Genomic DNA, 57,671 nt, shown 5'->3' with positions numbered 1-57,671 from the left:
TGTTGGGTTATACACTAAGAAAAATGATGCACCGGTCGAGGAGTTATCGCCTGTCCATTCGCCTTTTCCACGACCGTCTGCTGATTCATCAATGCGACCATTACTTGCAACAGAGCCGTCACTAAATACATACATCATCAATGGTTGATTACGTCTTGCAGCATATTCAAGACAAGCTCCCATGCAACGCCCAGCACGTAAGTCACGTAATTCGCCTGTGCTTCGATCGCCTGTATGGTAATCAAAGCCGCCCATAGTAATAGTACCGGCACCAGAGAAGCCATTGACCACTAATTTCATAATGGAGGCGGTTTTTTGAAATTCGTTTTCATTATTATATTCATCACTAGTGAAAATTGCCCCATCGCCAACAATTTCAAGATCAGAACTTGGATCTAAAGTAGAAGGATCGCCAAAGCGATCAGTAAGATCTGCACTTTTAACATAACCGCAGTTAACCATATCTTTAATGACATCATCACGAGTAACTTGGCTATTTACTTTACCCATTTTTTGAGCGCTAACACGTTGTATACTTTCCATCACTGCAACCGCATCATCTTTACTGAAGATTTCAAATAAATCGCCAACATCGACTAGGCCAGTAACATCACTTGGGCGGTCAATTTTAGTGGGACGCTTACTTAAATCTATAAAGCTTGCAGGAGCCATAGAGTTTCCGCCAGAATCGGTATTACGCGAACCAATAAGTGGCATTAAAGAGCCGTTTGCACCTGCAGCTGCAATTGCATACATAGGGTTATGTGGGTTGTTAGAGGTATCATTGTCAGAACGACTTGGAATTACTGCGCCATTTATATTCGCTGCTGTTTCAGGTGATACTTTTTCTAATATGCCACGTAAAAAAGCAGAGTCTGAGTGAAAAGCTAGTCCTAAATCTGTATTAATGAAATCAGAGGTCATGGTGTCTGGATTAGCTATGTTTGGTGCCATATCACCAGGTATACCTAGTTTACTGTAACCCGCAGTAGATAGAAAATCTTGTTGGCCACCTAGGCCACCAACTAAAACATTAGAGCCTGAGATATTAGCACCACCGGCTAAATCGAAACTGATGAAGGGAATTTTACCAGCACCTTGCGCACTGATACCGCAACTGTCTCTTAACGCTTCCATATCACTTGAAAGCGCAGCGTTAGCTTTATTTGGGTTTGCTAAAAGGCTATATAGTGATAATCCGGCTACTGCATGACCACCAGTCTTAAGACCTGCAGAAATAAAGTCACGACGTGTCATTGGCGCTTTATGATCACCAAATAATAATGGACTATCTGGATGTAAATGTTTAGTTTTTCTCATAGTATTCCCTTTGTTCTATAGCTTATCTGCTGTTCAATCACTCTCTATAACTCAGTGTACAAAATGCATATTGAGTATTTATTATGAGAAAATTATTGAACAAGCATTACAGCACTGCCTAGTACAGCAGCACAACTGGCCTTAGCAATATTTTTACTTCGATTAATGTCACAATTATTTCCACAGACTGCGAGTCTGGTGATCAAATTATCCAATTCAGAATAAACTGCTGCTTTGTCAGGTTGGCTACTCAGGGTTGAGGGCATCAACTGATTTAATAGCGGGTTAAGTAGGTTTACTCTGCCTGTTGCATCCAAAGCAATGTCAGGTGTATTACTAAAGTTGACATCAGGGAACCAAGTGGTACGTAAGTTCTCATCTTCAAGTGCAGTATCACAGTAAGCTATTGCCAATTGGGTGATGCCCATTTGTTGTGCAGAAATAAAGGTTTCTATATTGGTTAATGTAGGCAATTGTTGCTTAACAAGCTGATAGGTTGTAGCAACGTTAAGAGAATCTTTATTTACCCCGGTTAAAACACTCATGCTGGCATGGATTTGTGCAAAATTACGCAGACCTATTTTAGCACTATCATTATCAATAAATGTGGCGTCTGGCGTTATAAACGTACTAGGAATGACAACGTTAGTATGCTCGCCTAACTGCTCAAAAGTTAAGAAAAACTCATCATTACTCGCACCTTTCTCTAATGCTATAATCGTTCCTAAAGGCGAAAGTTCTACAGGCTCTGCAATTGAGTCGTCATTGGAAAAACTTCGGTTGAGGTTCGCATAAGCTTGACCTTGAGCACTTTCTTTACCATTAACACCAATACGCATTTTGTTCAATACGGTATTTTTTGGCAGAGTATTCCCATCAAGGTTGACTAAACTTGGATTAGTGAATAAATAGCTGTAATTATCATACTGACTCACTTCAAATAAAACGTAGGTATTTGCTAAATCTACTAATTCACTTATAGAAAATAATAAGAAGAACTTCTCACCTACACCGACATCATAGTTTTGAGAAATCTGTTCCTGCGATAAAGTACGGTTATATATTGCAAGTAAACGGATATTGCCTTGCCAAACATGATTGTTAGACGCTTCTCTGCCCAGTATTAAGGCAAAGCTATCATCCCATGAAGCAATTGGTGATATTGCATCGTCAATAATGTCGACAAGCTTACCATTAACATAAATTCGGCGACCTTCTGTTGCTGAGTATGTCAGCACAACATGCTGTAGTGTCGCTTGTAATACTTCTTCATCATCAGGTGTACTTAATGCTGGCTCACCATTACTGCTACTGCCAGCTGTTTGCAGCATAAAGTCATAATTATATTGGCTTTGCCCTAAAGTAAAGTTTCTATCATTATCGCCAGCAGAGTAACTGACTATTCTGGCAGGACCTTCTTGCACGACATTATTCGGCGTGATCCAAGCTTCAATAGCGAATTCATTGGTGGAGGTGATCAAATCATGTATTTTTTTGCTGTTGGCAGTGCTCGATTGTGCTTTACCGTTTGTAAAGGACAATCCCCAACTACCAAGCCATTCTACATTTCCTGATAGTGTCAGGTTGGCAGCAGGGGAAATACCCGAGGTATCATAAGCGGTATTACCACTACCTGTTTTAAATTGATATAAAGCAATAATGTCAGATTCAAATCGTCCACCACTTGAGGCGACAAGGCCATCGGTTAGTAGTAGTGATTTCGATACCACCATTTCCGATGAGATAACGTCATGGGTAATCTCATCACTGAGCGCTTGAATAGCGGCTTCCATTTCATCGCTGTTTGCTCGGCAATCACTCCAACAGTTATGAAATTCATTGCGTAAACGTATCACTAAACGAGACTTATCTGGCTCTTCTAAATTCATTACTCGTTTGGCAGCATCATAGGCTTTATCTATGTTATCGCTAGCAAAAAATGGCGACTGTGCAGTACTCGATGCTTCATTATGACAACCAGCACAATACTGAGTAACAATAGGGTAAACATGATTAGTAAATAAAGTGTTTTCAATTGGGAAGTTTTTACTGGTACCTGGCTCTTTGATAACAGGCGCTTTTAATACAATGGCATTAGCGGTACTTACTCTGTCGTCTGCCCACAATTTCACCCATTGTTGCATGGTTTCGCCACACGCTTGATCACTATCTAACCAACAGTTGTGGCCCCCCGAAACTTTTTGTACAAGTCGTGATTCTTCAGGTTTACTTAAACTAACTAAAGGGTTACTTGCAGCATAAGCATCGTTGACGTTTTCTCTACTAGCAAAGTAGGGTGCTTGATTACCTTCGGTATGGCATGAGCCACAACGGTCCGTTGCAGAAATATTATCCCATAGTGACGTTTTATATTTTTGAATATCTTCAGTGGTTGGCGCTGGCCCCGTATATTCAGCGCTACTGTTATCTGTAGCTAATGGTGGTTGTTCTTCTACTGTAGAGTCACCACAGGCACTAACTAATAGAAGTATGCTAACGACAGATAAATTTTTAAATACGGTAAAAAGTGAAGGGGAATGCATCATTATTCTCCCATGCAATACGCACCAACTTCAGCAAATACTTGCTTAAGTTGATATGAATGTTGTTGAAAAGATGTTGTGGATGATTGTATTTGTGTTAAGTCAGCTGTGTTTTCAGCGTCTCGCAAGCAAACAGCTTTAAATACCTTTTTTACCTGGCATTGCGCAAAAGCGGTACTGTTGGCTAACTCTTGCCCTAATGACTTCATACCACTTCCTTGACCTGCAAGGGTAGCATCCCAACCAAGCTTTTGATTAATGCCCTCACGCCAATAGTTCTTCCAATCATCATTTTTAGTGACAAAACCAAAAGGGAAACTAGTGGCATTGTTATGATATTTAGCCTTAACTCTAGTGCCCGTTACCGAATCAATATTAACCGATTGATTATAGCTAATCTCACCGTTATCAGCTTGCGGGTCATTTTCTGCGTCAAACTGGTAATCATAGTAGGCAAATGCTTGTGCCAGAGGATCCATTCCTGTGTGGCAACCGGAACAGTTATTGATAAATAGGCGACTATCTCCACCCGGGCTTCTACTAACGTCTTGGCGAATTCTGTCGGGTGGTAATGTGTTGTCTTTTAGTGGTTCTAAATCGGTACATAGGTGATTCATTAAGGTAAAGCGCAACATCGCTCTATTAGTGCCTAAATAGAAAAAAGCTTTAGCAGCAGCTCTTGAAGTTAATACTCCTGCCGTTGCTTCACTAGGTAGACCATTCAAACTTGATTGGCTAACTTGAACTAAACCGTCAGCTAAATTAATAAAGTTACTTTCTAACTCTTCGTAATGGGTATTATTTAGCTTGTTATAAGGGGTTAAGTTAAGGTCACTATTTCCTACATAGGTAATATCGCCTTGCAATATCTGCCTAAAATCTAGGTCATCACGAACTGCACCAATGATTGTGGCACTGTAATCATTGAGTGGAAAAAAAATGTCTTGGTCTTTATTGGTCCAAGGACTGGCAAATACCTTTAATGTCGTTGTATAAAATTCAGGTGATTGCATTGCTACATAAGCGGCTTCGGTAATTTTATCTTGGTCAATTAACGTGCTCATTTCTAGCAAAACTTGGATAGAGGGTGGTACGCCTGTTATACGATCATGTAAACGTTTCGCTTGCTCTAAACTGGATGAATTTGCCTGCGTAATAAACAATAAAGTGCAAATAACACTCAAAAAAGCAGTATGGATTTTCTTTGAAAATGAACTGCTTGTTTGCTTTTTAAATAGTATTTTTTTATTACTAGTGCTTAGGAGTGACATCTCCATACAGCCTCCTTGAAGATGTAATTTTTGCAACTTAGTTGCGATAACATATGGTAACAATGTTGTCACAGTGTATACTAATGATGATCAAACGAGCAAACAAATTTATTGTTGGGAGTGTCTCAAATATGAGACAGAACAAGGGATTAGGAAGGTTTTATCATTAATAAGTTAAATATTATGTTGTTATTTATTAACTGTTTATTAGGTATATTGCAATGAATCTAATGTCATGGATTTACTGCTCTATCTTGGTGGTTTTTTTACTTACTGGCTGTAATGAACAAGCAATAAGTACAGATGAACAAGTCGATCCTGTATTAGTTGAATACCCCGTTGTTTATATTGAACGAAGTATCAATCGAGTGAGTGACGACGATTTAACTCCGGTGACCTTTTCCCCACGTAATCCAGCACAATTTAATGCCGGCGCTCGACTTATTATAAAAAATAACGCTTTTGCGGACTCCCCAAGTACTACTCTTACCTCTGAGCTATTTACTGATGAGCAAGGCGAAACTCAGGCTATTGATATTCGCGATTTAAGCGTGTCGGCAGATGGGCAGTCTTTTTTGATTTCTATTAGGGCGCCAGAAATAGCAGATGCTGATGAAAACGAACAACCTAAGTGGAATATTTGGCGCTATCAGTTAGCTGATAAAAGTTTTCAGCGGATTATAACGAGTGATGTTGTTGCCGAGCAAGGCGATGATCTGATGGCTTCATTTCTTCCCGATGGGCGTATTATCTTTGCCTCCACTAGGCAACGTTTATCTCGCGCGATATTATTAGATGAAGGTAAACCGCAGTACACAGCATTAAATGAGTCAGGACAAGACTCTGCTTTTAATCTGCATATTATGCAAGCAGACGGTAGTGATATTAAGCAAGTTAGCTTTAATATGAGCCATGATTTATATCCTTTAGTTTTACAAGATGGTCGTATCTTATACAGTCGTTGGGATACCATGGGCGGTAATAATAAAATTAATTTATACCGGATGAACCCTGACGGTACTGATAATCAGCTAGTTTATGGCTGGCACTCACATCAAATAACGTTAGATGATGAAAATCATGTTATTGAATTCGTTAAAGCACAACAAATGCCTAATGGCGATATATTACTATTAGTTGCGTCAACGGATGATGAGATTTATCAAAAAAGGCCCATGCTAATTAATATCGGGCAATTTATCGATAACCAACAAGCGATTGATAATGAAGTAGTAACTTCTTCTGCACAATCAGCAGCACAAAAAGACTTATTTACCGATAGCTTATATAACTTTAACTTCTCTGATGAAATTAATACTGCCGGCAGGTTAAGCCATTTATTTCCATTGCCTGATAGTAGCGAGCGTTACTTGTTAAGTTGGGACTTATGTCGAGTTACCATAGATGCAGAAATAAAAGCCTGTGGACAATTATCAGAGCAAGAGTTAGCACAAGAAGGACTTGAATTAGCATCTCCTTGGTATGAGTTGTGGCTTTACAATGGTAAAACGAATACTCAGCAAGTGGTTGCTAAAACAACTGAAGGTTACATGCTTAGTGAAGCGATTGTTATGCAAGCATCTGATAATCCTGCGACCTTTGTCGCCGATAAATCTTTTGGTGCTGGGCTTACCGTTGAATTAGCGAATGAGCAGGCTGCTGCTATTCATATTCGCAGTGTTTACGATATGGATGGTGTTGACTCATCAATACAAGCAACTAACCCCCTAGGCATTATTTCTTTAAGGGATCCAGCCTTAACTACAGCGGCACAGCTACCAGCACGATTTTTACGTATTGTTCGCGGTGTGCCACTACCTCCTGATGAAGTGAGGGAGATAAGTAATACCGATTTTGGTAGAAGTAGAAATCAATTGATGCGAGAAATCATTGGTTATACGCCAATCCAACCGGATGGCTCAGTTAAGGTAAAACTCCCCGCCAATGTGCCGTTTGCTATTAGTGTGCTTGATGCCAATGGTCAGCGAATTGGTGGCAGACACAGGCAATGGCTAAGTGTAAAGGCAGGAGAAACATTAGAGTGCCATGGCTGTCATACTGGGCAAAGCGAATTACCGCACGGTAGACCTGAGGCTCAACCTGCCAGCATCAATGCTGGCGCCAATCTCGGTGGCGTCGCTTTTAGTAATGCCAATCCAGATATTATTCCTCTGCAAGCACAAACCATGGCCGAAGCAGATGAGATGGTTAATGGTTTAGCTCAGCTATCCGCGGATATTCGCTACATTGATAAATGGACAAATTCAGATATTTCAGCGCTAAACCCTGAAATAAACTATAGCTATCAAGAATTAGCCACACAAGCTCCTGCTGGCAGTGACTGTTTTAATAATTGGAACGCTTATTGTCGATTACAAATTAACTATGTCGCGCATATTCAACCGTTATGGCAATTACCACGTCAAGTCTTTGATGAGCAAACGGCAGAATTGCTCAGCGACAATACTTGCTCAAGTTGTCATAGTCCACTTGATAGCGATAACTTAGCGCAAGTACCTGCCGGACAGCTAGATTTAAGTGATAGTGTATCTATCGATGAAGTTGATCATTTAACGGCTTATCGAGAATTAATGTTTAACGATGCGGAACAAGAAGTTATTGATGGAATAGTGATTGATAAGTTAATTGAAGTGCTTGATGCTAATGGTAATATTGTTTTTGAACTTGATGCCCAAGGAGAGCTAATTCTTGATGCAGCGGGAAATCCAATACCCGTATTAACCAATATTACTATACCTGCAGTATTATCAACTAATGGTGCTAATCAAAGTAGCCGTTTCTTTGATTTATTCAAAGAAGGTCGGCATAAAGATATGTTGTCTGTCCATGAGTTACGCTTACTTAGCGAGTGGCTCGATATTGGTGGCCAGTATTACAACACTCCCTTTTATAGCCAAGATTAAGCTGATAAATGAAATATTTTTTACTAAATAATAGACTAACGACCGCGATCAGAACATTGGCTCGAACTCTGTTGTGTTTACTGATGTTTTGTTTCAATGGGCCGATATTGGCTGAAGAGCAAGGTAAACGTTCCTTGTTAATCGATGTTGCCTTTGTTGAATTACATTCTGGTCCAGGTATTGGTTATCCAGTATTACATGTGGTTGAAAAAGGTGAATATCTAACCATACAGGTACAGAGAACGAGTTGGCTTAAAGTTACCGATAAACGCGGTAATACTGGCTGGCTTCATCAAGATGAACTATTAGGCTTAACCACGCTTGCAGGAGACAAACTGACTAGCGCTGAAATATCATCGAGCGACTTTCAAAGCAGAAACTATGAAGCAGGTGTTATGTATGGTGACTTTGCTGGTGCACATTTTTACAACGCCCAAATCGCCTACCTTTTTACTCCAGTTTTTAGTGGTGAGTTATCGGTTGGTAAGGCATTAGGCACTATTTCAGATAGTGATTTATATGAAATGATGTTAATTAGTCAGCCACTGCCAGAGTTATTAGTTTCCCCTTATCTTGCTATAGGTGGCGGGATGATTAAAACGAGGCCACACAGCGTTCTGGTTGATAGCGAAAAGCGACAAGATACGCTAATGAGTGCCGCCTTTGGTTTAAAATATCACTTAGCACGAAACTTTTTATTACGAGCGGAATATAAGTATTCGTTAGTATTAACGGATAGAGATGACAATGAAGAGATTAAAGTATGGAAATTAGGTTTCAGCGTATTCTTTTAGCAACGTCTTTGAGTTTATTGGTAACTCTGAGTTTAGTAACACCAACAAGAGCCAGTGAATCAGTAGAGCTCCTTCAATTTAGCGAGGATCCAACGGGTGAGGTTGATGTCGATGTTGACAGACGAACCGTAGTTGAAGATATCTTAGATAATGAAAATTTTGAATTAGGTGTGCAATTAGGTGTGATGTCTATTGAAGACTTTGAAACTAATGGCTGGGTGAGTGCTCACTTCGCTTACCATATTACTGAATTTTTCTATGCTAAAGCACGTTATGGGCAATCTGAAGCGGGTCAAACGAGTTTTGAAAAACTAGTGAACGTGCCGCCATTACTTACTGACGAACAGCGAAAGTTGCGTTATTACGGTTTAAATATAGGTTACAACTTAATGCCCGGTGAAGTTTTCCTTGGTAGAGACTTTGCCCTTAACAGTATCTTTTCTATTGAATTAGGTGGTGGTACAACGGAGTTTGCCGGGGATGAAAAGTTCACTGTTAATTTAACGGCTAATTACCGAGTGTTCCTGACTGATTGGCTCACTTGGGATATTGCTATGAGTGACTATATTTTTGATACCAGTATTACTGGTGAGAATAAAACCAGTCATAATTTAAATTTTACTACCGGATTTGCTTTTTACTTTTAGCGGTTTTACTTCGAATCTTCACTTCAAGTAAAGTAGCCGAAAATTAATTTTTAAGGATGTATTGAATGCCACTATCAGCTGAAATTAGAACACTGCAAAGCAGTAAATTGCGCGTTTTCTCACTTAGCGCCACCATTATGAAAAGCTTGTTGGTGAGTTTGCTTTTATTTGCAACCAATGCTAATGCCTTGGAACTAGGTAAACCAGCGCCTGACTTTACCTTAAAAAGCATGGCAGGCACTAACCTTAAGTTAGCTGAGCAGCGTGGTAAAATAATTGTCATCAATTTCTGGGCTTCTTGGTGTGGCCCATGCCGTAAAGAAATGCCTGTTTTACAAAAATTCTATAACAAATACCAAGATCTCGGGGTTTCTGTTTGGGGGATTAATGTTGAACAAGAAAACCAAGCTGGACGAGATTTTTTAGCCGATTTAAATCTAAGTTTCCCCATACTTTTCGATGCAAGTAATACTATCTCAGCGACATACCAAGTTGAAGCTATGCCAACAACTATCATTGTCGATAGGGATGGCTTGGTCAGGTATGCGTTTAAAGGTTATAAACCGGGTTATGAAAAGAAATATGCAAAAGCTATCAAAAAGCTGATCAGAGAATAAGTGATGAGCAAGATAATAAAACTAATATTGCTACGAATTTTACTTTGCTGCTGCGTAGTCAGTGTTACCGGTTGTGCCAGTATAAATATTGAGCCTTGGGTAAAGCCTTATGAGCGACAAAACTTAGCTGATCCTATTATGAGTAATAACCGACATCCTATTGCCAATATGCATATTGCTCATGTTTATGAAGCGCGAGAGTCATCAAGAGGTGCTGAGGGTACTGGCGGGGGCGGATGTGGCTGTAATTAGTATTCGCTCAGTATTATTTAGCTTTGTTATCGCTTTACTTGTTATATGTATCACAAGTGAAGAATCACAAGCCGCAGTTCTCCAGCCCGATCGCATAGATGTGCTTTATCACAGCTATGATGGCGGCGGCATGAAAATTGACGGACCAGCAATCCTACTGCGTAAAAAGACCAGTGAAACATTTGCTGTATCGGCTTATTATTATGTCGATAGTATTTCGTCGGCCTCGGTCGATGTGATGAGTACAGCAAGCCCCTATACTGAAAAACGCAAAGAAGCACAGTTAGGACTCGAATATTTGCATGAAAAAACCTTGATGGATATCAGCGTTAGGCAAAGTGCTGAAAGTGATTATTTAGCCAAGTCAATAAACCTCAATATTTCACAAGATACCTTTGGTGATTTAACTAACTTAAGCTTAGGGTTAGCTTATAGCGATAATGAAGTTAAACGTAATGGCGATGAGTTTTTTAACGAACAAAGTCAGCAATATCGTTTAAGAGCGGGCATTAGCCAAATATTAACGCGTAACTTGTCAATGAACTTAAACTTTGAAGCGGTTGCTGACGAGGGGTATTTAAATAACCCTTATCGCAGTGTGCGTTATATTGATAACACTCAGCCATCAGGCGTGGGTTATCAAAGCGAGGTTTACCCTAATACCCGTAATTCTTTTGCCAGTAAAATTTCAGCCAGTTATTATCTGCCTTATAGGGCTGCACTTTTTGTGCATTACCGCTATTTTAGTGATAGTTGGCAAATAGATGCCACCGATGTTGAGGTCTCCTATCGACATCCTATAGCCGATGTTTTTGAAATAGAGCTGAAAGTGAGGCATTACCAACAAACTCAAGCAAGTTTCTACAGTGATCTTTTTGCTTATCAAGATGCACAGAACTATTTAGCCAGAGACAAAGAACTTAGTGAGTTTGACGATCTTACGGTTGGTGTAGGTTTTACCTACTTTGTCCCGCAAAAATATTCTTTTGGTGATTTACGCTCAGAAGCTTCATTACAGTGGGACTATATTAAATTCGATTATAAGAATTTTAGAGACCCCACTGCCGGCGACGTTGTAGGTACTGAACCTCTTTATGGTTTTTCAGCTAATGTTATTAGGATTTTTTATAGTCTTTACTTTTAAAAGTTTTTAAATGCTTTTTAAATTAATGCTCAGGTAGTTATTTAATATGAAAATATATAATTTTTTTAAAACAGTCACAGTTTTGATCTTGGCTGTTAGTTTCAATTGCTATAGCTTTGCATCAGAGACTAATACTTCAACAGAGTCGAGTACTGAGATAGCAGAGCAACTTGAACAATTAAAGTCTCAAGTACTGCAACTCAACAGAGAACTGTTTATCTTGGAGGAAGATTTATTATTTCCTGCGAGTACACAAATTGCAGTCTTTGTTTCTGTGGATACAGGACAATTTTTTGCCATTGATAGCGTTGAAGTAAAAATTAACGATAAAGATGTCGCTGGGTTTTTATATACCAAAAGGCAGCGTGAAGCATTAGAGCAAGGTGGTATACAAAAACTCTATTTAGGAAACCTGAAAATAGGACAGTATCAGTTAACGGCTATCTTTACTGGTGTAGATTCAGAAGGGCGTATGGTAAAAAGAGCGGCAGAGTATCAATTTGACAAAGACGATGAATCTTTGATGATTGAGCTTAAGGTCGTGGATGATACTAAAACCTACAGAAGCCAAGTGTTTGTTGAAGAATGGGTTTTATAATTTACTATGAGCATTAAAGAAAACTTTACTCTATTACTTACATTATTACTGGTCTTATCCGGTCAGGCAGCCGCTGCCTATAGCCAAAATGATCAGAGTGAAAAAAGCGCTCAACATGTAAAAAATAAAGCCGTTATTAAAACAGATCTACAAGATAAACATTACCGTCAGGCGCTTTACTTTTACTTTCAAGGTGAGCAGGAGCTGGCGTTATCTCAAGTAGAACAAAGTAAGGCCAAATTAACTCACTTAGATAGTCGTTCTGCTTTATTCGAAGCAGGCTTACAACTGTCAGCAGGCTTATTACAGCAAGCGAAAGAAACTCTAGTTAATTTTGATAGCCTACTTGATACTGAAAAACGATTAGCAAAGACTAGTGATAAATCAGCTAAAGCAAATGAATTAAGGTTGATTGCCTTATTGTCATTAAGTAATCAATATCTATCAAATGGGGATATTAACCAAGCGAGAGATACTTTAGCGCGAATTAAGTCGGTATCCTCTACCTATTATCAGGAATACCATGTGCTCAATCAGTTGGCTTATTGGCCTGATGGTAATTCTTTATTACTGGTGAATCCCTCTGAAATTACTGATGAAAGTTATAATGCAAGCACCCCTTATATTCAATTAAATGAAGCATTAAGGTTAATTGAATTAGCTCAGCTTGATGCAGCACAATATGAATCAGCCATTAAGGCATTAACAACAATTAAAGTCAGCAAGTGGTATCAAGAAAAGCGTAACTTTTGGAAAACATTATTTTTGGATGAAGCAAGTTTCTCTAGCAGAAATGAAAAGAAAAAAATGGCTGTTTTACAGGAACAAGCGATTCAAGATTATGCACAACTGTTACTGGCACAAATTTATATCAGTCAAGAACGTTATAATCTAGCCTTTAGCGAATTAAAAACCTTTCCAGAGCAAAGCCCTTACGCTGAGTCGGCATTATTTTTATTTGCCTTTGCTAGTCAACAAGTTCAGCAATACGATATCGCCTTTCATTTATTAAACTTACATTATAAAAACTACCCTTACTCTCAGCTTAGTTGGCAGTCGGCTGAGTTATTAGCACAGCAGGTGAGCGAGCAGCAATCACTTGCTCAAGGTGTTAGTGTTTATCAATCGGTGGAACATTTTTTTCTAAAGCAGCAACAAGACCTTGTTGAATTTTCTACTTCTTTTGACAAGAACCGCAACTTACTCGACTTCTCAGCATCGAATAAGCCAAGTTCGATAAATACGATTAGTCAACTGACTCAACTGAGTAAGCATAATTCAGGGCAGACATCCGATTATCTGCCGCAATCGGTCTGGTTACAGCAAGCGCTATATGATGCAGAGTTAGCTAGTTTATACCAAGGCTTAACGGTTATTGATAAACAAACAGCAAAGTTAGATATTTTACTTGATAAAACAGTTTGGTTGGCTGAAATTATCAGACTTAATCAACAACGCAAAGCAGATATTATTGCTGCTCAAACAATACGTGCTCAACAAGGCGTTTTTGCACAGCTGAAAAGTGAACGAGACCGTTTGGCTAAATTACTTACCAAGCAATTAGCGAATAAACAAAGTACAGCATTTGCAAACGAAGAAGAAAGTCACTGGCTTGATCGGATAGAGCGAAGCAATACCGTATTGACTGCTATTGGCGAAAAGAAAAACACCCAAGAATATAAAGAACGTTTAGCACGAGTGACGGGAGTATTGTCATGGCAACTAGCAGAGCAATATCCTCAGCGTTCTTGGCAACGTAAAAAGCAATTGCAGCAATTAGATAGCGCTATCGCTGGCGTTACCCAACAGAAAAATCAAGTTACAAAAATATCAAATAGCCAAGGAACTCTAAAGCTTAGTATTGAAAAGCATGAGCAGAGTGTGCAAAAGATAAAGTTGTTGTTATCGCAATTTGAGCTCTTACGTGAAAAGCTCAGTGTAAAAATAAGAGAAAAAGTTAGACTTTATATCGATGAACAGGGCGTTGTGTTAGCCGAGCACTTACTTAGTACTCGCCAAGGCATGGCAAAAGTATTGGAGCGTATGGCAAAAGCAGATAAAAGGTTATCACTGAAATTAGCGCCGTCCGCTAAGTTAATTACGCCAGAAAAAATATCGACAATAGCGGGGGGCCGTTAATGTTGTTAGTTTTTCAAAAGGCAGGTCACTTTTTATTAGTAAGCCACTCGTGGTTAAAGTTAGCGTTAATTGCCGTGTTTTCTTTCGTTTTATTGGGTTGTCAAAGTACACCAGAAAATGGTAATTCAACACGAAAAACTTTAGCCGACTTGGCCAATGATCAAGCATCAATTGAGATTGATGCGATTACTTTAAGTCGTTCGCAAAGAGCCAGCAAACTAGCACAGTTATACCAAACAATATTGACCTTAGAGCCTGACGAGGAAGTAAGAGCACAAATAGAATACCGTATAGTGCAAATGAATACCCAAGCTTATGAGTTAATTGATGATCAAGCATTTACTGACGAGCAAGGATTGCAAAAATCGGATGCAGCGCTCAATGCATTGATAGTATCCTATCAAGACTTAATTACTCGATTCCCTGAGCGAAGTGATAATGAATGGATGCAATATCAATTGGCTAAAGCGCTTGATTTGCAGGGCAAGTCTAAAGCAAGCTTAGTGCAAATGGAGGCTCTACTCGCTAAATATCCGCACAGTCAATATAGCGATGAATTACATTTCAGACGCGGCGATATTTATTATAATTTTCAAGCTTACCCTGCTGCGTTGCAAGCTTATTCCTCGGTAAGTAAAGCAGTAAATACTGCGGCTAATAATGGTACTTATTACATCAATAGTCGTTATATGTCAGCTTGGGTGCTTTTTAAGTTAAATCGCTTAAGTGATGCTGATATTGAGTTTATCTCCTTGCTTGATTATATCGTTGAACAAGAAAAACTACATGCTTATCAAGATGATTTTAGTTTTGATAAACTCAACCCTCGCTACACTAGTTTAGTGGCAGATATACAACGTGTTTTAAGTATTTCCTTGAGTCAGCAGCAACAGTCTGAATCCCTGGTTGCACTAATAAAACAGCAACAAGGCCTGACTAACTTACAGCTTTACCGTCATATTCTCTTTAAAAACCTGGCGGATTTCTTAATTAGTAATGAGCTTAAATATGATGCCGAGTTAGTATATAAAGCTTATATCACTCTAGAGCCAGATAGTATTTGGGCGGCGCGCTATTCATTGGAATTACTAGCGTTGCTTGAGCAACAAGGGAAATACAGCGCAAGTAGAACGTTAAAACAAAACTACGTAAAACAATTTGGTCTTCAAAGTACTTTTTGGCAGAAGGCACACGCTGCTAAGGTTAATGAAAGTTTAACTCAGCGTGAAATTAATGATGAAATTTTACCTCACTTATTAGACTTTAGTTACCAGCACAGCCGCCGACTTTATGCCCAAGCGCAACGCTTAACGACTAAAAATAAGCGCCGAATAGCGTTTATAAATACCAGCCTTGCACTTGAAACTTACTTATCATTGGCGAAACTTCCACAGGCGAATTACCAGAAAAATAAACCTAAATTGAGTAAAAGCTTGTTAGCGGATGAATTACTCTTTGCCGATGCTAATTTTGAAGCTCAACAGTATCCGCAAGCATTAAGCACTTATCAACTTATCGCCTATCAAAAAGAGTTTAAAGTCACTTTAGGTAAAATTATAGGATCAAAACCTTTAACATTTAATCAAATGCCGGTGAGTCAAATAGAGGGCACAAACAAGGCTGCAAATAAGTTACGCCTTGAGGCAGCTTATGCGGCAACATTAACTACCCGACAAATGCTTAAAGAAGCTAAGGTTAAAACGACAGATTCTTTAACTACAACAGGTTTAAGTGATAAGCAGAAAGCCTTGTTATTAACGCGTAATCAGCTTGATCAACAATTTGTTGCCAGTTATCCAAAAGATAGTCGTGTTTTAAGTTTAGCAACACAAGCGACGCAGTATGCTTATAGCGCTAAAGATCACCTGGCGGTAAAATATTACAGTGACTTTATCCTGCAAAGTCATTTGGTTATACCTTTCCCCTCCCCAGAATCGACAACAACGCCAGAGCCGAAAGTTTATTTACCAATTAAGTTAGCTAAATTAACAAAAATAGCTCAGCAGCAGGTACAAATAGCCAGTCAATTACAGGCGAATAGTTTTTATCAACAAAAATATTATATTCAGGCCGAGTCGGCTTACCAGCTAGCCATTAGCTATGTAAAAAGTACTAATAATGTACAAAGGAAAAAGTATAAAGAAATGCGTGAGTTATTGGCATCATGTATCTATTTCCAAGCGCAAGCTTTAGCAAAAGAGCAACCATTGTTAGCCGTGCAAGATTATTTACGGGTTGGGAAAGTTGTACCTGAGTCATCATATAGATTAAATGCAGAGTTCGATGCCGGTAATATTTTGTTGGCGCAAAAGAAATGGCGACAGGGCATAGAGGTACTCTCTGATTTTAAAAAGCGCTATCCAAGTCACGAATATAGCCGTTCAATTTCAGCGAAATTAGCCAATGCTTATGAGAATACTGGTCAGTGGCAGTTAGCCGCAGCACAATTATTAATGATGATTAATGGTGTTGAAGCCGCTGGTTTTTCTAGTGAGCTAAAACGAGAAGCACAATATAGCGCAGCACAATATTACCAAAAAGCGGGCAATACCGATAAAGCGTTAACCACTTACCGCACTTATGCCCATAAGTACCCTGAACCTTTTGTTGTTGCACAAGAAGTACGTTTAAAGCTCAGTGAGTTTTATCAGCAGAAGAAGGATACGAACAAACAGTATTTTTGGTATCGTAAAATTGTTAAATATCATGATATCAAACTAAGAAATTCAAAGACTGAGATTACCGCAAGAGCTGAATATTTAGCGTCTTTTGCGGCATTAGGTCTAGGTAAAGCGCATCAGCAAACCTTTACTTGGACAAAGCTAAAACTACCGCTCAATAAAAGTTTAAAACGTAAGCAGTCTGCGATGAAATCAGCGATTGACTATTATCAAAAGGTTTTAAGTTATCAACTAGCTGAATTTGTACCGCAGGCTTCGTTTAATTTAGCTACCATGTATGGTTTATTGGCGAGCGATATTATGTCTTCAGAGCGACCTGATGATCTTGATGAATTGGCGTTAGAAGAATATGAGTTTCTATTGGAGGATATCGCTATCCCTTTTGAAGACAAAGCGATTGAAATACATACCAACAATGCTCAGCGAGCTTGGCAAAACGTATTTGATGCTTGGGTTGAGCGAAGTTTTAGTGCACTGGCTGAGTTAGACCCTGCACAATATAATAAACAGGAACGTAAGAGTCATGTTATTCAAGCTATTTACTAACGCTACTGGTGGTCGTCAAGTGTTGCAGCCAACTAAATTAATTGACTCAAGAATATCAACCAAAGCGGTTGTTATGGCTATAACGTTAGCATTATGGCTGAGTGCTTGTAGTTCAAAACCAACAGAGCATGAAAGCCAAGAAAATGGTGTAACAACGCCTCTTGTTGTTGATGAAAGCATTAGCAAAGAAAGTTTAATTAAAGGCAATGATGCAACAGAGGGAACCCCACAAAGCAAGCGAGAACCAGCTATCAATCTGTATTTACAGCAACAAGCTGATAATCCGATAATTGTTGCTGCGAACGTGCTTAAAGATTACCAACAAGCAATTAGCTTGATGGAAGAGAAAAAGTGGCCGCAAGCACAAGCACTGTTTGACCAGGTGATTTTGGCTCAACCGCAATTATCAGGCAGTTATGTTAATAAAGCGATAATTGTTAAACAAGAAGGTAAGTTGCTAGCAGCGCAAGTATTACTTAATAAAGCGATTGCAGCTAATAGCCTTAATTTGTATGCCCACCACTTACAGGGAAAGGTTTATCGTTTGCAGGGAAAATTTGAGCAAGCCGAGCAAAGCTACTTAGCAGCTCTGGCTATCTGGCCTGACTTTGCTGAGGCGCATGCCAGTATGGCTATTTTATTAGAGCTTTATCGCGGTCGTTTACTTGAAGCTCATGGTTATTATTGTTCATACCTCCTGTTAAACAGTGATGATGAAGAAGTAAAACGTTGGCTGGCAGGATTAGAAATAAAAATAAAACGGGCTGGTTTAGAAATTCCTAAAGCTGTCCCTACGTTAGTGGAAGCACAGATAGCCGAAGCGTCTGTTGAACTGAATTCAGATGATGAACAGAGCATTGATAATAAAACCGCGCCGCCAAGTGAGGAGCCGAATCATGAATAAGTATTTGCAACATATGATGTTAGCTTTGACGACTTGGTTCTTTTTACCTCAAATGGCGCAGTCTGCCGAGGTTAATCCATTAGCAAATAATACTAGCAATATTAAGGTAAAGAAGAATGCACCACTGATCATTCAAAGTCAGGTAAAAGGCTCGCAAGAGCAGCCTAATGTTATTTATATCATGCCATGGCAAGGTGTTGATCAGGTCATTGAAGTGAAAGGTAAAAAACGCACAATAAAGTTACCCCATTTCAAACCGATTAATCCTAAGGTATTTAAAGAGCAAGTACGATTTTTTGCGAATAAGCAACTCGCTGTAAAGCCTTAAGCCATGACTAAAGAAAGAAATAAAGTGTAACAGCGATAAAAACAGAACAATAAATTATTATGAAATTACGTTTATAGCCTCAAATTTCAAGGCTATAAAAAACTAACCGCAAAAATTTAAAAACATTATTATAAAAATATAAAGGAAAGCAACATGGGTATTATCGACAGCATCATCACTTTTTTACAAACGGGTGGAACATTTATTTACCCTATCGCCTTAGTTTTAGTGATTGGTTTAGCTATTAGTATAGAGCGTTGGATTTATTTAAGTGCAGCATTAAGAACCAACCGTAAAGCCTTTGCTCTACTGAAAGATTCACTTAAAAAAGGTGATATTGAGACCATTAGCAAATACGCCAAAGAAAATTCAGCACCAGTACTTGATGTACTACAATCAGGCATTGCCCGTTTAAAGTCGGTAAAACGAAGAGAAGATGTAGAATACGCCATGGAAGAAACGATGATGGAGTATATGTTACGTCTTGAAAAACGTACGCCATTTCTAGCCGTGTTAGCTAACATTGCCACATTACTTGGTTTGCTTGGTACTATTATGGGCTTAATCGCGGCTTTCTCTGCGGTTGCTAATGCTGATCCTGCTGAAAAAGCTAACTTGCTTTCTTCAAGTATTTCAGTGGCGATGAATACCACCGCTTTTGGTTTGATCACCGCGATCCCGTTGATATTACTTCACACCAGTTTAATGGGGAAAACTGCCGCTATAGCTGATTCATTAGAAATGGCAGGCATCAAATTATTAAACTCGCTTTCTTTTGGTCAGTCGTCTGACGAACACCGAGGCTAAGCAAATGAGACGTCGTCGTCGCATTAATACCCCAGAAGCAGAGCTCGATATCACTTCATTTATGAACTTGATGATTGTGTTAGTGCCGGTGTTGCTGTTGAGTTTGGTATTTTCTCAAGTACGTATTTTAAACTTACAGCTGCCCGCTGCAACGCAAGCCGCAAATAATCCTAAAGATGAGCCTAAAGTTTTGGAATTAATAATCACCCAAGCAGGTTTTGATTTGAACTATCCTGCGGGCATTTTATTGAAGAAATTTGATAAAACAGCACAAGGTTATCAGTTTGCTAAGCTGTCGACTTATTTGCAGGACTTGAAATTAACCTTTCAGCAAAATAAGCACGATAAAAGTGACATTGTTTTGTTACTTGCGCCAGAAATCGATTATCAAACGATAGTATCGACTATGGACACTGTACGCTCTTTTAAAGCGGTAGTTGCTGCAAACTTAGTTGATGCTGAGCTTTTTCCACAGATATCCTTAGGAGATGCTCCTGAAGCAATCACGACTGAATCAGAGGTTCAATCAGGGATGCAAGCTGAGACTAATACGGGGAGTAAGCCATGAAGCAGTCTTTTAAAGCGAAACGTTTAGCAAAGCATCATAAGCGCTTTAGTGCTGGCTCTAAGTTGAACCTAGTCTCGTTGATGGATATCTTCACTATTTTGGTATTCTTTCTTATTGTTAACCAATCAGAAGTTCGGGTACTGCAAAATACTAAAGAAATAAACTTACCAGTGTCTATTGCTGAAGAAATGCCGGCTGAAAATGTATTAATTACCGTGCTACCACAAAGCATAATGATACAAGAGCGAGTTATATGGCAGCAAGAAGATGCAATAAAAAAAGTGACTGAAGAGCTTAATTCTGGCCTTATCAAGGCTATAAAAACTGAATTAAGTTACTTGTCGACAAAGCGTCCGTTATTAACCGACAACGAAACTAAAAATGGTCGTGCGGTTACTATTATTGGTGATGCTAGTGTGCCGTATCAAGTATTGAAACAGATCATGGCAGCTTGTGCTGACAGTGATTATCGTAATATGTCTTTAGCTGTTAAACAGGTAGCTAAAAGTAAGATAAAAAGGGGCTAATAATGACAACAGCCACTTTTGCATCGAATCCTTTACCTAGTCATGCACCTAAGAATAGCGATGATTATATCAACGTATTTCAGGATACTACTCAAGATAAAAAGTTCACCCGAATTTTACAAATTCTAATTGGTCTTTATTTACTGATAGCGGTAGTTGTACCTTTTATTGAGCAAGTTGAAGTATCACGTGAAGTAAAAGAAAAGGTACCAGTACAGCTAGCAAAAATTATGCTAAAAGAAAAAAAGCTGCCAGTCCCTGAAAAAGAAAAACCGATAGAGGATAAAAAGCCTGAGGAAATAAAAGACAAAAAAGAGAAAAAAGTTGAGCCACCAAAGACTAAACGACAAGCAGCAAAACAAAAAGCCCAATCATCGGGTTTAGCGGCGATGAAAGATGAACTTTTTGCAATGCGCGATGCCTTTGAGGTAAAACCCGCGAGCACAACAAAGTTAAATAAATCGAGTGCAAATGAAGTTAAAGTTCAGCGTAAGTTACTGGCAGCTGCCGCCAGTACGCAGAGTTCAACACTCTCTGCTGCTAATACTACTCAAACAGTGGCAAGTGCTGAGCTAAGTACGAGGAACTCTCAACAAGTTCGTTTATCTGCAGAGGAGATATTAGCAAGTACTGATACCGCAGTTGCAGAGTCATTAGCAGCACAAAAATCAGGACAGCGCTCCGAAGTGGTTTTAAGGCGAACACTTGAAGCAAATAAATCTCGTCTTTATGCACGTTACAATCGTGCGTTACGTAAAGACCCTTTTTTAAAAGGCAAAGTATTGTTTGAGTTAGAGATCTTACCTTCAGGCAAAGTGAACAAGGTAACCATTAAATCAAGTGAATTAAATAACCCTAAGTTAGAGCGCCAACTGACTATGATCTTACGTGCTATTAAGTTTAGTGAGGAAAGTGTTGGCATTGTGGTGACTATCTGGGCAATAGATTTTTTGCCGAGTTAGCGAGTAATTAAGGTCTTTGATTTTTTATTGCAAAGGTTATTAAATTAGCTGTCAGTTGATAAGTGATATGAAATCATTAACTTATTAATATATGAAGTTTTTTTCAAGGCAGTTAATTTTTTATCAAAAACAGACATTATCTCAGCTATTTTGTCTTTTTTTGTATTGATGGGAGTGAATGCCATATAAATAGGGGCTTTCGAAACGCAGCCAGCTACTTTAATGCTATTTTTTTTGTGCTGTTTATGTAGAGCAAAGAGTGTACTGTTTTTAGTAAACAGAAAGCTATGCATGCGCTTTTTCTCAAGTTTAGCAAAGCTTTGCGCTAAGTAGCGTTCGTGATATGGCTGGAATTGAAATTGATACAGGTGGCTTTTAACATAACTATTTAGCTCTTCAATCGAAGTATCAGTGGCAATACCTATTTGCAAGCCCTTTAGAGAGCTAACCCCTTCATAGCGCCATGTCGATTCAGCGAGAGTAAAAAAACACATTTGTTGATAACCAACAGCTAGTTGCGGATAAAGTAAGTTGGGAGCCTCACTTTTGGCTGGTGATAATAAAGCATCGGCTTTACCTAAAGATACATTTTTAATGGCGCGTGACCACGGATATATATCAATCTCTAATTTATATGGCGTATCTTCAAATATTTTTTTGACTAGTTCTATCACATAACCAGGACGGTTTTTATCTAGACAAATTTGTGGACACCAATCGATGGCACTTATCTGTATTATTTCTTTGCTGTTTTCTTTGCTGTTTTCTTTGTTAATTTCATCTGCTAAACACTGAAATACAAACCCAGGCAGCAATAGTGCGATAATGGCTATTTTTTTCGGGCTTAACCTGAGAAAACCTCGCAGTTTAGAGGGGGTTTGTTTAGGTATCGGTTGAACGAACACTTGATACATTACGACATAAAAAGCTCGTTGAGCTCTAACTTCAGTGCGCCTACAACATCTGCTTGTTGAGCGCTTGCCAGCTCATTTTCACCCAAACCAAAGAGGTGCTTATTCAAGTCGATAATACGCCTGGCTAATTTACAATGAAACAAGTTATGTGTTGTCATAACGCTGTCTTTTAGTCGATAATTCTCAAGGGTACCTTTGGCTAAGTGATCACTAATTTGAGCAATATCATGATCGCAGAAGTGTTTCTGCCCATTTTCATCACGTGTCATGCCTCGAACGCGATAGTCTATATCGACTACATCGGCGGAGAAGGCCTCAATCACATAATCTAATACCTTTAACGGTGAAATAACGCCACAGGTTGATAGTTCAATATCGACTCTAAAAATAGCTATGCCATTTTGTGCTGTTTCTTCTGGATAGGTATGAATACACAAATGACTTTTATCTAGATGAGCAACTAAAGACTCAGGTTTTGCTTCTTCAGATATCATTAAAGTAACACTCGCCCCTTGGGGAATGTAATCTTGGCTAGCTATATTTAATACATTACCACCGATGGCGTGACAAATTTTAGTCAGTAAAACTTCAAGGTTTTGGCTGTTATAGGTGTTATTGATGTAGATGTTATAGTTTTTAACGGACTGAGCCGAAGGTAAATAATGCACCCTGTATAACGAAAAACTTAAACTTTTGGTTAAGTTATTAAAGCCATACAGGGGGATTTTATTATCAATTTTCATACAGATAAATGACTTTACTGGTCAATTATTTCAAAGTCATGAGTAATTTCAACTTTTGCATTTAACATTAAAGCGACAGAGCAATATTTGTCAGCAGATAAGCTTACCGCACGTTCGACATGTTTTGCAGCAACATCAGTGCCGGTGATAACAAAATGTAAGTGAATTTTCTCAAACAGCGCTGGCACGCTATCGGCACGTGTACCATCAAGTTCCACACGACAACCACTAACTTTTTGTCTAGTTTTCTTTAATATGCTGACTACATCTACCGAAGAACAACCACCAAGGGAAACTAATACACTTTCCATAGGGCTTGGTGCTAAATTGCCACCATTAGCGTCTAATACCATAGTATGACCACTCTCTGTGGTACCCATAAATAATTCTTCACCTAACCATTTTACTTGTGCTTTCATCGTCTACTCTTCTTGTTATTATTGTCAAAGGGTTGCCCAAGTTGATGTATAACCATCAATTGGAATGTGTCTAAGTCATTGTAATAGGGCACTGCGTTGAATTAACACAAGCTATTTAAGTAACCCTGTTTGGGCTAGTCTTTATGGATTACGCTATCAAACAGGTTTTTGATTAAACCCGCAAATTCTTTTATGAAAGCTTGTTGAGCATCATTAACTGGGTTGTTGATTACACCAGAGAGGATCTCTTCTAAATCATATACTATGGCATCAACTTCACGAATAATGGCATTACGTTGATTAAAGGTTAAATCTTGGTTTTGACTACAAACACTGATGATTTGTTCGCACAGTTCAACTTCAATGGCTGACATTACGGTTTCGTTAGCTTTTTCGGGCGCTGTTGAGTTTTCAAATAAGCTGAGATGTTCTGTAAGGTACTCAATAATTTGAATATAACCGTCAGTGTCTGTAACCATAATAACTGTACTTACCTTTGCTGATGAATAGTACTTCTGTTTGAGTATAGCAGTTAGTGTAGCGTTTTTAGTTCGTGTGAATCAATAGACCTTTGTAACAAAGGTCTATATAGCAAAATAGCTTATGATAGTGTTGTTGGCACCACCATTAATACCGCACGTTGACCATTGCCCACTTTTGCATTTGGAAAGACAATGCTCTCACCAGCTAGTGTTGTTCGGTACTCTTGTTCAGTATCAGTCGATAATAGAGTATCTACCGGATAATCAGTGAAATTACTAACATCATCACCGATAAATAGCTTGAAATTATCGCTAATCTTAGTGATATCACCAAGGGCTGTATATAAGTTAAAGTCTTTATTATCAAAGTCTTTTAATAATAAGTCTTCATCACAAATAAGCGCGGTTAGCTTTTCTGTCATGGCAGCGAAGTTAGCCATGTTATTTTCACCAAAAGCTCTAACTTTACCTAACTCTACGGTAAACGCATGGGCTGAAAAATTAGCACTACTGTAATAAGAGAATGTGCCAGTAGCTCCATGACCAAATAAAATAGTATTTACCCCACACCCAGCCATAAAACTTAGCTGTTCTTTGTCCCAAGGTTTATCACCTTGATAAGGGTAAATAGCAAATTTTTCATGTTTTGAATTTCTAATCGCTGTATGCAAATCATAATGATAATTCGTTACTTCGCTATCACTAACGTCCGTGCCAGTATTGAAAAAATCACTGACATAAGTCTCTAGCTTTTCAGCGCGATCTTTTTCAAAACAAGGGGAGATATCTTTATGTTTACCACAGAACAAGCGGTTTAAATTTTCTGTTTGAAAGCGCTTGGCAATATTCATCGCCACAGGGTTGCCCATGATAAATAGAGTACGGTGCTTTACTTGAATTTTTTGTGCAACAATATCACTAATCAATTGTTGCACGATTTCTATAGGTGCAGTTTCATTACCATGAATGGCAGATGAAATGACAATAGACTTACTTGGCTTCGTTGAGTTTTCAGGCTCAACTAACAAGATACCAGTATCCAATAAGCTAACTTTCGCTTTGTTAACACTAAAGCTGAGTTGATTATCTCGACCAGCTTGCTCAAAACCTAGCTCAAACTGGCGTGTTAACGAGATAAAGTCGCCAGCTTTTAGAAACTGCTGGTAAGCTTGATTAAATTCATCACCGTTAATGTCGGTAAGTTCTTGTGAAGTAAGTGTATTGTCGTTTTGCATTTAGAATTTCATACCAGGTGTTAAAGTTTCAGGTAAGCTTACTTTTGTCGCTTCTACAGAAGCGATAGGGTAGGCACAATAATCAGCGGCATAAAATGCACTGGCTCTGTGGTTACCACTAGCGCCAATACCACCAAATGGTGCTGCGCTGCTTGCGCCCGTAATAGGCTTGTTCCAGTTAACAATACCGGCACGAATGCGAGTAAAGAAGTGGTTGTAAGACTCTTCGCTGTCAGATAACAAACCAGCAGATAAACCAAAACCAGTGTTATTAGCTTCATCAATAGCTTTATCGAAATCAGTGTAACGATAAACTTTCACAAGAGGACCAAAGTATTCTTCATCAGGGATATCAGCAATAATGTCACTAACATCGATAATGCCCGGTGAAACAAAACCAGTACCTGCTTCTAGGTGCTTAAGCTCAACAATTGACGTTGCGCCAAGCACGAGTAATTTTGCTTGTGCATCTACTAAGCTAAGAGCAGCTTTTTCAGAGATCATAGAGCCCATAAATGGCTGCTCTTTATCATCATAATAACCAATGGTTAAGTTTTTAGTCACTTCGATTAGACGAGCTAAAATAGCATCACCTTGTTCATTGGCTTCAATGAATAAACGACGTGCACAAGTACAACGTTGGCCAGTAGTAACAAAAGCAGATTGCACAATGTCGTGTACAACAGCATCAATATCGCTAACACCTTTAACAACAAGTGGGTTATTACCACCCATTTCTAATGCAAGGATTTTACCTGGTTGACCGGCAAATTGTTCATGTAATACGTGACCAGTAGTAGAGCTACCAGTGAAAAACAAACCATCAATAAGTTTATGGCTAGCAAGAGCTTTACCTGTGTCTACTTCACCTTGAACTAGGTTGATAACACCGTTAGGTAAACCAGCTTGTTCCCAAAGTTTTAACATTTCTTGGGCAACACGAGGCGTTAATTCACTTGGCTTAAATACAATAGTATTACCGGCAATTAATGCTGGCACTATATGGCCATTTGGTAAGTGACCAGGGAAGTTATATGGGCCAAAAATAGCAACAACACCGTGAGGTTTGTGACGGATAAAGGCTTTGGCGCCAGGCATAGGGTTTTCAACTGTACCCGTACGCTCGTTGTAAGCTTTAAGAGAAATAGCTATTTTAGCTACCATAGCGCCTGCTTCACCAGTAGTTTCCCACTTTGGCTTGCCTGTTTCTAAGGCAATGGTTGTTGCTAAGGCATCTTTGTTTTCAGCTAATAACTCAGCAAATTTTGTTACCACAGCTACACGTTCTTCTAAGCTAATGTTTGCCCAGCTTTCAAATGCTTTACGAGCGCTTAATACCGCTTCGTTTACTTGCTCAGCACTGGCTGTTTTACCTTGCCAAATAACTTCATTACGCGCGGGGTTAGATGAACTAACATCATGACCTAAACCTGCTTGCCATTGACCATTAATAAATTGAACTGGATTTGTGTGAGACATGGTATTTCCTTCTCATTGATAGTGGTGACAGAGAGTGTCGCTGTCACCATTAGTAATTTGATCAGTGGCTTCATTGATAAATGATAGCCACGCTAAATCGTGAAGTTGTTTTGCTAAGCAAAAAGTCTGCGTAGCTAGGTATTAATTTGGCGCTAGTTTGCTACTAAGCGAACCCAATCGCCTTCTTTAACCATTAATGCATCAGCAACTTCTTGACTGATAACCACTTGGTTGGCGGTATCACGTAACGAAAGTGGTGCTTGCGTGGCTCTAAAGTTCTCAACCTGGCTATTACAGATAATGTAATTATCAGTAGATTGCACTTCACCTATAATTACTTGGCAACGCTTACTATGATTTACTGTTCTAATGTTGTTAACGTGTGATTCAACGGTTGGACCACCGTCAAAAATATCGACATAACCGCGTCTAGCAAACCCTTCAGCTTCTAATAAGCGCAGTGCAGGCACCGTTTTAGGATGTACTTTATCAATTACATCTTGTGCTTCTTTACTGAGCAAATTCACGTAAATTGGGTACTTAGGCATTAACTCAGCGATAAATACTTTTTTACCTATACCAGTCAAATAATCAGCAGTAGGGAAGTCCATAGAGAAAAAGTGTTCTTCAAGCCACTGCCAAAATGGTGAGCTACCGTTCTCATCTGAGATACCACGCATTTCTGCAATAATGGTGTCAGAAAAACGTTCTTGGTGCTCGGCAATAAACAGAAAACGAAAACGCGATAAAAAGCGGCCGTTGTTATTTTTACGATGACTGTCACTTAAAAACAGAGTACAAATTTCACTGGCGCCAGTGTAATCATTACACAAAGACAGCGTTTCAACAGTATTGTAAATATTGAGCTCACGTGAGCTATGCACAACTTTACCTAAGTGGTAATGATAAAAAGCATCGTCTAAACCTACCGCTGCTTCAATGCCACTGGTACCTACAACTTTACCTGTTTCGGTATCTTCCATAACAAAAAGATAACCTTCGTTGCCGGGTTGGCTAACGTCTTTAACAAAAGATTCTTCGGCTTTGCTGATACGTTGTTGAAGTAACTGTTCATTCACAGGTAATGAGGTAAACCCATGACCAGAGTCAACTGCAATTTGGTATAGGGATTTAAGGTCACTTTTTTTAATAGGACGTACAATGATCATAATTGCTCTCGATGAAAGGAGGAGGCTAGCTGTTTAAATCGGTGTGACTTAAATAGCTAGCTTTAGCATTGGCTAGTTTGGATTAAACTAAGCTAGCGATAGCTTTTTCAAAGCGTGCTAAACCAAGGGTAATATCTTCATCTGGAATAACTAGTGAAGGGGCAAAGCGAACAATGCTTGCGCCGGCAACTAATACCATTACGCCTTCAGCCATAGCTGCATTTAAAAATGCTTTTGCTTGGCCTTGGTATTTATCATTTAATACCGCGCCAATTAACAAACCTTTGCCACGAATTTCAGAGAAAACATTATATTTAGCGTTAATTGCGTTTATGCCATCAACATAAATTTTAGCCTTGGCTTTGATACCGGCTAAAACTTCCTCAGTATTCACTGTATCAAGCACTGCTTCAGCAACAGCACAAGCTAATGGGTTACCACCGTAAGTACTACCGTGTGTACCAATTTTAAGGTGCTTAGCAATATCTGTAGTAGTAAGCATAGCGCCGATAGGGAAACCGCCACCTAAACCTTTAGCTGAGGTTAAAATGTCAGGAGTAACACCTAGGTCCATGTATGCGTATAACTCGCCTAAACGGCCAACACCTGTTTGAACTTCATCAAAAATTAATAATGCATTGTGTTGATCACATAAAGCGCGAACACCTTTAATGAATTCATCTGTTGGTGAAACAATACCGCCTTCACCTTGCAATGGTTCAATCATTACCGCACAAGTCTTATCAGAGATTAAGGCTTTTAAGCTATCAAGGTTGTTGTATTCAGCATGATCAATGTCACCTGGTTTAGGGCCAAAACCATCAGAGTAAGCAGCTTGACCACCAACAGTAACGGTAAAGAAAGTACGACCGTGGAAACCTTGCTTAAAAGCAATGATTTGTGATTTATCAGCACCATGTACGTCTAATGCCCAACGACGTGCTAACTTCAATGCTGCTTCGTTTGATTCAGCGCCTGAATTACAAAAATACACTTTTTCAGCAAAAGTACTATCCACTAGTTTTTTAGCTAAACGTAATGCTGGTTCGTTAGTTTGAACATTTGATAAATGCCAGATTTTCTCGCCTTGCTCTTTTAAAGCACCCACTAAAGCAGGGTGACAGTGACCTAAAGCATTAACGGCAATGCCGCCGGCAAAATCAATATATTCTTTGTCTTGTTGATCCCACACTCGAGAGCCTTGACCGCGAACAGGAATAACCGCTGAAGGTGCATAGTTTGGCACCATTACTTCATCAAATAATCCGCGTTCAACTGAAAAATGTTCTGACATTTTTAAAATCCTCATTTATAAGTGGGTAATGTTTTTAACAGCTTACTGTATTATGTAAATATTGCTTAATGAATATCTAAATATAGTGAAAAATATTAACAGCGCGTTAAAAATAGAGCGATAGTATGACAGAAATCAATCTACTTGTCTTGCTATGCGGGTCTGCAGCCCAGACAAAGCAAAGGCTTAGCCTATTTTATTCAGAAAACATGAATATTTATAGAGTGGGATTGTTTTGTTGAAATAAGGGGGGTAGTGAGGGCATAAGCGCTTGCTTGATGAAAGTCCCTTGGCATGATTTTTTAATAATTAATCAGAAATAAATTAGCTTAAAAATGGAAAACTGTCGTAAATTGACGACAAAATCAGCTAATTTAATTAAAATTGAGCTTAATATGGTCAATATCGCTCTTTTTCAATAAAGAAATTTCAGCTGGCGTTAAATTAGCAGCGCTTAGTAATGTTTTACTTTCATCACTGTCTATCAAGTCTTCTTTTGCTAATGCGCGAAAGGCTACAAAAGCTTTTGCTTTAGCAACCACTTGCGCTATTGGATGCATTTTATCAATACTATCAGCATAGGCTAAATCAAAAATAGGCTCGGTTATGCCAAGGCGTCTAAATGCCATTTTTTCTATTAAATCAGCAGATAACTGTGAGCTACGCATAACAAGTTGCTCAAGTAGTAATTCTTCACTCGCTTCAATTTTGGATAAAACATTGTGTAATACCTTATCTTTACTTTCAAAAGCCTCGCGAACTTCTTCTTTATACATGTCACTAAAGGTAGTTAAATAACAACGGGTAACAGCAAGCCTGCCTATATTTGATAACATACCTGTGGTAAAAGCGGAGAAATCATCGAGACCTTGTTCTTTGGCTAATGCGCGAGAAGCTAAGGCAATAGATAAACTATCATTCCATAGCTTTCTTTTCATTAAACCATAGGGTGCGGTACTTGTTGGTAGCCAATGTTTAAGTGTAAACGTTGGCATTACCAATTTTAAATTGTCTAAACCTATATAACTTAATGCCAGCTTCGCATCGGTAACTTGTACGTCAGCACGTTTTCGGTATTGTGGTTTATTGACTAAACTTATTAAATCGATAGTTAACCATGATAAAGACGCGGCAAGGTCTTTAATTTGGTTAACTGAAGCAGCGCGAGCAGATAAAATATCGAGAATGGCAGGGCAAGCGTCTTCAATACCTAATACCTGATGATAAAGGTGTTCTTTATTATCAAAGTCACTATTGATTTTTGTACGAACACGGCTAAAAAAACTCTGTTTAATTTGTTTGCGGAAATGCTCTTCTCCATGTTTTGCAATGATTTTTTCTTGTTGCGCTTGTACTTCAACAGATAATAGCTCTCGGCGGCGGTTTGCTTGTTCGCTACCTTGACGATCAACCATAGAGATTTTTCCACTTTGCTTTTCCGCAAAATCTTTACAGATAGAGAGGCTAATTGCGCGTTGGTATATAGTGGCTACAATTGGGTCGTTTTCAAAAATTTGCATAGAGAGTGTATTGCTTACCTAGAGTAAAAAATTGAGCATGGAATGCGTTAAGTTTAGCGCTTTTGATGAGTAAAGTGCTACTTTATCTGGCTTTACTCTAAAAAGCTTCTGTTATTAGCTTATCGGGTAATTTTTAAATTGCTTGATGAAATTTGCTAATAAATTTTGCCCTTGTTCTGTGAGTATTGATTCGGGATGAAATTGCACGCTGCATATAGGCAGCGTTTTATGCGCTAATGCCATAATTTCATCTAGATCACCTTGTTCATTTTCACTCCACGCGGTGACAGCAAGCTCGTTAGGTAATGATTTTTTGTTAACAATTAATGAATGGTAACGGGTGACTTGTAGTGGTTGATTTAAGTGAGTAAATATACCTTGCTGAATATGGCGAATTTTTGACGTTTTACCATGCATTACTCGTTTTGCTTTTTCAACCTTTGCGCCAAAGTGTTGCGCAATACATTGATGCCCTAAACAAACCCCTAATAACGGGATTTTTCCGGAAAATTTTCCAACGACAGCAAGAGAAATACCGGCAGAGTCTGGATCACAAGGACCAGGTGATATAACAATATATTGCGGTTTTAACTGTTCAATTTCTTCAATGCTAATTTCATTATTTCTAAAGACAACAACTTCTTGACCGAGCGCCTGAAAATAATGCACTAGGTTAAAAGTAAATGAGTCGTAATTGTCGATCATTAATAACAAAAAGTTTCGCCTAACAGCTGATAAAATTCGCCGCTATTCTAATGGTTTTATTGGGGGGGGGCAATGTAATGACAAGATAAAATGCCAGGATCAGTGAAGGGATAAAAAAGGAGGGGAAAATGGCTGGGTATAAAACCAGAAACCAGCTTGTGCTGGTTTCTTTTTTTATCGTTATATCTTACTAATTTGTAACGATTATATTACCAGTAATTAGAACTTAGCCGTTAGTTGTAGCCATATTTTGTTGGTGTCAGTTGGCGATACGCCGTCATCGCCTTCACCATAATTAGCTGCTTTTACTAATACGCCGTAGTTTTTGTTAATTTGATAAGTAGCCACTAAGTTAAGCTCGCTACCAAAATCAATACTATCTACGTCAGAGGAGAAATCATGGTAAGTTGCTGACCATTTTACACCTGATACTTTACCTTTAGCAGTCAAATAAACGTCCTGTAGGCCTTCACTGGGTGTGCCTAAAAACTTATCGGCCCAACCGTTAAATTTATGTTTTGTTGCTAATGGCGTGTTAAAACCAACACCATTATCACTACCTAATAATTCATAACCACCTAATACGGTTACTGGACCAAAGTTATAACCCGCTTCAGCATTAATATACATAGCAGAATAGTTCATTGGGTTATCACCATTATCACTTTGACTCGCTAAGCTAGCATTAACTAAAAACTTGCCAAATTTACCCTTGTATAAGGCACCTACAGTACTGCTCGAGTTTTTATATTGCTCTATCGCATCATAATCTAAAAGGTAGGCAAAACCTGATATATTATGGGCTTTATTAATATTATAATTAGCATTAACTAAGTGGAAGTCACCTTTAACATTGTTGGCGGTAATGTCATTGATGTTTTGGATATAGCTATAATCTACTGAGAAAGCATCGGCTTTATATTGTGCACGAACGCCGTCATAGGTTTGTTCGTTTTGACGCCAGCCAACACCACCAACAAAACGTTGGTTATTGTGTAAAATACGTTGACGACCAACAACGGTACTAAAGCCATCATTGGCGTATTTAATATAAGCTTGGTTTACATCTGTGCCTTGAGGATCAGCAACAACCGGGTATTGGCTATTACCATTTTTTTTACTGTTGTAATCATCGACAAGGGCATCAACTTTATCAACTTCTAAACCCATTGAAAAATTGTTATAGCTGCCTGTTTTAATGGTAATACGGCTTTTTAATGTTGCTGCTGAGGCATCTTTGTCTATGCCATCTTGGTCTACGCCTTCATAACGAGCACGTAACTCAACATTAACTGTACTGTCGCTAAGGGCTTGTGTAATGCCTTTGCCATGTTCAGTTTCACCAGCAAAGACGGTAGGAGCCGCTAAAATAGCGGTAGTGATTAATGATAAGGTAAACTTGTTTACTGCTTTTTTCATAATAAGATCCTAGGGTCATGTTTTTTAAGTGAATTAGTTATCTTTTCGATTATTATTATAGGTGTTGATAACTGATGAGGTGATTTTTACACCCCATAGAGTTAAATAGTTTGATTTAAATCAAGTTGTTAATATATGTTTTTGATTAGGATCACTATATTGATTTGCATCAAGCTTTGCTACAACTTTAGTCTATAAAACAGTGTTTTGTATTTTATTGGCGCCATTATCGAGTAATTAAAAAATCGGCCTAATAAAAGACTACAGACCAAGCTTGAATTTAAGGTAAAATAGTTAATAGTATCTTTTGATGAATCACTAAAAATAAGGGTTTAGTATGAAACGTGTTGTCTTATATAGCACAGACAAGTGTCCTCATTGTCAAACGGCAAAACGTTACCTTGAACAACAAGGCATTGCCTTTAGGTTGTGTAATATTAAAACCGGTAAGGGACAAAAAGAATTTGCGGCAACAGGCCTACGAGGCGTACCTGTTTTAAAGGTTGGTGATCAATTACTCAATGGTTTTTCGGTTAAAGGTTTTACCGCACTTTATAATAGTTAAAAACTAGAGTTCTCTACCCTTATTGAACCTTAATCTATCCTCTCGAGAGCTTGCTCGATAAAAATCTCCTACTTTAGCGCTAAAGCGTTGCACCAGATGATCTCAGTGAGATATTTATCTGCACGACATTGGTGCGTTTAAGTCTACCTTCAGTTTTAATATAAATCTAAGTCATTAATAAATATAGCTAAATCATATTGGCATATGAATTGTATTATCAGGTTATTAGAAATATAAAAACGATAACTAGGGGTAAGCATGAAACTAATTAGCGCAATCATTAAGCCATTCAAACTAGACGATGTCAGAGAAGCCATTTCTGAAGTCGGTGTTGAAGGCATCACAGTCAGTGAGGTCAAAGGTTTTGGCCGTCAAAAGGGTCATACCGAACTATATCGCGGCGCGGAATACCAAGTCGACTTTTTACCTAAAGTGAAGTTGGAAATTGCTGTTAATGATGATCTGGTTGAGCGTTTAGTCGAAACCATTACTAAAGCGGCTTACACCGGAAAAATAGGTGACGGTAAGATCTTCGTTTTTAATCTAGAGCATGCTATCCGTATTCGTACGGGCGAGCAAGACTCTGAAGCACTTTAAGGGAGAGTAATCATGGAACAAAATATTTTTCAATTACAATACGCTTTAGATACCTTTTACTTTCTTATGTGTGGTGCCTTGGTAATGTGGATGGCTGCAGGTTTCTCTATGTTAGAAGCTGGCTTAGTACGCGCTAAAAACACTACTGAAATCCTAACCAAAAACGTCGCACTATATGCTATTGCCTGCATTATGTACCTTATTGTTGGTTACGATATTATGTATGGCGGTGGTGTTTTCTTAAATGGCATTGGTCTTGACGGTGCGAGTGATGCTGATGCATTGGTTAGTACTGTGCTAGCAGAGTCTGCAGAAGCTGGATTTGATGGTGGCGCTGTTTATTCCAATGCAGCTGATTTCTTCTTCCAAGTAGTATTCGTTGCAACCGCTATGTCAATTGTTTCAGGTGCTGTTGCTGAGCGGATGAAATTATGGGCTTTTTTAGCTTTTACTGTGGTATTAACTGGTTTTATTTACCCTATGCAAGGTAGCTGGACTTGGAACAGTGAAGCAGTTTTCGGTTTATATACTTTAAGTGACTTAGGTTTCTCTGATTTTGCTGGCTCAGGCATTGTTCATATGGCTGGCGCTTCTGCCGCATTAGCGGGTGTTTTATTACTTGGTGCTCGTAAAGGTAAATACGGTAAAGACGGTAAAGTAAATGCCATTCCTGGTGCTAACTTACCTATGGCAACCTTAGGAACTTTTATTTTATGGATGGGTTGGTTTGGCTTTAATGGTGGTTCAGTATTAAAGCTAGCCGATATTAATAGTGCTAATTCAGTGGCTATGGTGTTTTTAAATACCAATGCTGCCGCTGCAGCAGGCGCCATTTCAGCCCTTGTGTTTGCTAAAATATTGTTTAAGAAAGCCGATTTAACCATGACATTAAACGGTGCATTGGCTGGGTTAGTAGCTATCACTGCCGAGCCTTCAACACCGTCACCATTACAAGCGACCGTGTTTGGCGCTATTGCCGGTGTTATCGTGGTACTTTCTATCTTAGCCTTAGATAAAGTGAAAATTGATGATCCCGTAGGTGCTATATCTGTCCATGGTGTGGTTGGTTTCTTTGGTTTGATGATTGTGCCAATCACTAACTCAGGTTCTTCTTTTAGCGGCCAGTTAATTGGCGCTGCAACTATTTTTGTTTGGGTATTTGTTACCAGCTTTATAGTCTGGTTTGCTCTGAAGAAAATTATCGGTATTCGTGTAAGTGCTGAAGAAGAATATGAAGGTGTTGATATCTCTGACTGTGGTATGGAAGCTTACCCAGAATTCACTAGAGGTTAACAGTACCCGAATATAGAGTAGAAGAGGTTAGGCTACAATAAGTGAGGTGATTCTAAGTTAATTTTTTCTAAATTAGAATACTCAAAGTTTAAGCTGAAATAAAAGCAGCGATATCGAGAACGATACGCTGCTTTTTTATTGTACTTTATTTGAACTGACTATGCGTCTAGCTTTTAATAAAGCGCTTTCTCGTTGATACTAGCGCTAATACCATCAGCGAAAACCAAGTAAATGAACCGCCACTGTCTTCAACATCAGGAACACTTTTAGATGGATCACTTGGGAAGGCATCATCAATGTCTTTTACGCCATCACCATCGCTATCTGGATATTTTGATAACAAAGGGTGTAAATCAGCATCAGTAACCTCTGAATTATCAATAATGGTAATTCTTTCAATCACAACAAAGTTTTCCATACCAGGCACAGTCATATCAGCACATGTTTGGTTGTCATCAATTACCATGGGCACACCTTGTAAACTGCCCGCAGTACAAAGATCAAGCAGAGCTATTTTTTCTACTACTAACATGCCGTCACCAATAACTTGGCCAAACGCGGTGAAACCACCATTTTGTCGGTCTAAGTTATCAGGGTTTGAAGTGTCGTTGTTATCTTCTAAATTAAAGAACCATTGGTTAGTAGCGCTATTAGGGTTACCGCCTTGTTTGGCCATGGCTATTGTGCCTTTAACATTAGAGTAAACTGGCTCGTTTATCACCGAGGCACTTGCAACTAGAGGCGTTAATGGCCATTCACCGGAAAATTCATAACCGCCAGCTTGAACCACGAAGTCTTTAGCAACTCGATGAACAACAGAGTTGGTGTAATGTTCATCATTAACATAACTAAGAAAGTTACTTACTGTCTTAGGGGTAGTTGTATCAAACAAGTTAACTTGAAAGTTACCTTGTGAGGTTTGAAATTCTACGATAGTAGCATTAGCAGGGTTAATAAAGCTGAAGCTAGCAGTGACAATACCAATAAGAGCAAATAGTTTCGTTGTGTTTTTCTTTGTTATTTTTTTAAGCATGGTTAACCTGACTGTACGGTAAATAGTTATAAATCGTGTCTCATAGTAATGTCTGTGATCGACGTTAACAAGTAGCAGTAACACTTTAGTCAACTAGTAGTAACATTTTAGTAATAAGATGGCGCTATAGCTAAAAAGTGATCTGCTTTCCCTTGTTTTGCAGTAAATAATGATTACAATGACGCCGACCCTAATTACAACTTCTCCTACATCTCAGGAATTCACATGAAAAAACTATTTTTATTAGGCATTTCAATACTTACTTTGTCACTGTCTAGCTTTACCCAAGCCAGTGTTAAAGTTGGTGTTGCGTTAGATATGGACTTAAGCCTTGTTGCACAAATAGATAGTTACAATATTGTGCTTGGTGATAGTGGTTTTGCAGTCGATTACTTAGTAAAAACCGGAAAATTTAATAATGAAACACCATTGACTTGGTATGTGGGGGGCGGCGGTTGGGCTGGCTGGGACCATGGTTATGGTGTTCGAACGCCTGTAGGTGTTTCTTGGTATTTTGCCAAAGGTTGGGATTTATACGGCCAAGTACAACCCGTAGCAAACTTTGATGATAGTTTTAAATTCAGTGTTGATGGCGCCATTGGTGTGCGTTTTGCTTTTTAATTAAAAATTATTTATTTGTTGATTACACAGAAGAGCCTTTTGGGCTCTTTTTTATGCTAAATCAAGCCGCTGAGCCGCTGAGCCGCTGAGGAAGTTGCTAGGGAACTCAATAAAGACTAGTTAAAAATTTCTGGCGATCAGGGTGACTTTTATTCGGTATTAGTTAAACACCAAGCGCTACAAAAAAACTGCAATGCTTGCCATGACGATTATCAAGCTATCAGGCTTTTACTTACCGAACGGCAAACTTTTCCACTATTCAAATAACTGAACAGTTAAGCTTTGTCGATCATATGAATGCCTTAACTAAGCACTTGTTTAACAAATACCAACATCAACTTAACCTGAACTTTGCTTGGCTATGACAATTTGGTTTCGGCCTTGGTTTTTAGCCTGGTATAAAGCCATATCGGCATTGTTAAATATTTGACTGAAACTATTTTGTGTTTTAGTTAGTTGTGCAATACCAAAGCTTGCGGTAATTTGTAATGATTTGCCCTGAATATTCATTACTTTATGTTCAATAGCAAGCTTAATACGTTCAGCTATTTCATAAGCCTGAGCTGAGTTGGCTTCAGGTAATATGAGTAAAAATTCTTCACCACCTATACGCCCTAAAATATCATGACATCGCACATATTCATTGGCTGTTGATGTAAGCTCTTTTAATGCAATATCACCACCGCTATGGCCAAAGTTGTCATTGACTTGCTTGAAATGGTCTACGTCAAACATCACCATAGAAAATTGCTGCTCATTCTTGTTTGCTTGTAATAACATTTTTTCGGCATAAATAAAGGTAAACCTACGATTTGCTAGCTCAGTTAAGCTATCTGTATTGGCTATTTTATTCAGAGCTTTGCTATTAAGTATTTGCCTATACATAAAATAAACCAGTACGAATACAAATAACGAAATAACGATTATTATCATATTTTGTAATTTCTGCTTTTGTGCCGCACTTTCTAACGAGGCTTGATTTAATGCCTTGTCTTGCTCTAATAATTTATTTTTCAAAATAGCTTGGTCGGTATCAAACATGACTTTATATTTTGAACGTACAGTTTCGCGCTCAGCGTTATAATAATTTTTTAAAAGTTCTCTTGCTTGTTCTTGCTTGAAGTATGCCGTTTTATAATCTTCTTTAGTAATTGCAATCTTGCCTTGTAAGTCATAAAGCTGAATATACCAGCTGAGAGCATTTTGCTTACCTAAAGGTGCAAGTATCGCTTCAACTTTCGTTAATGCTTCTATTGCTGCTTTTATATTGTTATCAGCGATTTCAAGTTTAGCTGCTAAGACAATTGCGCCAACTTCAGCGGAAGGATTTTCATAGTCAGGGTATTCTCCTTTGTATTTATGCCAAAAAATACGAGCTTTGTCGTGTTGTTGAGAGTGATGGTAAGTATCAGCTAACCCTAGATATGCTAAGTAAACATACTCTGTTTGATTGGTTTTTTTTGTTAATTCAATAACTCTTAGGTAAGTCGCTTCAGCCTTTGAGTAATCCTTTTTACGTAGATGAATTTTGGCTAAAGCAGTTTGTACAAACAACTCATCAAAATAATATTGATGTTTTTTAAAATAATCACTGGCTTCTTTTGCTAACTTTACTGCATTGATATCATCAAATAATAGAGAATAGGAGTTAGCCATTTCAGCTTTCAAATAAGCTAAACCTAATTCATCACCTATCTTTTCAAGTTGTAAGTAAGCTTGATGATAATGCTTTAGGGCAAGAGTATCTTTATGGTTAATTGAATATGAGTAAGCCATGTAAGCATAACTATCAGCAAGGAGTCTTGAGTTTTCATTTGCTTTAGCATATTTCTCCGCGAGCAAGTATTTCTCCATGGCCTGCCCGGAGTTACCCAATTCATCCATGATGCCACCCTGAGTCAATAACATTGAAATCCCAGTATCAGTTTTTAAATTTGTTTTTAGGGCATATGCTTTGTCTAGTAATCCTTGGCTAATTCTGTAGTGCCCTAATATGTAGTTATGTTGCGCCATCTTGCTAAATAAGGTGGCTTTATCAAAGTCCGTCATCTTTTGCAGGTTTTCAGCTACGAGTTTTTTAGAAAAGGCTAAAGCTAATGCTGGATCCTTCTTATTTAACTCATCAATTTTACCAAGAGGGTTTTGCATCCAAGCAGAGGTTTTGTCTAATGTGTAGCCATAACTATTTAAACTAAAGCACAAAAATATTAAAACGAAAAAAAACTTTGAACTTAGTCTTTTTTGATTTGCTAGCACATTAGTTTTAATCTTTTTTTTCATATAACTAGCTCTCGGGTAGGTCTGCTTGTAGCCTTTATGACTGTGAGTTATTACATGTAGGTAGCGCAACGGTATTAATTATAGTCATTTTATCAGTGGAATAGAGTTGGCCGACAATTATTATAAATAATTGTCGTTAGCTAAAGCTCATTTCCTATGAAAGCGCGAGTAACCCATTCGCTACATACCTTAATAGGATCTTTCATAAATATCCCTAGTTAATGATGCGTTTTGTTTGAGCAATATCATGATTGGTTACGTTGTTTTACTATTGATTTTTTCAGGCTAATGCTATTATCTAAATAATAGTAATTATCATTAATTCTTAGATTACCTGTTATGGGTTAATGAAATGTTTTTTGGACTTATACCATGACTCTAGCAGAACTTCCCCTTAACAAACTAGCTAAAATTAGTGTCTTACCTAAAGATGAAGCTATTGCCGCTCAATTGATTGAGCAAGGTTTTACGCTGCGCTCTCACATATCATTAGCACATAAAGCGCCATTTAAGGGCCCTATGGCCTTTCGCTTGCATAATACCAAAATTAGTATTCAACGTGCTATCGCAGAACAAATAGGCGTTAGCCTTTAATTAATGACTTAAGCAGTAAGTTGATTAACCCGCTAATACATTTATAACAATCAAACTCAAAAGAATCTTTCCGTGAAACAATCAAAACATTTCGCTCTGGTTGGTTTTGCCAACTCAGGCAAAAGTACTTTATTTAACCTGTTATTATCTGGCCATGAAAACAACAAAAACCAAAGTAAGCAAAAAGTAGGCAATTGGTCAGGTGTGACGGTTGCGGCTAAAAAAACTAGTTTTACCTTGCTTAATCAAGCTGCCTTTCTATCAGATTTACCCGGTTTGAGTTCACTAGAACGACAAAGAGAGCAGGGTAAAGACCTGACTATTTCTCAGACCTTTTTGCAAAATAGTGATATTGACTGTTTAGTGAATGTTGTTGATATTAGCCAACTTAGTAGGCAGCTGTATTTAACCAGTCAGTTGCTTGAGTTGGGAGTACCTATGATAGTGGTACTTAATAAAAGCGATAGACAAAAACATTTAGAGATTGACTTAGAGCAGTTATCTGCTGAACTAGGTTGCCCAGTTATAGCCATAAGTGCTCAACGTGGTGAAGCCTTAGCAGAAGTACAACAAGCACTTAGTCAAGTGACAGCTAAGCTATCAGCTAGTCATCAAAGTATTGTGGATGGTGTTAGTTTAGACAAAAATAAAGGACAAGAAGCCAAAAAAAATATCAAGACAATGCAAGCCCGTTATGACTTCATTACCGACATGTTGGCGCGTGTGAGTAGTGTTGAAACAACTAACGCTGCTTTTGCCAATCCTAGCTCGAGTGACAAACCCTTTTCAGAAAGAATTGATAGTATTGTCTTACATCCAATAATGGGAGTGCCGGTATTTCTGGGGGTAATGTATTTACTCTTTATGTTTGCCATTAACGTCGGCAGTGCTTTTATCGACTTCTTTGATATTCTTAGCGGCACCTTGTTTGTTGCTTATCCCTTACATTTTCTCGCACCATTAGACTTACCACAGTGGCTACTCACAATTGTTGAGGGCTTTGGTAGTGGCATACAAACCGTAGCAACCTTTATTCCGGTTATTGCCTGTTTGTTTATCGGCTTATCACTTTTAGAAAGCTCTGGTTATTTAGCACGTGCGGCCTTTGTCGTTGACAGTGTTATGCAAAAAATTGGCTTGCCTGGTAAAGCTTTTGTGCCGCTAATTGTTGGCTTTGGTTGTACTGTGCCTGCAGTAATGTCAGCAAGAATCCTTGATAGTGAGCGAGAGCGTATTACTACGATAATGATGTCCCCCTTTATGTCATGTGGGGCAAGGTTACCTGTGTATGCATTATTTGCTGCGGCATTTTTTCCTGATAATGGTCAAAACTTAGTGTTTTTATTGTATTTAGTTGGTATTGCCGCTGCGATATTTACCGGCTTCTTATTAAAGAAAACCGTTTTATCAGGCACAGCCTCATTAAATATTATGGAATTACCTCATTATGAAATGCCAAAAATATCTGACCTTAGTCAGCGTGTATGGCAACGTACTAGTGGTTTTGTCACTGGCGCAGGTAAAACCATTGTCATTGTGGTGTGTTTATTAAACTTTTTTAATTCTATTGGCACTGACGGTCAATTTGGTCACCAAGATAGTGAAAATTCAGTATTAAGCCAAAGTGCTAAAGTGGTTATGCCGTTATTGGCACCCATGGGCGTTCAAGAGGATAATTGGCAAGCAGGCGTAGGTATTATCACCGGTATTTTTGCTAAGGAAGTATTGGTTGCTACCTTTAATAATTTATACTCACCTCATGCAGGAGAAGATCAAGAGCAGCCATCGTTAATACAAAGCTGGCAAGAGGCGACTGATAGTATCAAAGAAAATTTATTAGGCATTGCCCCTGACGATCCTTTGGGTATTAGCGTTGGTGAAATTAGTGACTTAAACCTTGCCGCCCAAGAGCAAGGGGTTGAATTAAGCACTTACCAGCGAATGCAGTTAGCTTTTGTTAGTCAGTTAGGCGCTTTTAGCTATTTATTGTTTATTTTACTTTATACCCCTTGTGTTGCTGCGATGGGAGCAATCAAAAATGAAGTGGGTAGTCGCTGGGCAGGATTTGCTGCCGTGTGGAGTTTTACTTTTGCATATTTGGTGGCTACCTTATGTTATCAAATAGGTAATTTTATGGCTGCACCGTTAAGTGCCAGTATAACCATTAGCTTTGCTTTATTAACCTTTGTTTTAATTTATTTCTGGCTTAAACATAAAGGCAAACGGGTGTTAACTATCCCAGTAAAAGTTAGCTATTCCTAGTTGAAATTTTATAAGTATTTTATTAAAAACAATCACTTGCTTAACAAGAAAAAGCCACGTAATTTAATCGTTAATGAAGGAGTTATAAAAGGGTATTTATGTGGTTTTTAGCTCAGACTTTTCAACGATATAAAAGATTAATAACAGGACATTCTTTGGGATTAGTCGCTGGTGTAGTGATGTTTAGCATTTTACTTTCTGGCTGTGGCGATTCTAGCTCAACGCCTGTGGATATCACTGTAGGTACTGGCGGAATAGTTACGCAAAGCACTATAATTCAAACAAATTTTACTCAAAGTATTAATTCTACCGATGAAGTTTATAAGTTAATTACTTTAACTGGTTATGAACAATCAGGCTTACAAGTTTACTGGCCAAATAGTAGTAATATCCCGGTAGTACTACAGACAAGTTTACAGCTAATCATTCCGCAGATAAATAAAACCTTTACTCAGCAAAACTTTGCCTTTAGTCAGTTAAGCTCTTCAGGTGCGCCAGCGCTTTATAAAAAGATACTTTTCAGTCCAGTGTCATCAGTTAACAGTGATGAGGGCGTTGAGCAAGCAAGTTTTACCCTTGTCGGTGATGGCGTCATTCTTGTTATGTTAAATGTTGATGCCTTGCTTGAAAATTCAAAGAGCAATACTTTGTTATCAGCCGAGCTAAGTAACATTATTTATCAGAGTGAGCGTATAAAATATCAACATGACAATAGTATCTTTGAGCGTTTAGTTTCTCGAGGTTTAGCTTTACATTTTTTAAAGCAAACTTTACCTGCAGATGAAATTACATTTTCGGTTGAAATCGAACAGTCTGAGTTGCTGGCTGCATTGACACAGGTGAAATCTGGTCTCGAAGATGGCGTACTTATTGAAAACTGGTTTGATGATACGTCGTTCAGTGAACAAGGTACAGCCAATGCAGTTGGTTATTATTTGGTGTCACAGCACTTTTCCTTTTATAACGGCAGTAATGCTAGTAATAGCTATAGTCTGGCGAGTAGCATGTTTTTATCTTGGCTCGATGGTGAAAATAAAGCGATTAAAAAGCCGGAGCAATATGTACGAACCGGTAATGTACCCGATCAAATTGCTATCGAAGAGCTTGCTCGCCAAGCCAGTTTATACCTAGGTAGTTATTTTATTGAAGGTTTAAATCACCAAAAACTGATTGCCTTGTCTTTTGATGATGGTCCGTCAGAGTACACGACAAAAATTTTAGACGTGCTGGAAAAAGCACAGGTGCCAGCAAGTTTTTTTTGGCAAGGGCAGAATTTAGCTAATTACCAGGAAGTCGTTAAGCGCAGTATAATAGCAGGTCATACGATAGCTAATCATAGCTGGGACCATGCCAATGGTATGAGTTATTCCGGTGAGGATTTATGGCAACAACAAGTGGCAAAAACTAATGATGAATTTCTACAATTATTTAATATCATGCCACGATTTTACCGACCGCCTTATGGCGAAATTTCAGATGAACAAATTGAACATTTAGCGGCAAAGGGCATGAAAGTAATACTTTGGTCGGTAGACTCAAGGGATTGGAATCCGGCATTAAATAGTATTGAAAAAATTGAAAGTGAATTGATTAACAATCAACATGAGGAAGTGATCACCTTAATGCATGATGCTGGCGGTAATAGGCAAAATACAGTTGACTCATTACCCGCAATTATTGCTCATTACCAAGCGCAAGGTTATCATTTTGTTAACCTTGAAACCTTACTAGGTATAAGCGATAAACATTAAATTACGCCATTTTCTTTACAGCGGGGTAAATACTAAATAACGGCTGAAATGGAAATTCCATTTAGATGAATCATACTTATCGAGTATGATTTTTCTCTGTTGGAGATATAGTAATGATGGTTGCAAGGTGGTGTATTGATGCTAAATTTGGTCACAAACCTGAAGTGGTTGACTCCTTAACTAAATGGTTCAATGAGGTTGGCTCGCAAATAGGTTGGACTAAAGAAAACTCTCGTATTTTAGTGGGCTCTGTTGGCGCATTAGAGTCGAGTGTTATTTCAGAAATAACGATTGCAAATTTAACCGAGCTCAATGATGCTTGGCAAAAATTGGCTCAGATAGACTCTCATCTTGAATGGAGTAAAAACTTAGAGCCTTATGTTGTTTCTGGTACACCTAAATGGGAAATATATCGCATTATTGACTAATCCACTTACGCTTTGCTTGAAATCAAATGACCTGTCAAAAACTTATGGCTTTAGCGTGGGTAAGGATAATGAAAAACTACTGCCATTACCAAGGACACTGTTAACCGTAAGTTCGGAATTGAGCACTTGAGATAACTTTTGGCTGATCGCTAAGCCCAAACCAGTATGTTGAATATTATCTTCTATGGCGTTACTTGCCCGATATCTAGCATCAAATATATAGGCAATATCCTCCTTACTAATTCCACTACCATTATCAGTAACGCTCACTTTAACCTGTGATGTTAGTTGCGTTACTGTCATGACTATCTCACCACCGATATCGGTATGTCTGATGGCATTTTCTAATAAATTGGTCATGATTCTTTCTAACTTCGCAATATCAGAATAAACAATAAATTGACATGGTTGCGGCTGTAACGTTAAAGCAATGTTTTTATCGGCAGCTTTTAAAGTAAATTTTGCCAGAATGTCATGTAGCAGTTCACCTATGGCAAAGGTCTCTAAACTAACAGTCACTTGACCATTTTCTAAATGTGCTAATTCAAATATTTGGTCAATAAGGCGTTTAAGTTGGCTAACATTACGCTGCACAGTCGCTAAATACTCTTGTTGCTCAGTATCAGATAAATTATTTCCTTTGATTGCTAAGGTTTCAATATAGCCTTGCATAGTCGCTAGTGGTGTTCGTAAGTCGTGGGACAAGTGAGCTAATAATTCTCGACGCATTCGGTCATTTTCAGTTAATAAAGAGAATTGCTGATTAATTTGTACAACCATGTCGTTGAAAGTAGCGCCAAGAAAGTGCACTTCATTATTATTAATACTGGGGTTTGTGGTAGACCCCCATTGTTTTAGCTCTATTTTTGTTTGATCAAATTGCACAGCTTTAAGTGCCTGCATTTGTTTTGCCAGCTCCCTTACCGGGTTAGTGAAATAATGAAATACCGCTAATAAAACTAACAATAATAACAACAAGCTGGCGATAACAAAGGCGCCATATTTTTGTAAATCTTTATCAGCTTGTACTTGGCTAAAGATGGAATCATAAATTTCACCGCCAATAATTATGTATAAATAACCTTGCAGCAGTTCACCTTGATATACGGGGGAAGCAGAGAATATTTTCTTATTGTTAAACCCACGAGGGTCATCACCAAAAACCGGTACTTGTTCAGGTTTGGCTATTAGCTGCTTGAGTGGTATTAATGAAACAGATTTTCGCTTTATTTTAGCGGCATCCGCAGAGTAGGTTAAAATATTACCCTCTGCATCAAGGAAGTAAAATTCAAAAGCAGGACCTAGTAACATAAGGGTATGGAAAAGGTTTTCTAGGGCTTTTTTATCATAAACGCCGTCTTGTAATAAGGGGTTATCGTGAGCTAAATGTTCAGCTAAGTTTACGTGTAATTTTTGCTCTGCCTGGTACTTTGATTTTTGTACCAAAGAATTACTCCAAGCGACGAGTAATGAGGCCATTATGATGAAAGCGGCACAGAGAGTTAAGGCTAAACGTTGGTAAAGTGATATTTTCATCTAAAGAAAGTCCTTATTATCAATACTCATTTAAGATGTCGCCACTGGCATTACGCCGGCGGAATTAAGTTTATAACCCACTCCCCAGACGGTTTGAATTATTTTTGGCTCAGTACAGTTTTCTTCAAGTTTACTTCTAAGGCGATTAATGTGGGAGTTAACTGTGTGTTCATAGCCATTGTGATGGTAGCCCCAAACACCATCGAGTAATTGAGCGCGTGAAAACACCTGATCAGGGTGTTTACAGAAAAAATCTATCAACTCAAATTCTGTCGCGGTTAAGTTGATGGTTTTATTTTTATAAGTTACTTGATGATATCGATGATCAACTTGCAGCTGTCCTATCGATGTCGGCATTTGCTCTACCTGAGTTTGCTCCTGAGATTTATTAGCTGTATTAACTTGCTCATTATCACTGGCGGAATTCTTTGCTCTTAGGGCATGTACTCTACGTAACTGACTCCTTACACGAGCCTGTAATTCACGAATACTAAATGGCTTGGTCATGTAATCATCAGCACCTAATTCAAGGCCCAATATACGATCAATTTCTGAGGTTTTAGAGGTCAGCATAATAATTGATTGCAAGGGTTTTTCTTGTCTTACTTGTCGGCAAATATCTAGCCCGCTAATGCCTGGCAACATGACATCAAGTAAAATAAGTTGATAGTCTTGTGTTAAAGCTTGTTGCAGTGCTTGCTCACCTTGGGTGCAAATATCGCAGTGTAAATCTAATTCAGATAAGTGCACTTTAATAAGCTTAGCAATATCAATTTCGTCTTCAATGATTAAAATTTTATCTTTCATAGTGTGGCCAATGAGTGGCCAAAACCACCTATACCAAGCGAACCAATTAAGTGACAACTTAGCGAGAATTAAAAGGTTAAAGGCAAGGTATTGATTACAGAGAATGGTTATTCCTTGTCAAAATCAATAACGCCGCCTTTAAGCCTTTTAAACTCGCCCTCCGGGAGCTCATTAGAAAACTGATAACATCACAAAATCAATGAAATATAGAATAACTATGTTTAACAAATTTTGTTTGCTCTAAGTTCACTACTGTAGCTCTAAGTTAGTCAATTAATTAATCCGCTTGGTATCTTGGCCTAGCGCACTACTTAGTTCGAGTAATGGTTAGTTTAACTGCAGGATTATCAAAACGATGCGCCTGAGTTAATACTGAGCTTGATAGACCATCATCTTTGCTAACTACACCAGGATGATAGCCGACTAAGTCGATATCATCGCGTGTAGAATCATAACCAACCCCGCCATCTGCTGGGCCTGGAATAGTACCGACGGCTTCATTATTCTTTTCGGTACCTGAATCATAGACATTTAATCGCCATGATTTTTCTTGGTTAAGCGCTAATGTTGATATATCTACTCCAGTAAGACCCGAGAAAGCGTCATTTGTATTCACTAACATAGTGACAACGGTTAAATAATCTGCCATTGGCTCTGTGGTACTGATGTTCAAAGTAACGCTTGAGCCAGGCAGAAGAGGGCCTTCAGCTGATGTTGATGCAAGGTTATCCTCTAGTGAAATAAAATCAGTATTATCACCACTTTCAGCTAATTTTTCTAAAGCAACTGAAGCTGCTTGGCCTACTTGCCACATTCTTGTATCACCGTGCAGTGTTACTGCAACAGGTGATAAAGGTTGACCATAGGTTAGGTTCGTCAATGTGAGAGAGTAGCTATATTCCATAGCGGGTGTTACAGGTACAACAACCACTTCCTCAGGAGAATTATCATTATCACTATCATTACAAGCCGCTAGGCCCAAGGTAAGTAAGCTGACAAGAAGTAATTGCTGAGTAAGTTTATTGGTTATCTTTTTATGAGTGGTAAAGGTTAACATGATGCCCCCTTATTGCACGGTAATGGTAAGTTTAGCAACGGGGTTTAACCAGCGTTGCACGCTATTGTTAATATCACTTTTACCTGCAGTCATATCATCATCACCTAAACTGCCGCGATGAATATGTACTTTGTTATTCGATTCCATATCGGTAATGCCTGTACCATTCATGCCTATACTGGCATCAAGTGGCGGTGGTACGGGCATACCAGCTTCACCGGGTGCGCCACTGCCGCGAATTTCATCATTGGCTTCAGTGCCTGCATCATAGGCATTTAAAAAAACTGTATAAGTGCCAGCTTCTTCGGGTATTTTCCAGCTATCTAAACCGACAAAGCCATCATTGGAAGGCAATATCATGGCAGCAAGAGATAAGTGGGTATTGGCACTATCATTGGTTAAGTTAAAACTTGCTGACATTGCCGGCGCTAATAAACCGGCAGCAGGATTTTCATTAATATTGGCATCGCTATTGGTTAACATACTGACTAAACCTGAAATATCACCACCCTCAGCCATAGTTTGTAGTTCAACACTGGCCATTTCGCTCGCCATAAAAAGGTGATTGTCGCTAGTATGGGCAGCTGTAATTACCGGGGTAAAATGCAAACCTTGCGTTAAATTAGTAACAGTAATTGATAATTCTTGTGCCATTGTCGTTGAGCTTGCTAGCGCTAGTGCTAGTAGACTTAATGTCGACTTAATTGGTGATTGCTTGATTACTTTCATGATACTTTCCTTTGTAGTTAGACTTACTTTTGTTAAAGCTAATATTGTTAAAGTAAGAGAGAGTATGTCGGTGAATTATCGCTGGGAGATCACGCTTTTATCACTTTTTGTTAGTAAATTAATCACAGAAGTATCACAACAAAGGGTAATGACAAATGGGGGGAGAAAAAGATAAGCGAATAATCTTAAAACTTAAGTTTTTTCAGTTGCTTGAACGTTATCTAATGATCTGTAACTTCAATGAACAAGGGGGAAGAGGGGATTCGTTGTTGTAGTGAATAGTTTTGTCTTGGAGCTATTCTGTTGTGTTTAGTTTGTTAACTCACTTATTTAGAGGTGTAAGTTAGATAGGTAATTTAGAGGTGTAATGCACACCTCTACAGTCGCTTATATTTTTTTAAGGTAAAAAGCGGTTTCGTGCCCTTGTATGTACATCACTGTTTCAGCTGTGTCGCCAAGGATAGGCTCATCTAACAAATTTACATTTTGAATCAGTGTTATTGAATACTCTCCTGAAGCAGTGGTTGCTGGCGCGAATGCCCCGGTAATCAGCCATAAAGAGCCATCACTCAACAGTATTGAATCATTTTCACCTTCAGAGTAAAAAGTATGCAGGCCTTGCCATATAATGGTTGCTTTCGTTAAAGGCTCAAGGTAATAACCAAAAGGTGCGTATTCATTATATAAATACCAATCACTAAATTCACCTAGTTTTTCAGTAGTTTGTGATGTTAGATCAGGAAAATTTCTTCCTACATCATACAGTGTGTAATCAAAAATACCCCCAGTATTAACATCTGAATAGTCAATACCGTCAACTCTCCATATTGAGTCATCATCTAATAACATTACGCTTCCTACGGATAATGGTGCTAACGCTATATTTCCTTGTTGTAAAATAGTAGGGGTTTGAATTGGGTCAATGTAAAAGCTAGCGGCGGTATTGTTAATAAATACATAATATTGCCCTTTTACACCCTGATTAGGCTCACCAAAATCATTTGGGTTATCATAAATGATAACGTCTGCTTCTCCAGCACTAAGCGTGCCATCACCGAGTGATAAACCGACAATACTCCATAGCGTGCCATCATCTAATTTTATTAAGTCGTTTATAGAGTGACTTTTAAGGTAAATTAATTCTGAATGCTCGGGTGATATTTTATTATCAGATGAGCCACCTTCTCCGCATGCTGAAAGCAGAAGAACGCATATCAAAAAATAGCCAAATCTCATAAAATATCCTTTTAAATTAATAAACTATATTATGGTAACAGCAGAATGATTTTCACACTAGATAATTTGCTGGTAACAATGCTTACTGAGCTAACTTCACTAACTCAGGCTCAGCTTCACAGACTAAGTTAAACAATTGTACTTGGCTGATAGCACGATCTAAATTGTGATTCTCACGACTTACTTGAAAATAGTTATCGCCATTTAAATGGTCTGTTAAAAAGCGTGTACCGATAATGAAGGGTAATAACTTTGCACCAACGATTAAGCTCTCTTTTTCAAGCGCCGTTATTTTATCACCAAAAGCATTTTGATAGTTTTGAATCAGGGCTTCGAATATATCTAGCTTGAGGAACATCTTATCTGTGCTGGTATCGTCTTCGGCAAGATTGCTGCAACACGTTCTGACCATGTCGCCAAAATCATGCATTAATAGCCCTGGCATACAGGTATCAAGATCAATAACAGCACATGGTTTATCACCCGTGGTAAATAATAGGTTATTTATCTTAGTATCGTTGTGGGTTACATGCAGCGGTAATTTTTTACTAATGTCGATAACGTGGTCAATAAATTTTTGTTGGCCAAAACAAAAATTTACTAAAGCTTGGCAGTCAGCTAAACGATCTTGATGATTATTTTCTACTGCTGCTTTAAGCTGAGCCATGCGAAAACTAATGTCGTGAAAGTCTTTAATGATGACAGCGATGTCATTTGCGGGGAAGTCACTCAACGCACAACTAAATTGTGCGAAGGCTGTTGCAACAAGCGCTGCCTGCTCAACAGATTCAACTTCTTCTAGGGTATAAGAGCCACTAATAAACTCCATTAAACGCCAGTAATTAGCGCCAATTTTGAGACACGTTTCGCCTGTTTTGCTCAATACTTGCCCAGGTACTGTTAACGGATAATTACCCGTTTTTTTTTGTGCGAGTAAGTGCAAGTTGATTTTTTGTGCGTTACTACTTAATTCAACGGTTTTAGGAAATATATCGTGGTTAATTTGCTGCAAGACAAATTCAAAATCAGGGGTGATTAATTTATAAGTATTATTAATATGGCCATTACCTAACGTGGTAATTTCTACTTTTGAAAAGTCAAAATCATAGTTATTAAGTACTGTGTCTATATCCGTGTGAAGTGATGCTACTTTGTTTTCCATTGCTTTTAATACTTATATAGTAGTGATTATCTTGTTAGCAATGTGATTATTCTAGTAAGTGTTTACCAGCCTGCTTATGCTAATTCTTTAATATGCTAAACCAACGTTAATTAAATTAACGTGTGACAAATTAGCGCAAGATAGTACTATTTTTTAGCGAATAGTGCAGTAACTTTCTCATCAACCTGTTGGCTATCTTGCGGGTAAGTTAAGCCAAACCAACTATCCTTGGAGCTAAGTACTTTTACTTTTTTATTTTGTTGTTCTATTTGCTGCATCACTACTGCAGGTAAATAACACTCTTGATTAATATCAATTTTACGGTTTTCTATTAACGTGAGTAGCTCAGTCAACGATTGTTCTATGGCTAAAAAAATATCCACATTGAAAAACCAACAATTCATTGATATTAGACTCTCTGGCGCTAGTTTAATGTTTATCTGCTTTGCGCTAAGGGTGCCGTTAATACTTTGTCCATCTGATTTTATCTGTTCACATTCTTCAATGCTTGTTAAATAATTTTCGTTATCAAATTTGCATAACCCTCGGTTAACGCCGCCAAAATCTGACAAGGTGTTTTGTAATTGATAGGCCACCATTAAATAGTTTTGAGGTGTTGCACTTGCTTGCTTTATCAATAAAATGAAAGCTTGTTTAGCATAAAAATCATCAGCATTAATGACAGCAAAACTTGCTTTGATAAGCTGGCGACAACTCCATAGTGCGTGCGCGGTACCTAAGGGTTTGTTGCGTTGTTCTGGCAAAATACAACCCTGTGGTAAATCATCAAAGCTTTGGTAAGCAAAATCATATTCGAGTCCTGCAGGCAGTCGACTAACAACTTGTCGCCGAAGTAGCGACTCTAGCTCTGGACGAATAACAAAGATCACCCGTTTAAAGCCCGCATTAACAGCGTTAAATAGGTTATATTCCATCAACGTTAGTTGCTGCGGACCAAACTCGGCTAGCTGCTTATTACCGCCAAAACGAGAGCCTAAGCCAGCAGCTAAAATAACAAGACTAGTCATTTAACTAACAATGCCAAGTGGTTTAGCTTGCTGCCAGATACCACGAGTAAAATCAGGAATATCTTTAGAATTACTGCGATCAGCGACTGACTGCGCACTTAATGGCGTGATCACTGACCATGCTGCGGCATCATAGACATCTTGGTCTAATGGTTGACCATTGCGTAAACAATAGACCATGCGCCAAAGCATTAAGAAATCCATACCACCATGACCGCCATTACGTTCTGCTTCTGCGCCCATTTGTAACCACAAAGGGTGATCATAATCAGCTTGCCATTTAGCCATATCATGATCCCAGCGATGGAAACTAGCATGACTTGGTTTGCGACCGGATTGGCCATTTTTTTGCCACTGTTTAACTGCCAGTTCATATTGCTGTTGATACTGGGCTTTAATGTTTTTCGGGACATTTTCTAGGGCAATTCTATTGGGGAAACCAGCAAATGTACCATTGGTACCTTGAATATAGTTATGGCGAGAATATGGGCGTGGGCTGGTCGTATCATGTTGAACCATAATCGACCGGCCTTTTATGGTTTTAATAATACTGGTATTCATATCGCCAGCAATATAATTAAGCTGGTTACGTTGGTGACCGGCTGAAAACTCTTTGGCTGCATAGGCTTGTCGGCCAAGTGCTGGTGAGCTGGTTGAGGTTAAATAGTCGAAACGGTCACCTCGATTGATATTCATGTATTGAGCAACAGGGCCTAAACCATGGGTAGGGTATAAATTGCCATTGGTTTTAGCATGCCAAGCCGTTCGCCAAGAACCAGTTTTTTCCGTAATTTCTTTCATTTGCCAGCGAAGTTCATGAATGTATGCCGCTTCACCGTGTAATAAGTCGCCGAATAGACCTTGGCGCACCATATTTAAGACCATGAGTTCATCACGGCCATAACAAACATTTTCCATCATCATGCAGTTTTTCTGAGTGCGCTCAGCGGTATCAACGAGTTGCCAGCACTCTTCTATTGTAGTTGCCGCAGGTACTTCAACAAAGGCATGTTTACCACTTTCCATGGTCTCAACACACATAGGTGTGTGCCAGCGCCATGGGGTAGATATGATAACGATATCAATATCGTTACGTTCAAGCATTTTTTTATACGCTGACTCTGAGCCGGTATAGCTATCTGGTTTGGCAAAACCATTATTGACCACAGTGGCAATAGACTCATTTAATACCCGTTCATTGGTGTCGCAAATGGCCTTTATTTCAACACCATCAATATGGCAATAATGTTTAACGTGACCAGAGCCACGTTCACCAACACCAATAAAGCCAATACGAACAACGTCCATTCTTGGTACAACTAAGCCCATAACCGACTTGCCTTGGGAAATAGGTGAACCTACTGTACTTGCGGCTGAAGAAGCACAAGCTGTGGTAACGCTAGTAGCAACACCGGCAGCAGTTATAACGGCAACAGATTTAAGAAATTGGCGACGATCTTGGCTCATAGATTTATCTCTGACTTAATATATAAAATTACTGTTAGAAGTAATAGCGAGTGATATTTTGATTGTATATGAATTATTTATCGATGGAGCCAGCAGTAACCAAAGATTACAAAGGTGGGTGAACTCAACTGGCTAGATATATTGACAGTTTTAGTCAATATATCTAGCCAGTTCCTCCTATGGAGTGAAGAGATAAATAGTAATTCACAATATATTGTCTCTTTAAGGAGAATAGATTTTTATGAATTATGGGATATGATTTTTGCTGTGAGTGTTTCTTAAAGTAGTCTTTATTTGGGAAAGTCTAAGGTAAAACAAGCACCTTTGAGCTGATTTTTATTACAGGCGTTAATACTACCTTGATGCCAGTCCATGACCTTACTACAGATAGCTAAACCTAAGCCAAAATGTCCTTGCTCTCTTGATCTATCGGCATCAAGTTTAACGAAAGGTGTGAAGATAACGGCGAGTTTATCGTCGGCAATACCTTTGCCATCATCTTCAACTGTGATGGTCAGTAGTTGATTGTTATCGTTAATGGTAAGTAATACTTCACTATTGGCGTAGCCAATGGCATTGCTAATAAGGTTCACTAAAGCGCGGTAACTCCAGTGATAATCTAAGGGATAGCTAATGGTATTATCGCCAGACAAATGCACGGTAATATTTTTTTGCTCTGCCAATACTTGGCAATCATCAATTGCGGAGGTGATTAAGGCGGTGATGTTAGTCTGTGTTTTATTGAGTTTTAATGCTTGTCGCTCCATTGAAGCATAATCAAGAAATATAGAGGTCATTTCTTCCATTCTGGTTAATTCATTGTCCATCCGGGTTAAATAACTATTCTTTTTTTCAATTGACTGACTATCTAAGGCAGCTTCTATACCAAAGCGTAAACAAGCCATAGGTGTGCGAATATCATGAGATAAGCTGCGCGCAAGCACTTTATTATCGGCAACAAGCTGTTCTATTTTGCTGGCCATAGTATTAAAACTTCGCTCTAACATTTTTATGTAAGAAAATCGACTGTTTGCTATACGAGCATCAAGTTGCCCTGAGCCAATTTTTGCTGCGGCATTATTAAGTAAATATAAACGCCTTGTTAAAGGAAATAACCATAATATTAATATTACACAGATGCTTACGTAGAGGATTAAGGTTAAAATAAAGTTGAAGTTATCGTCAACTATAGCTTCAGCGGGTAGCTCCAAGCGCAATAAAAACTCTGGGTGTTGAGGAATATTTTTCAATAAATATTGATTAGTACTTGAAGCTAGCAGTAAACCGCCTTGTTGATTTAGCTGGGCAATTAATGAGCTGGGTAAAGCAATCTTTTTACTTGACGCTAAGCTGGTTTCTATTTGGTAGTCTTGTTGAAATTGACTTACTCTTTTACTTAATAACGAGTTATCAAGTGTGCTTAGTTCATTAGTTAGTCCGTCAACAAGGTGCCTATAAATAGTGGTACCTTGTGTCTCGGTTACTTTATCTTCTGTTGAATACTCTACTAATTCATCAAGGCCCCATCCTATAAAAAATAGTGAACCTAATACCGTGATAATGATACTACTATAGAGGCCGCGCATTGCTAGTCTTCATTGCCGCTGATTGATGTTTCTTGCCAAGCATCACCAACAAATAAATAGCCTTTTCCCCAAATGGTTTTAAATTTTTGTGGTTTTTGAGGATCATCATTAAACAGTTTACGTAAAGTCGATAACATCACGTCAAAGCGTCTATCCTGGCCATCATATTCTCGTTTTTTTAATGCTTTAAATACTGAGTCTCTATCAACAACACTGCCGGCATGTTGTGCTAAGTAGGTAAGGAATGCAAACAGACTTGTTGATAGGTCTATCTCTTTTCCTTGGTAGATCACACGTTTTGCTTCTTGATTAATAGTGAGTTCACCAAAGGTAAGTTGTGTTGATTGATTTTGCTCAGCCTTGCCATTATGGCTAAGTTGACGGTTTATACGTGCTAATAAGGCGCGTGGTCGTACGGGTTTTATCACATAATCATCTGCGCCAGCTTCTAAACCAATCACTTCATCAAATTCATCTGCCCGTGCAGTTAACATAATAATAGGTATTTGTTTACTCTGTTCATGTTGGCGAATAAGACGACATACTTCTATGCCATTTAATCCGGGCAACATAACATCTAGCAATACTATATCTATGGCATTTTTTTTAATCTCATGCATGACTAGATCACCACGAGCTACATGGGTGACATTAAAACCTTGTTCGGTTAAATATTCGCAAACCCAATCAGCAAGACTAATATCATCTTCCACTAATAAAATATTGTGCATTTTACTTATTCCTATAACTTAGTTAGGTGATATTTAAGCGTTAGCTCAAGTAATAACTCAAGTGTTTGTTCTGACTAAATAATTAAAATAGTCGCCAACGACGTTTACGCGAGGTGTTTTTATGTTGCCAACTTACTTCAACTTGAGTTTCAGCTATGACCTTATTATCACTTACTGAGCGCAGTTGATATTTAATACTTTTATTCGATTCAAATTCTATTTTTATTTGCACATTATTGTTATTTTGCCAACAACCTAGCTGCTTGTTTTTACCTACTTGATATAAACAAAAACTTTCTTTTTTAGGTGATTGCCACTGTAGTTCTACCGTAGCAAAACATGCACGGCCTTGCCTTAAAGTTACACATTGTTCAGGCAAAGCAGTAAAGTTTAGTGGAACACTGCTAAGTGCCTTGCTTTCATTTGCATAGACCGGATTCAATACCAGCAGGTTGTAAAACAAAATCAGCATTACTTTTACATGGACTGTGGCAAATCCTTTGCCAACCTTAAAATACATATAACACTCCAAGCATCACTTGGATCACATGGTTAGTATCAACCAACGGGCTTGCTTTTACATTATTCGAATAAATACTCTGGGTTAAGCCGGCATTAAATGACCAGCTTTCTGATAAAGGGTATTGCGCATAAATTTCAATTTGGCCTCGAAAACCACCTTTAGCGGTATATGCAGCTCTGCTTTCATTTATTTCACTACTGCCTACGCCAATATAATAATCGACAATGTCTTGGCTAAAATAAGTTAAGCCAGTGCCCAAATAAATATCCCAATTTCGATAGGGCAATAAATAGCTGTAGAAGCTATCAACAATTACACCTCTGACACTTTTATCAAACTCGTCATCTCCTGAAGTAGTCGCTGCAAGGTCGAGGGTTAATAAAGAATTATCAAAGTATCTAGAGTAGCGCAAGGCTATACCTAGGGTCGCATTACGTTCTCTTAATCCTGCTAATAACTCTTTATCACCGCCACCGTATTCTATCTCTGCTGCAGGATCGTAACCTTGCATATAAGCTTTGGCAATAAGGTCAAGCTGCCAGTTATCTTCAACAACAAGTTGATAGCCAAATTCAGTACCGCCTAATAAAGCATTTGAGCGTCTTTGGTTGGTTTGTAGAAAAAAACCTTTATAGGATATATCAAATAATAAACCCGGCATGAAGTAGTCTAATAGATCATCTTGTTCTATGCCGTCAATAATTATCGGGTCATAAACTAAGGAGAAATCAAGTGCAAATTGCCATTCAAAATCATCTTTGAGTATAGGTTTATTAGCATTGTATTCTTGGTTGGCGCTGTGTTCTTGATTAGCAATATGCTCCAAGTTATCACTGGTTTCTTGTCCGTAACTTAACGCGCTAAACATTAACAAACTAGCAGCAAATAGCCTGATGAAATGGTGGTTTTTTCTTCGTCTGATATTATTTCTTTTAAAGGCCATAGCAGAACACAAAGTAAATTTACAATAAGTAATCATATGTTACCACTTTGTAATTGTTACTTGCGCTTAGCCGTGCAATTTTATTGTTTAAAAAGTGTAAGTAATGTTAAAAAACTTGAGAAAAAACTATAAAAGATCATTTTTAAACCGATGTAAGGGAATACACCAATGTCTTCCTTGCCATTAATGGTAAATTCGGTGGGAGAGCGCCATCTTCAAGTAATAAGTGAACCTTTTTATATGTAGGGGGAAGGGAACTATTAACTAGGATATCTATTGTTATTGGTTGTTTAGAAGCTCACAATGAAAGCCTTCATGAGCTTTCCTTAGACAATAAGCTGAAGCGGCGATAGTGCCTAATTTTTTGTGAAAGCTGTTAACCTAGTTGGATGAAATATGTGCAGGTGACCACACGTTTTTTGTATTATATTAATCAGCGAATAGGATCCATTTCTTGCCATAAGTTGGATGGTTTGTTTGATAAAGCATAA

52 protein-coding genes (2 of these 52 only partly in view) are annotated in these 57,671 nt (G+C 38.4%); 23 read left to right on the top strand and 29 right to left on the bottom strand.

From position 1 onward, the window contains the following. The 3 genes from GAB14E_RS13740 to GAB14E_RS13750 all read right to left on the bottom strand — a co-directional run. Positions 1-1,320, bottom strand: partial view of a hypothetical protein gene (locus GAB14E_RS13740; protein ID WP_033081899.1) — the 5' portion only. It extends 264 nt beyond the left edge of the window; only the first 1,320 of its 1,584 coding nucleotides appear in the window; its start codon is at positions 1,318-1,320; the stop codon falls past the left edge of the window. 92 nt (positions 1,321-1,412) lie between these two features. After that, positions 1,413-3,866, bottom strand: a complete 2,454-nt coding sequence (locus GAB14E_RS13745; RefSeq protein ID WP_033081898.1) for a LamG domain-containing protein — start codon at positions 3,864-3,866, stop codon at positions 1,413-1,415. Beyond that, positions 3,866-5,140 (bottom strand): hypothetical protein, encoded by a 1,275-nt coding sequence (locus GAB14E_RS13750; protein WP_231562018.1) that lies wholly within the window; start codon positions 5,138-5,140, stop codon positions 3,866-3,868. The genes GAB14E_RS13745 and GAB14E_RS13750 overlap by 1 nt, the downstream gene beginning before the upstream one ends. 215 nt (positions 5,141-5,355) lie before the next feature. Between GAB14E_RS13750 and GAB14E_RS13755 the strand changes: the two genes are divergently transcribed. The 15 genes from GAB14E_RS13755 to GAB14E_RS13820 all read left to right on the top strand — a co-directional run bounded on the left by GAB14E_RS13755 (position 5,356) and on the right by GAB14E_RS13820 (position 21,572). Beyond that, complete coding sequence (locus GAB14E_RS13755) at positions 5,356-8,058, top strand: HzsA-related protein (RefSeq protein ID WP_081967782.1); 2,703 nt, start codon at positions 5,356-5,358, stop codon at positions 8,056-8,058. 8 nt (positions 8,059-8,066) lie between these two features. Continuing rightward, positions 8,067-8,852: an SH3 domain-containing protein gene (locus GAB14E_RS13760; protein ID WP_081967781.1), complete on the top strand. Its 786-nt coding sequence runs from the start codon at positions 8,067-8,069 to the stop codon at positions 8,850-8,852. Continuing rightward, complete coding sequence (locus GAB14E_RS13765; RefSeq protein WP_033081897.1) at positions 8,822-9,499, top strand: outer membrane beta-barrel domain-containing protein; 678 nt, start codon at positions 8,822-8,824, stop codon at positions 9,497-9,499. The genes GAB14E_RS13760 and GAB14E_RS13765 overlap by 31 nt, the downstream gene beginning before the upstream one ends. A gap of 65 nt (positions 9,500-9,564) precedes the next feature. Continuing rightward, positions 9,565-10,116: a TlpA family protein disulfide reductase gene (locus GAB14E_RS13770; protein WP_231562017.1), complete on the top strand. Its 552-nt coding sequence runs from the start codon at positions 9,565-9,567 to the stop codon at positions 10,114-10,116. 3 nt (positions 10,117-10,119) lie between these two features. Then, positions 10,120-10,368, top strand: coding sequence for a DUF4266 domain-containing protein (locus GAB14E_RS13775; protein ID WP_081967780.1), 249 nt, complete (start codon positions 10,120-10,122; stop codon positions 10,366-10,368). Then, positions 10,355-11,512: a DUF3570 domain-containing protein gene (locus tag GAB14E_RS13780; protein WP_052093614.1), complete on the top strand. Its 1,158-nt coding sequence runs from the start codon at positions 10,355-10,357 to the stop codon at positions 11,510-11,512. The genes GAB14E_RS13775 and GAB14E_RS13780 overlap by 14 nt, the downstream gene beginning before the upstream one ends. 46 nt (positions 11,513-11,558) lie before the next feature. Further along, entirely contained in the window at positions 11,559-12,110 is a 552-nt protein-coding gene (locus GAB14E_RS13785) for a hypothetical protein (RefSeq protein WP_033081896.1), read from the top strand. Positions 12,111-12,116: 6 nt separating this feature from the next. After that, positions 12,117-14,249, top strand: a complete 2,133-nt coding sequence (locus tag GAB14E_RS13790) for a tetratricopeptide repeat protein (protein WP_033081895.1) — start codon at positions 12,117-12,119, stop codon at positions 14,247-14,249. Continuing rightward, positions 14,249-17,476 carry a tetratricopeptide repeat protein gene (locus tag GAB14E_RS13795; RefSeq protein WP_033081894.1) on the top strand — a complete coding sequence of 1,076 codons (3,228 nt, stop codon included), beginning with the start codon at positions 14,249-14,251 and terminating at the stop codon, positions 17,474-17,476. Before GAB14E_RS13790 ends, GAB14E_RS13795 begins: the two co-directional genes overlap by 1 nt. Next, entirely contained in the window at positions 17,454-18,380 is a 927-nt protein-coding gene (locus GAB14E_RS24065) for a tetratricopeptide repeat protein (protein ID WP_052093613.1), read from the top strand. Before GAB14E_RS13795 ends, GAB14E_RS24065 begins: the two co-directional genes overlap by 23 nt. Next, on the top strand, positions 18,373-18,708 hold the full coding sequence (locus GAB14E_RS13800; protein ID WP_033081893.1) for a hypothetical protein: 336 nt from the start codon (positions 18,373-18,375) through the stop codon (positions 18,706-18,708). The genes GAB14E_RS24065 and GAB14E_RS13800 overlap by 8 nt, the downstream gene beginning before the upstream one ends. Positions 18,709-18,861: 153 nt before the next feature. Further along, complete coding sequence (locus tag GAB14E_RS13805; protein WP_197061181.1) at positions 18,862-19,515, top strand: MotA/TolQ/ExbB proton channel family protein; 654 nt, start codon at positions 18,862-18,864, stop codon at positions 19,513-19,515. A 4-nt stretch (positions 19,516-19,519) separates the two neighbouring features. Beyond that, positions 19,520-20,083: a biopolymer transporter ExbD gene (locus GAB14E_RS13810; protein WP_033081892.1), complete on the top strand. Its 564-nt coding sequence runs from the start codon at positions 19,520-19,522 to the stop codon at positions 20,081-20,083. Further along, on the top strand, positions 20,080-20,610 hold the full coding sequence (locus tag GAB14E_RS13815; protein WP_033081891.1) for an ExbD/TolR family protein: 531 nt from the start codon (positions 20,080-20,082) through the stop codon (positions 20,608-20,610). Before GAB14E_RS13810 ends, GAB14E_RS13815 begins: the two co-directional genes overlap by 4 nt. A 2-nt stretch (positions 20,611-20,612) precedes the next feature. Beyond that, a complete protein-coding gene (locus tag GAB14E_RS13820) occupies positions 20,613-21,572 on the top strand; it encodes an AgmX/PglI C-terminal domain-containing protein (RefSeq protein ID WP_033081890.1) in 960 nt (319 codons plus the stop codon). Between the two features lie 44 nt (positions 21,573-21,616). Here the strand turns inward: GAB14E_RS13820 and GAB14E_RS13825 are convergent, their stop codons facing one another. The 11 genes from GAB14E_RS13825 to GAB14E_RS13875 form a co-directional block, all read right to left on the bottom strand. Next, positions 21,617-22,486 (bottom strand): substrate-binding periplasmic protein, encoded by an 870-nt coding sequence (locus GAB14E_RS13825; protein WP_033081889.1) that lies wholly within the window; start codon positions 22,484-22,486, stop codon positions 21,617-21,619. Next, complete coding sequence (gene speD / locus GAB14E_RS13830) at positions 22,486-23,229, bottom strand: adenosylmethionine decarboxylase (RefSeq protein ID WP_033081888.1); 744 nt, start codon at positions 23,227-23,229, stop codon at positions 22,486-22,488. Before speD ends, GAB14E_RS13825 begins: the two co-directional genes overlap by 1 nt. 14 nt (positions 23,230-23,243) lie before the next feature. Beyond that, positions 23,244-23,648, bottom strand: a complete 405-nt coding sequence (locus GAB14E_RS13835) for an OsmC family protein (RefSeq protein ID WP_033081887.1) — start codon at positions 23,646-23,648, stop codon at positions 23,244-23,246. Positions 23,649-23,782: 134 nt separating this feature from the next. After that, positions 23,783-24,127, bottom strand: a complete 345-nt coding sequence (locus GAB14E_RS13840) for a DUF3802 family protein (RefSeq protein ID WP_033081886.1) — start codon at positions 24,125-24,127, stop codon at positions 23,783-23,785. A 122-nt stretch (positions 24,128-24,249) separates the two neighbouring features. Continuing rightward, positions 24,250-25,365: a succinylglutamate desuccinylase gene (gene astE, locus GAB14E_RS13845; RefSeq protein WP_033081885.1), complete on the bottom strand. Its 1,116-nt coding sequence runs from the start codon at positions 25,363-25,365 to the stop codon at positions 24,250-24,252. Beyond that, complete coding sequence (gene astD, locus GAB14E_RS13850) at positions 25,366-26,844, bottom strand: succinylglutamate-semialdehyde dehydrogenase (RefSeq protein WP_033081884.1); 1,479 nt, start codon at positions 26,842-26,844, stop codon at positions 25,366-25,368. It lies immediately after the preceding gene. Positions 26,845-26,996: 152 nt separating this feature from the next. Continuing rightward, positions 26,997-28,013: an arginine N-succinyltransferase gene (gene astA, locus GAB14E_RS13855; RefSeq protein ID WP_033081883.1), complete on the bottom strand. Its 1,017-nt coding sequence runs from the start codon at positions 28,011-28,013 to the stop codon at positions 26,997-26,999. 82 nt (positions 28,014-28,095) lie between these two features. Beyond that, the gene (locus tag GAB14E_RS13860) at positions 28,096-29,307 is read right to left on the bottom strand and encodes an aspartate aminotransferase family protein (protein WP_033081882.1); all 1,212 of its coding nucleotides are present in this window, start codon (positions 29,305-29,307) and stop codon (positions 28,096-28,098) included. 374 nt (positions 29,308-29,681) lie between these two features. Then, positions 29,682-30,827 carry an HDOD domain-containing protein gene (locus GAB14E_RS13865; protein WP_231562016.1) on the bottom strand — a complete coding sequence of 382 codons (1,146 nt, stop codon included), beginning with the start codon at positions 30,825-30,827 and terminating at the stop codon, positions 29,682-29,684. A gap of 114 nt (positions 30,828-30,941) precedes the next feature. Next, on the bottom strand, positions 30,942-31,541 hold the full coding sequence (locus GAB14E_RS13870) for an anthranilate synthase component II (protein WP_033081881.1): 600 nt from the start codon (positions 31,539-31,541) through the stop codon (positions 30,942-30,944). Between the two features lie 210 nt (positions 31,542-31,751). Continuing rightward, entirely contained in the window at positions 31,752-32,951 is a 1,200-nt protein-coding gene (locus GAB14E_RS13875) for an alginate export family protein (RefSeq protein ID WP_033081880.1), read from the bottom strand. Positions 32,952-33,288: 337 nt separating this feature from the next. On the opposite strand from GAB14E_RS13875, the gene GAB14E_RS13880 reads away from it, so the two are divergent. The 3 genes from GAB14E_RS13880 to GAB14E_RS13890 all read left to right on the top strand — a co-directional run bounded on the left by GAB14E_RS13880 (position 33,289) and on the right by GAB14E_RS13890 (position 35,406). Beyond that, a complete protein-coding gene (locus tag GAB14E_RS13880) occupies positions 33,289-33,516 on the top strand; it encodes a glutaredoxin family protein (protein ID WP_033081879.1) in 228 nt (75 codons plus the stop codon). Between the two features lie 258 nt (positions 33,517-33,774). Beyond that, positions 33,775-34,113: a P-II family nitrogen regulator gene (gene glnK / locus GAB14E_RS13885; protein WP_033081878.1), complete on the top strand. Its 339-nt coding sequence runs from the start codon at positions 33,775-33,777 to the stop codon at positions 34,111-34,113. A gap of 12 nt (positions 34,114-34,125) precedes the next feature. After that, a complete protein-coding gene (locus GAB14E_RS13890; RefSeq protein WP_033081877.1) occupies positions 34,126-35,406 on the top strand; it encodes an ammonium transporter in 1,281 nt (426 codons plus the stop codon). Between the two features lie 166 nt (positions 35,407-35,572). Here the strand turns inward: GAB14E_RS13890 and GAB14E_RS13895 are convergent, their stop codons facing one another. Next, positions 35,573-36,439 carry a peptidylprolyl isomerase gene (locus GAB14E_RS13895; protein WP_052093612.1) on the bottom strand — a complete coding sequence of 289 codons (867 nt, stop codon included), beginning with the start codon at positions 36,437-36,439 and terminating at the stop codon, positions 35,573-35,575. A 225-nt stretch (positions 36,440-36,664) separates the two neighbouring features. Between GAB14E_RS13895 and GAB14E_RS13900 the strand changes: the two genes are divergently transcribed. After that, positions 36,665-37,060 carry a hypothetical protein gene (locus GAB14E_RS13900; RefSeq protein ID WP_033081876.1) on the top strand — a complete coding sequence of 132 codons (396 nt, stop codon included), beginning with the start codon at positions 36,665-36,667 and terminating at the stop codon, positions 37,058-37,060. Positions 37,061-37,399: 339 nt separating this feature from the next. On the opposite strand, the gene GAB14E_RS13905 is transcribed toward GAB14E_RS13900, so the two are convergent. Continuing rightward, on the bottom strand, positions 37,400-39,340 hold the full coding sequence (locus GAB14E_RS13905; RefSeq protein WP_033081875.1) for a tetratricopeptide repeat-containing diguanylate cyclase: 1,941 nt from the start codon (positions 39,338-39,340) through the stop codon (positions 37,400-37,402). A gap of 372 nt (positions 39,341-39,712) precedes the next feature. On the opposite strand from GAB14E_RS13905, the gene GAB14E_RS13910 reads away from it, so the two are divergent. From GAB14E_RS13910 to GAB14E_RS13925, 4 genes are all read left to right on the top strand, one after another. Next, complete coding sequence (locus tag GAB14E_RS13910) at positions 39,713-39,934, top strand: FeoA family protein (protein ID WP_033081874.1); 222 nt, start codon at positions 39,713-39,715, stop codon at positions 39,932-39,934. Positions 39,935-40,006: 72 nt separating this feature from the next. Continuing rightward, complete coding sequence (feoB, locus tag GAB14E_RS13915) at positions 40,007-42,196, top strand: ferrous iron transport protein B (protein ID WP_033081873.1); 2,190 nt, start codon at positions 40,007-40,009, stop codon at positions 42,194-42,196. A 98-nt stretch (positions 42,197-42,294) separates the two neighbouring features. Continuing rightward, positions 42,295-43,947 (top strand): polysaccharide deacetylase family protein, encoded by a 1,653-nt coding sequence (locus tag GAB14E_RS13920; protein WP_033081872.1) that lies wholly within the window; start codon positions 42,295-42,297, stop codon positions 43,945-43,947. Between the two features lie 113 nt (positions 43,948-44,060). Further along, positions 44,061-44,375, top strand: a complete 315-nt coding sequence (locus GAB14E_RS13925; protein WP_033081871.1) for a hypothetical protein — start codon at positions 44,061-44,063, stop codon at positions 44,373-44,375. Between the two features lie 42 nt (positions 44,376-44,417). Here the strand turns inward: GAB14E_RS13925 and GAB14E_RS13930 are convergent, their stop codons facing one another. From GAB14E_RS13930 to GAB14E_RS0122835, 13 genes are all read right to left on the bottom strand, one after another. After that, complete coding sequence (locus GAB14E_RS13930) at positions 44,418-45,911, bottom strand: sensor histidine kinase (RefSeq protein WP_033081870.1); 1,494 nt, start codon at positions 45,909-45,911, stop codon at positions 44,418-44,420. A gap of 30 nt (positions 45,912-45,941) precedes the next feature. Then, positions 45,942-46,718 (bottom strand): response regulator transcription factor, encoded by a 777-nt coding sequence (locus GAB14E_RS13935; protein ID WP_033081869.1) that lies wholly within the window; start codon positions 46,716-46,718, stop codon positions 45,942-45,944. Positions 46,719-47,025: 307 nt separating this feature from the next. Continuing rightward, a complete protein-coding gene (locus GAB14E_RS13940) occupies positions 47,026-47,775 on the bottom strand; it encodes a spondin domain-containing protein (protein ID WP_052093611.1) in 750 nt (249 codons plus the stop codon). A gap of 9 nt (positions 47,776-47,784) precedes the next feature. Then, positions 47,785-48,504 (bottom strand): spondin domain-containing protein, encoded by a 720-nt coding sequence (locus GAB14E_RS13945; RefSeq protein ID WP_197061180.1) that lies wholly within the window; start codon positions 48,502-48,504, stop codon positions 47,785-47,787. A 387-nt stretch (positions 48,505-48,891) separates the two neighbouring features. Beyond that, complete coding sequence (locus GAB14E_RS13950) at positions 48,892-49,740, bottom strand: hypothetical protein (protein ID WP_033081868.1); 849 nt, start codon at positions 49,738-49,740, stop codon at positions 48,892-48,894. An 82-nt stretch (positions 49,741-49,822) separates the two neighbouring features. Continuing rightward, positions 49,823-50,902, bottom strand: a complete 1,080-nt coding sequence (locus GAB14E_RS13955) for a phosphotransferase enzyme family protein (protein ID WP_052093610.1) — start codon at positions 50,900-50,902, stop codon at positions 49,823-49,825. 146 nt (positions 50,903-51,048) lie between these two features. Beyond that, positions 51,049-51,930, bottom strand: coding sequence for a nucleotidyltransferase family protein (locus tag GAB14E_RS13960; RefSeq protein WP_033081867.1), 882 nt, complete (start codon positions 51,928-51,930; stop codon positions 51,049-51,051). After that, on the bottom strand, positions 51,931-53,397 hold the full coding sequence (locus tag GAB14E_RS13965) for a Gfo/Idh/MocA family protein (RefSeq protein WP_033081866.1): 1,467 nt from the start codon (positions 53,395-53,397) through the stop codon (positions 51,931-51,933). It lies immediately after the preceding gene. A 290-nt stretch (positions 53,398-53,687) separates the two neighbouring features. Next, a complete protein-coding gene (locus GAB14E_RS13970) occupies positions 53,688-54,983 on the bottom strand; it encodes a sensor histidine kinase (protein WP_033081865.1) in 1,296 nt (431 codons plus the stop codon). A 2-nt stretch (positions 54,984-54,985) separates the two neighbouring features. Then, positions 54,986-55,723, bottom strand: a complete 738-nt coding sequence (locus GAB14E_RS13975; protein ID WP_414734060.1) for a response regulator — start codon at positions 55,721-55,723, stop codon at positions 54,986-54,988. A gap of 73 nt (positions 55,724-55,796) precedes the next feature. After that, positions 55,797-56,234: a DUF3019 domain-containing protein gene (locus tag GAB14E_RS13980; RefSeq protein ID WP_033081863.1), complete on the bottom strand. Its 438-nt coding sequence runs from the start codon at positions 56,232-56,234 to the stop codon at positions 55,797-55,799. After that, positions 56,224-57,216: a MipA/OmpV family protein gene (locus tag GAB14E_RS13985; RefSeq protein WP_033081862.1), complete on the bottom strand. Its 993-nt coding sequence runs from the start codon at positions 57,214-57,216 to the stop codon at positions 56,224-56,226. Before GAB14E_RS13985 ends, GAB14E_RS13980 begins: the two co-directional genes overlap by 11 nt. 397 nt (positions 57,217-57,613) lie before the next feature. After that, positions 57,614-57,671, bottom strand: partial view of a sensor domain-containing protein gene (locus GAB14E_RS0122835; protein WP_052093609.1) — the 3' end only. It continues 1,655 nt past the right edge of the window; 58 of the gene's 1,713 nt are visible here — the last part of the coding sequence; the start codon falls outside the window, past its right edge; its stop codon occupies positions 57,614-57,616.

Origin of the sequence: Colwellia psychrerythraea, from assembly GCF_000764185.1 — a bacterium.
Lineage (GTDB): Bacteria > Pseudomonadota > Gammaproteobacteria > Enterobacterales > Alteromonadaceae > Colwellia > Colwellia psychrerythraea_B.
Note: the sequence above shows the minus strand (reverse complement) of the source record. Positions and strands in the feature narration are given on the sequence as shown.

Coding starts and splice junctions, on each gene's coding strand:
- GAB14E_RS13785 (WP_033081896.1), top strand. CDS start 11,559: ATGAAAATATATAATTTTTTTAAAACAGTCACAGTTTTGATCTTGGCT.
- GAB14E_RS13960 (WP_033081867.1), bottom strand. CDS start 51,930: ATGACTAGTCTTGTTATTTTAGCTGCTGGCTTAGGCTCTCGTTTTGGC.
- GAB14E_RS13750 (WP_231562018.1), bottom strand. CDS start 5,140: ATGGAGATGTCACTCCTAAGCACTAGTAATAAAAAAATACTATTTAAA.
- GAB14E_RS13910 (WP_033081874.1), top strand. CDS start 39,713: ATGACTCTAGCAGAACTTCCCCTTAACAAACTAGCTAAAATTAGTGTC.
- GAB14E_RS13875 (WP_033081880.1), bottom strand. CDS start 32,951: ATGAAAAAAGCAGTAAACAAGTTTACCTTATCATTAATCACTACCGCT.
- GAB14E_RS13775 (WP_081967780.1), top strand. CDS start 10,120: ATGAGCAAGATAATAAAACTAATATTGCTACGAATTTTACTTTGCTGC.
- GAB14E_RS13770 (WP_231562017.1), top strand. CDS start 9,565: ATGCCACTATCAGCTGAAATTAGAACACTGCAAAGCAGTAAATTGCGC.
- glnK (WP_033081878.1), top strand. CDS start 33,775: ATGAAACTAATTAGCGCAATCATTAAGCCATTCAAACTAGACGATGTC.
- GAB14E_RS13945 (WP_197061180.1), bottom strand. CDS start 48,504: ATGAAAGTAATCAAGCAATCACCAATTAAGTCGACATTAAGTCTACTA.
- GAB14E_RS13755 (WP_081967782.1), top strand. CDS start 5,356: ATGAATCTAATGTCATGGATTTACTGCTCTATCTTGGTGGTTTTTTTA.
- GAB14E_RS13765 (WP_033081897.1), top strand. CDS start 8,822: ATGGAAATTAGGTTTCAGCGTATTCTTTTAGCAACGTCTTTGAGTTTA.
- GAB14E_RS13900 (WP_033081876.1), top strand. CDS start 36,665: ATGAAAAAACTATTTTTATTAGGCATTTCAATACTTACTTTGTCACTG.
- GAB14E_RS13970 (WP_033081865.1), bottom strand. CDS start 54,983: ATGCGCGGCCTCTATAGTAGTATCATTATCACGGTATTAGGTTCACTA.
- GAB14E_RS13930 (WP_033081870.1), bottom strand. CDS start 45,911: ATGAAAATATCACTTTACCAACGTTTAGCCTTAACTCTCTGTGCCGCT.
- GAB14E_RS13895 (WP_052093612.1), bottom strand. CDS start 36,439: ATGCTTAAAAAAATAACAAAGAAAAACACAACGAAACTATTTGCTCTT.
- GAB14E_RS13950 (WP_033081868.1), bottom strand. CDS start 49,740: ATGAGATTTGGCTATTTTTTGATATGCGTTCTTCTGCTTTCAGCATGC.
- GAB14E_RS13860 (WP_033081882.1), bottom strand. CDS start 29,307: ATGTCAGAACATTTTTCAGTTGAACGCGGATTATTTGATGAAGTAATG.
- GAB14E_RS13880 (WP_033081879.1), top strand. CDS start 33,289: ATGAAACGTGTTGTCTTATATAGCACAGACAAGTGTCCTCATTGTCAA.
- GAB14E_RS13810 (WP_033081892.1), top strand. CDS start 19,520: ATGAGACGTCGTCGTCGCATTAATACCCCAGAAGCAGAGCTCGATATC.
- GAB14E_RS13840 (WP_033081886.1), bottom strand. CDS start 24,127: ATGGTTACAGACACTGACGGTTATATTCAAATTATTGAGTACCTTACA.
- GAB14E_RS13835 (WP_033081887.1), bottom strand. CDS start 23,648: ATGAAAGCACAAGTAAAATGGTTAGGTGAAGAATTATTTATGGGTACC.
- GAB14E_RS24065 (WP_052093613.1), top strand. CDS start 17,454: ATGTTATTCAAGCTATTTACTAACGCTACTGGTGGTCGTCAAGTGTTG.
- astA (WP_033081883.1), bottom strand. CDS start 28,013: ATGATCATTGTACGTCCTATTAAAAAAAGTGACCTTAAATCCCTATAC.
- astE (WP_033081885.1), bottom strand. CDS start 25,365: ATGCAAAACGACAATACACTTACTTCACAAGAACTTACCGACATTAAC.
- GAB14E_RS13935 (WP_033081869.1), bottom strand. CDS start 46,718: ATGAAAGATAAAATTTTAATCATTGAAGACGAAATTGATATTGCTAAG.
- GAB14E_RS13985 (WP_033081862.1), bottom strand. CDS start 57,216: ATGATTACTTATTGTAAATTTACTTTGTGTTCTGCTATGGCCTTTAAA.
- GAB14E_RS13760 (WP_081967781.1), top strand. CDS start 8,067: ATGAAATATTTTTTACTAAATAATAGACTAACGACCGCGATCAGAACA.
- speD (WP_033081888.1), bottom strand. CDS start 23,229: ATGAAAATTGATAATAAAATCCCCCTGTATGGCTTTAATAACTTAACC.
- GAB14E_RS13825 (WP_033081889.1), bottom strand. CDS start 22,486: ATGTATCAAGTGTTCGTTCAACCGATACCTAAACAAACCCCCTCTAAA.
- GAB14E_RS13965 (WP_033081866.1), bottom strand. CDS start 53,397: ATGAGCCAAGATCGTCGCCAATTTCTTAAATCTGTTGCCGTTATAACT.
- GAB14E_RS13815 (WP_033081891.1), top strand. CDS start 20,080: ATGAAGCAGTCTTTTAAAGCGAAACGTTTAGCAAAGCATCATAAGCGC.
- GAB14E_RS13980 (WP_033081863.1), bottom strand. CDS start 56,234: ATGTATTTTAAGGTTGGCAAAGGATTTGCCACAGTCCATGTAAAAGTA.
- GAB14E_RS13940 (WP_052093611.1), bottom strand. CDS start 47,775: ATGTTAACCTTTACCACTCATAAAAAGATAACCAATAAACTTACTCAG.
- GAB14E_RS13865 (WP_231562016.1), bottom strand. CDS start 30,827: ATGCAAATTTTTGAAAACGACCCAATTGTAGCCACTATATACCAACGC.
- GAB14E_RS13925 (WP_033081871.1), top strand. CDS start 44,061: ATGATGGTTGCAAGGTGGTGTATTGATGCTAAATTTGGTCACAAACCT.
- GAB14E_RS13790 (WP_033081895.1), top strand. CDS start 12,117: ATGAGCATTAAAGAAAACTTTACTCTATTACTTACATTATTACTGGTC.
- GAB14E_RS13905 (WP_033081875.1), bottom strand. CDS start 39,340: ATGAAAAAAAAGATTAAAACTAATGTGCTAGCAAATCAAAAAAGACTA.
- GAB14E_RS13955 (WP_052093610.1), bottom strand. CDS start 50,902: ATGGAAAACAAAGTAGCATCACTTCACACGGATATAGACACAGTACTT.
- GAB14E_RS13800 (WP_033081893.1), top strand. CDS start 18,373: ATGAATAAGTATTTGCAACATATGATGTTAGCTTTGACGACTTGGTTC.
- GAB14E_RS13920 (WP_033081872.1), top strand. CDS start 42,295: ATGTGGTTTTTAGCTCAGACTTTTCAACGATATAAAAGATTAATAACA.
- GAB14E_RS13745 (WP_033081898.1), bottom strand. CDS start 3,866: ATGATGCATTCCCCTTCACTTTTTACCGTATTTAAAAATTTATCTGTC.
- GAB14E_RS13805 (WP_197061181.1), top strand. CDS start 18,862: ATGGGTATTATCGACAGCATCATCACTTTTTTACAAACGGGTGGAACA.
- GAB14E_RS13795 (WP_033081894.1), top strand. CDS start 14,249: ATGTTGTTAGTTTTTCAAAAGGCAGGTCACTTTTTATTAGTAAGCCAC.
- astD (WP_033081884.1), bottom strand. CDS start 26,844: ATGTCTCACACAAATCCAGTTCAATTTATTAATGGTCAATGGCAAGCA.
- GAB14E_RS13820 (WP_033081890.1), top strand. CDS start 20,613: ATGACAACAGCCACTTTTGCATCGAATCCTTTACCTAGTCATGCACCT.
- GAB14E_RS13890 (WP_033081877.1), top strand. CDS start 34,126: ATGGAACAAAATATTTTTCAATTACAATACGCTTTAGATACCTTTTAC.